The 57,671-nt window shown below is 68.0% G+C and carries 48 protein-coding genes; 18 read left to right on the forward strand and 30 right to left on the reverse strand.

Features of this window, described 5'->3' with window-relative positions; translation table 11 throughout:
- On the forward strand, positions 1-261 hold a 261-nt coding region (locus CFN17_RS04620), incomplete at its 5' end, for an IS3 family transposase (protein WP_208750186.1).
- A gap of 243 nt (positions 262-504) precedes the next feature.
- Here CFN17_RS04620 and CFN17_RS04625 read toward each other — a convergent pair.
- From CFN17_RS04625 to leuA, 3 genes are all read right to left on the reverse strand, one after another.
- Positions 505-1,368, reverse strand: coding sequence for an isoprenyl transferase (locus tag CFN17_RS04625; protein WP_395926220.1), 864 nt, complete (start codon positions 1,366-1,368; stop codon positions 505-507).
- 8 nt (positions 1,369-1,376) lie between these two features.
- Positions 1,377-2,129 carry a DNA repair protein RecO gene (gene recO / locus CFN17_RS04630; protein WP_208750187.1) on the reverse strand — a complete coding sequence of 251 codons (753 nt, stop codon included), beginning with the start codon at positions 2,127-2,129 and terminating at the stop codon, positions 1,377-1,379.
- Between the two features lie 154 nt (positions 2,130-2,283).
- Entirely contained in the window at positions 2,284-4,023 is a 1,740-nt protein-coding gene (gene leuA, locus CFN17_RS04635; RefSeq protein ID WP_208750188.1) for a 2-isopropylmalate synthase, read from the reverse strand.
- Positions 4,024-4,275: 252 nt separating this feature from the next.
- Between leuA and CFN17_RS04640 the strand changes: the two genes are divergently transcribed.
- The 3 genes from CFN17_RS04640 to CFN17_RS04650 all read left to right on the forward strand — a co-directional run bounded on the left by CFN17_RS04640 (position 4,276) and on the right by CFN17_RS04650 (position 7,901).
- Positions 4,276-6,228, forward strand: coding sequence for a M13 family metallopeptidase (locus CFN17_RS04640; RefSeq protein WP_315968656.1), 1,953 nt, complete (start codon positions 4,276-4,278; stop codon positions 6,226-6,228).
- 130 nt (positions 6,229-6,358) lie between these two features.
- The gene (locus tag CFN17_RS04645) at positions 6,359-7,063 is read left to right on the forward strand and encodes a TetR/AcrR family transcriptional regulator (protein ID WP_208750190.1); all 705 of its coding nucleotides are present in this window, start codon (positions 6,359-6,361) and stop codon (positions 7,061-7,063) included.
- Positions 7,002-7,901 carry an SDR family NAD(P)-dependent oxidoreductase gene (locus tag CFN17_RS04650; RefSeq protein ID WP_315968657.1) on the forward strand — a complete coding sequence of 300 codons (900 nt, stop codon included), beginning with the start codon at positions 7,002-7,004 and terminating at the stop codon, positions 7,899-7,901. The genes CFN17_RS04645 and CFN17_RS04650 overlap by 62 nt, the downstream gene beginning before the upstream one ends.
- A 39-nt stretch (positions 7,902-7,940) precedes the next feature.
- On the opposite strand, the gene CFN17_RS04655 is transcribed toward CFN17_RS04650, so the two are convergent.
- The 5 genes from CFN17_RS04655 to CFN17_RS04675 form a co-directional block, all read right to left on the reverse strand.
- Positions 7,941-9,500, reverse strand: a complete 1,560-nt coding sequence (locus CFN17_RS04655) for an LCP family protein (RefSeq protein ID WP_208750191.1) — start codon at positions 9,498-9,500, stop codon at positions 7,941-7,943.
- 98 nt (positions 9,501-9,598) lie between these two features.
- Complete coding sequence (gene era, locus CFN17_RS04660; protein WP_208750192.1) at positions 9,599-10,558, reverse strand: GTPase Era; 960 nt, start codon at positions 10,556-10,558, stop codon at positions 9,599-9,601.
- Positions 10,542-11,873, reverse strand: coding sequence for a hemolysin family protein (locus CFN17_RS04665; protein WP_208750193.1), 1,332 nt, complete (start codon positions 11,871-11,873; stop codon positions 10,542-10,544). Before CFN17_RS04665 ends, era begins: the two co-directional genes overlap by 17 nt.
- Entirely contained in the window at positions 11,870-12,343 is a 474-nt protein-coding gene (ybeY, locus tag CFN17_RS04670; RefSeq protein ID WP_208750194.1) for an rRNA maturation RNase YbeY, read from the reverse strand. The genes CFN17_RS04665 and ybeY overlap by 4 nt, the downstream gene beginning before the upstream one ends.
- A complete protein-coding gene (locus CFN17_RS04675) occupies positions 12,340-13,428 on the reverse strand; it encodes a PhoH family protein (RefSeq protein WP_208750195.1) in 1,089 nt (362 codons plus the stop codon). Before CFN17_RS04675 ends, ybeY begins: the two co-directional genes overlap by 4 nt.
- 419 nt (positions 13,429-13,847) lie before the next feature.
- Between CFN17_RS04675 and CFN17_RS04680 the strand changes: the two genes are divergently transcribed.
- Positions 13,848-14,420, forward strand: a complete 573-nt coding sequence (locus CFN17_RS04680; protein WP_315968658.1) for a phosphotransferase — start codon at positions 13,848-13,850, stop codon at positions 14,418-14,420.
- Positions 14,421-14,465: 45 nt separating this feature from the next.
- On the opposite strand, the gene CFN17_RS04685 is transcribed toward CFN17_RS04680, so the two are convergent.
- Complete coding sequence (locus CFN17_RS04685) at positions 14,466-14,723, reverse strand: hypothetical protein (protein WP_208750197.1); 258 nt, start codon at positions 14,721-14,723, stop codon at positions 14,466-14,468.
- 308 nt (positions 14,724-15,031) lie between these two features.
- Here CFN17_RS04685 and CFN17_RS04690 point away from each other — a divergent pair, with 308 nt between their 5' ends.
- Positions 15,032-15,952, forward strand: coding sequence for a GerMN domain-containing protein (locus CFN17_RS04690; protein ID WP_208750198.1), 921 nt, complete (start codon positions 15,032-15,034; stop codon positions 15,950-15,952).
- A 44-nt stretch (positions 15,953-15,996) separates the two neighbouring features.
- On the opposite strand, the gene CFN17_RS04695 is transcribed toward CFN17_RS04690, so the two are convergent.
- The 3 genes from CFN17_RS04695 to hrcA form a co-directional block, all read right to left on the reverse strand.
- A complete protein-coding gene (locus tag CFN17_RS04695) occupies positions 15,997-16,803 on the reverse strand; it encodes a 16S rRNA (uracil(1498)-N(3))-methyltransferase (RefSeq protein ID WP_208750199.1) in 807 nt (268 codons plus the stop codon).
- Between the two features lie 2 nt (positions 16,804-16,805).
- A complete protein-coding gene (gene dnaJ, locus CFN17_RS04700) occupies positions 16,806-17,939 on the reverse strand; it encodes a molecular chaperone DnaJ (RefSeq protein WP_208750200.1) in 1,134 nt (377 codons plus the stop codon).
- A gap of 75 nt (positions 17,940-18,014) precedes the next feature.
- Positions 18,015-19,028 carry a heat-inducible transcriptional repressor HrcA gene (gene hrcA, locus CFN17_RS04705; RefSeq protein ID WP_208750201.1) on the reverse strand — a complete coding sequence of 338 codons (1,014 nt, stop codon included), beginning with the start codon at positions 19,026-19,028 and terminating at the stop codon, positions 18,015-18,017.
- 248 nt (positions 19,029-19,276) lie between these two features.
- Here hrcA and CFN17_RS04710 point away from each other — a divergent pair, with 248 nt between their 5' ends.
- Positions 19,277-20,128 carry a DUF3097 domain-containing protein gene (locus tag CFN17_RS04710; RefSeq protein ID WP_208750202.1) on the forward strand — a complete coding sequence of 284 codons (852 nt, stop codon included), beginning with the start codon at positions 19,277-19,279 and terminating at the stop codon, positions 20,126-20,128.
- 154 nt (positions 20,129-20,282) lie between these two features.
- On the forward strand, positions 20,283-20,702 hold the full coding sequence (locus CFN17_RS04715) for a DUF4870 domain-containing protein (RefSeq protein ID WP_208750203.1): 420 nt from the start codon (positions 20,283-20,285) through the stop codon (positions 20,700-20,702).
- A 10-nt stretch (positions 20,703-20,712) separates the two neighbouring features.
- On the opposite strand, the gene hemW is transcribed toward CFN17_RS04715, so the two are convergent.
- Positions 20,713-21,951, reverse strand: a complete 1,239-nt coding sequence (hemW, locus tag CFN17_RS04720; RefSeq protein WP_208750204.1) for a radical SAM family heme chaperone HemW — start codon at positions 21,949-21,951, stop codon at positions 20,713-20,715.
- A gap of 42 nt (positions 21,952-21,993) precedes the next feature.
- Positions 21,994-23,853, reverse strand: coding sequence for a translation elongation factor 4 (lepA, locus tag CFN17_RS04725; RefSeq protein WP_208750205.1), 1,860 nt, complete (start codon positions 23,851-23,853; stop codon positions 21,994-21,996).
- A gap of 217 nt (positions 23,854-24,070) precedes the next feature.
- Between lepA and CFN17_RS04730 the strand changes: the two genes are divergently transcribed.
- Both CFN17_RS04730 and rpsT read left to right on the forward strand, forming a co-directional pair.
- Positions 24,071-24,697 (forward strand): type II toxin-antitoxin system PemK/MazF family toxin, encoded by a 627-nt coding sequence (locus tag CFN17_RS04730; RefSeq protein ID WP_208750206.1) that lies wholly within the window; start codon positions 24,071-24,073, stop codon positions 24,695-24,697.
- A gap of 208 nt (positions 24,698-24,905) precedes the next feature.
- Positions 24,906-25,166: a 30S ribosomal protein S20 gene (gene rpsT, locus CFN17_RS04735; protein ID WP_208750207.1), complete on the forward strand. Its 261-nt coding sequence runs from the start codon at positions 24,906-24,908 to the stop codon at positions 25,164-25,166.
- Positions 25,167-25,283: 117 nt separating this feature from the next.
- On the opposite strand, the gene holA is transcribed toward rpsT, so the two are convergent.
- From holA to leuS, 7 genes are all read right to left on the reverse strand, one after another.
- On the reverse strand, positions 25,284-26,300 hold the full coding sequence (gene holA, locus CFN17_RS04740) for a DNA polymerase III subunit delta (RefSeq protein WP_208750208.1): 1,017 nt from the start codon (positions 26,298-26,300) through the stop codon (positions 25,284-25,286).
- A complete protein-coding gene (locus CFN17_RS04745; protein ID WP_261792365.1) occupies positions 26,234-27,745 on the reverse strand; it encodes a ComEC/Rec2 family competence protein in 1,512 nt (503 codons plus the stop codon). The genes holA and CFN17_RS04745 overlap by 67 nt, the downstream gene beginning before the upstream one ends.
- Positions 27,746-28,124: 379 nt before the next feature.
- A complete protein-coding gene (locus CFN17_RS04750) occupies positions 28,125-28,808 on the reverse strand; it encodes a helix-hairpin-helix domain-containing protein (protein ID WP_261792366.1) in 684 nt (227 codons plus the stop codon).
- Between the two features lie 1,268 nt (positions 28,809-30,076).
- Positions 30,077-30,301, reverse strand: a complete 225-nt coding sequence (locus tag CFN17_RS04755) for a hypothetical protein (RefSeq protein ID WP_208750211.1) — start codon at positions 30,299-30,301, stop codon at positions 30,077-30,079.
- A gap of 47 nt (positions 30,302-30,348) precedes the next feature.
- Entirely contained in the window at positions 30,349-30,534 is a 186-nt protein-coding gene (locus CFN17_RS04760) for a hypothetical protein (RefSeq protein ID WP_208750212.1), read from the reverse strand.
- A gap of 82 nt (positions 30,535-30,616) precedes the next feature.
- Positions 30,617-31,588: a DegV family protein gene (locus CFN17_RS04765; RefSeq protein ID WP_208750213.1), complete on the reverse strand. Its 972-nt coding sequence runs from the start codon at positions 31,586-31,588 to the stop codon at positions 30,617-30,619.
- A 160-nt stretch (positions 31,589-31,748) separates the two neighbouring features.
- On the reverse strand, positions 31,749-34,280 hold the full coding sequence (gene leuS / locus CFN17_RS04770) for a leucine--tRNA ligase (protein ID WP_208750214.1): 2,532 nt from the start codon (positions 34,278-34,280) through the stop codon (positions 31,749-31,751).
- An 892-nt stretch (positions 34,281-35,172) separates the two neighbouring features.
- Here leuS and CFN17_RS04775 point away from each other — a divergent pair.
- From CFN17_RS04775 to CFN17_RS04790, 4 genes are read left to right on the forward strand one after another with little or no spacing between them, the layout of a single operon-like run.
- Complete coding sequence (locus CFN17_RS04775) at positions 35,173-38,349, forward strand: efflux RND transporter permease subunit (RefSeq protein ID WP_208750215.1); 3,177 nt, start codon at positions 35,173-35,175, stop codon at positions 38,347-38,349.
- Positions 38,346-38,801, forward strand: coding sequence for a hypothetical protein (locus CFN17_RS04780; protein ID WP_208750216.1), 456 nt, complete (start codon positions 38,346-38,348; stop codon positions 38,799-38,801). The genes CFN17_RS04775 and CFN17_RS04780 overlap by 4 nt, the downstream gene beginning before the upstream one ends.
- A 1-nt stretch (position 38,802) precedes the next feature.
- Positions 38,803-41,946, forward strand: coding sequence for an efflux RND transporter permease subunit (locus CFN17_RS04785; protein WP_208750217.1), 3,144 nt, complete (start codon positions 38,803-38,805; stop codon positions 41,944-41,946).
- A gap of 33 nt (positions 41,947-41,979) precedes the next feature.
- A complete protein-coding gene (locus CFN17_RS04790; protein WP_208750218.1) occupies positions 41,980-42,936 on the forward strand; it encodes a hypothetical protein in 957 nt (318 codons plus the stop codon).
- Between the two features lie 66 nt (positions 42,937-43,002).
- Here the strand turns inward: CFN17_RS04790 and glpK are convergent, their stop codons facing one another.
- The 3 genes from glpK to CFN17_RS04805 form a co-directional block, all read right to left on the reverse strand.
- Positions 43,003-44,517: a glycerol kinase GlpK gene (gene glpK, locus CFN17_RS04795; RefSeq protein WP_208750219.1), complete on the reverse strand. Its 1,515-nt coding sequence runs from the start codon at positions 44,515-44,517 to the stop codon at positions 43,003-43,005.
- 71 nt (positions 44,518-44,588) lie between these two features.
- Positions 44,589-45,341 carry an MIP/aquaporin family protein gene (locus tag CFN17_RS04800; RefSeq protein WP_208750220.1) on the reverse strand — a complete coding sequence of 251 codons (753 nt, stop codon included), beginning with the start codon at positions 45,339-45,341 and terminating at the stop codon, positions 44,589-44,591.
- A 158-nt stretch (positions 45,342-45,499) separates the two neighbouring features.
- Positions 45,500-47,296: a glycerol-3-phosphate dehydrogenase/oxidase gene (locus tag CFN17_RS04805; protein WP_208750221.1), complete on the reverse strand. Its 1,797-nt coding sequence runs from the start codon at positions 47,294-47,296 to the stop codon at positions 45,500-45,502.
- Positions 47,297-47,420: 124 nt separating this feature from the next.
- Here CFN17_RS04805 and CFN17_RS04810 point away from each other — a divergent pair, with 124 nt between their 5' ends.
- The 4 genes from CFN17_RS04810 to CFN17_RS04825 all read left to right on the forward strand — a co-directional run bounded on the left by CFN17_RS04810 (position 47,421) and on the right by CFN17_RS04825 (position 51,370).
- Positions 47,421-48,383, forward strand: coding sequence for a sugar-binding transcriptional regulator (locus CFN17_RS04810; RefSeq protein WP_208750222.1), 963 nt, complete (start codon positions 47,421-47,423; stop codon positions 48,381-48,383).
- Positions 48,384-48,480: 97 nt separating this feature from the next.
- Positions 48,481-49,350 carry an aldo/keto reductase gene (locus CFN17_RS04815; protein ID WP_208750223.1) on the forward strand — a complete coding sequence of 290 codons (870 nt, stop codon included), beginning with the start codon at positions 48,481-48,483 and terminating at the stop codon, positions 49,348-49,350.
- Positions 49,351-49,361: 11 nt separating this feature from the next.
- Positions 49,362-50,288 (forward strand): alpha/beta fold hydrolase, encoded by a 927-nt coding sequence (locus CFN17_RS04820; protein ID WP_208750224.1) that lies wholly within the window; start codon positions 49,362-49,364, stop codon positions 50,286-50,288.
- Entirely contained in the window at positions 50,285-51,370 is a 1,086-nt protein-coding gene (locus CFN17_RS04825; RefSeq protein WP_208750225.1) for a glycosyltransferase family 1 protein, read from the forward strand. The genes CFN17_RS04820 and CFN17_RS04825 overlap by 4 nt, the downstream gene beginning before the upstream one ends.
- Here the strand turns inward: CFN17_RS04825 and CFN17_RS04830 are convergent.
- The 6 genes from CFN17_RS04830 to mihF form a co-directional block, all read right to left on the reverse strand.
- A complete protein-coding gene (locus tag CFN17_RS04830) occupies positions 51,367-53,571 on the reverse strand; it encodes a primosomal protein N' (protein WP_208750226.1) in 2,205 nt (734 codons plus the stop codon). The genes CFN17_RS04825 and CFN17_RS04830 overlap by 4 nt on opposite strands.
- Positions 53,572-53,769: 198 nt before the next feature.
- Positions 53,770-55,005: a methionine adenosyltransferase gene (metK, locus tag CFN17_RS04835; RefSeq protein WP_208750227.1), complete on the reverse strand. Its 1,236-nt coding sequence runs from the start codon at positions 55,003-55,005 to the stop codon at positions 53,770-53,772.
- Between the two features lie 78 nt (positions 55,006-55,083).
- On the reverse strand, positions 55,084-56,370 hold the full coding sequence (locus CFN17_RS04840) for a phosphopantothenate--cysteine ligase family flavoprotein (protein WP_208750228.1): 1,287 nt from the start codon (positions 56,368-56,370) through the stop codon (positions 55,084-55,086).
- Positions 56,371-56,422: 52 nt separating this feature from the next.
- Complete coding sequence (rpoZ, locus tag CFN17_RS04845; RefSeq protein ID WP_018773134.1) at positions 56,423-56,683, reverse strand: DNA-directed RNA polymerase subunit omega; 261 nt, start codon at positions 56,681-56,683, stop codon at positions 56,423-56,425.
- 44 nt (positions 56,684-56,727) lie between these two features.
- Positions 56,728-57,297: a guanylate kinase gene (gmk, locus tag CFN17_RS04850; protein WP_208750229.1), complete on the reverse strand. Its 570-nt coding sequence runs from the start codon at positions 57,295-57,297 to the stop codon at positions 56,728-56,730.
- Positions 57,298-57,353: 56 nt separating this feature from the next.
- Positions 57,354-57,671 carry an integration host factor, actinobacterial type gene (mihF, locus tag CFN17_RS04855; protein WP_208750230.1) on the reverse strand — a complete coding sequence of 106 codons (318 nt, stop codon included), beginning with the start codon at positions 57,669-57,671 and terminating at the stop codon, positions 57,354-57,356.

The raw sequence follows: 57,671 nt of genomic DNA on the forward strand, positions 1-57,671 counted from the left end.
GTGTCCTGGCGTGTTCTGCTCGAGGACGCCGGCGCGGTCCAATCGATGTCCCGCAAAGGCAACTGCTACGACAACGCGGTCATGGAGAACTTCTTCGGCCACCTCAAGGAAGAACTCTTCCACCATGCCCGGTTCCCCAGCACCGACGCCCTGGCAGCGGCCCTGAACGAGTACATCCGCTGGTACAACACCGAAAGAATCTCAACAAAACTCAAAGGCCTGAGCCCGGTCCAATACCGCGCCCAGACCCTCGCAGCTTAGGCTGTAACCAACCAGTCCAACAATCGGGGACCAGTTCAATCTGGCCGTTGGACATAGTGGCATTATGTCCAGTCCTTCCTGCCGAAACTGGGCATGTCCCGTGGAGAAGCGGGTGAAGGAAGCCGGACTGAACGACAGAAGGCCGGTCATGTTCCCGAACTGCTGCCCGGGAGGCAGAACAGATTTTCCCAGTGCAACTTTCGGGGTGCAGTCCCTAGGCAGTGGTCCGGCTCGGCACTCCGCTCAGGTGCCCTGGCTGCCGGCGGCGGGGGCGGCGTCGACCGCTCCCCCGTAGCGGCGGTCCCGCTGCGCGTAGATCTCGACGGCGTCCCACAGCGTCCGCCGGTCCACGTCCGGCCAGAGGGTATCGAGGAACACGAACTCGGCGTAGGCCGACTGCCACAGCATGAAGTTGGAGAGCCGTTGTTCTCCGGAGCTGCGCAGGAACAGGTCAACGTCCGGCAGGTCCGGTTCGTCGAGGAACTTCTGGATGGTCCGTTCAGTGATGGCTCCCGGCTTGAGCCGGCCCTGTGCCACTTCCTCCGCGATCGCGGCGACGGCGTCGGCGATTTCGGCGCGTCCGCCGTAGTTGACGCACATGTTCAGCGTGCAGGTGCTGTTGCCGCGGGTGTAGTCCTCGGCCTCTTCGAGTTCGCGGATCACCGAGCCCCAGAGTTTCGGGCGGCGCCCGGACCAGCGGATGCGGACTCCCCAGTCGTCGAGCTGGTTGCGCTGCCGGCCCAGGACGTCCTTGTTGAACCCCATGAGGAACCGCACTTCTTCCGGGGAACGGCGCCAGTTCTCGGTGGAGAAGGCGTACACGCTGACGTGCTCGATCCCCAGTTCGATCGCTCCGGCCATGACGTCCAGCAGGGCCGGCTCCCCCGCCTTGTGCCCTTCAATCCGGGGCAGGCCGCGCTGATTCGCCCAGCGGCCGTTTCCGTCCATGACAATCGCCACGTGCCGCGGTATCAGCTCCGCGGGGATGGCCGGCGGGACTGCGCCTGACGGGTGCGGGTATGGGGCCACCACCGGGGCGGTCCGCCGCCGTGCACTGCCCTGCTTTGCCGGAGCCTTTCCCAGGTTCCTTCCGAGGCTTCTTCCCAATGCCACTTCTACGTTCGCTCCACATGCTTGAGGGATTTCAGGACTCGTTCCAGGTGCCACTGGAGGTAGCCGGCCACCAGGCCGGCCGCTTCCCTGCGGTGGACGGGGCCGGAGGCATCCGCCGTCGTCCAGTCTCCGGTGAGCAGGGCGCCCAGCAACAGCACGGTATCCGGGGCCGGCGCCGGGGATCCCGGCGGCCGGCATTCGGGGCAGACCATGCCGCCCAGCGGCGCGGAAAACGCGGTGTGCGGGCCGGGTTCGCCGCACCGGGCACAGTCGGTAAAGCTGGGCGCCCAGCCGCCGGTCGCGAGGGCGCGAAGGAGGTAGGAATCCAGGATGAGCTCGGGCGCATGCTCGCCCCGGCTCAGCGACGCCAGCGCACCAACGAGCAGGTTGTACTGCGCGGTGCCGGATTCGCCGTCGACGTCGGTGAGCTTTTCCGCCGTCTCGGTCATGGCGGCGGCCACCGTGTACCGGCCGTAGTCCGCGGCGATGCTGCCGCCATAGGCGCCCTTGGCGACGGCCTGCGTGACGACGTCCAGGGTGCGCCCGGAAATCAGTTGGAGATCAGCCACCATGAACGGTTCCAGCCTGGCGCCGAACCGGCTACTGGTGCGCCGGACACCCTTGGCGACTGCGCGGACCTGCCCGTGGTGTTTGGTCAGCAGGGTGATGATCCGGTCGGCCTCGCCCAGCTTGTGGGTGCGCAGTACGACGGCGTCATCGCGGTAGGCGCGCGCTGCGAACGATTGTTGGACCACAGCTAATCTTCGCACTCTCTACACGGAAACGCGGCAAGGGCAGCGCCCTGTACCTGCAAACACTGACTCTGCAAAGACTGCGCCGGCAAGCGCTGCGCCGCCGGACGGGTCCGGCGGCGCAGCGCGTTGGGTGTCAGCGGGTTCAACGGCAGGCTCAGGCGCGGGCGTCCCGGATGGCGCGGTTGACGGCCGAGATCACGGCTTTGAGGGCCGAGGTGCTGGTGTTGGCATCGATCCCGACGCCCCAGAGCACCCGCTCGCCGACGGCGCATTCGACATACGCGGCGGCCAGGGCGTTCCCGCCTTCGGAAAGTGCGTGTTCGCTGTAGTCCAGGACCCGGACGTCCACGCCGTCTTCGCGCAGGATGCTCAGCAGGGCCGCGATGGGGCCGTTTCCAGTCCCGGTCCTGCGGACCTGGGTGCCGTCGATCTTCAGGGCCGCCGTCAGGGTCATGTCCCCGTCCTCGTCCGTCTCGGTGCTGACCGAGCCGAGCGCGTAGCGGCCCCACTGGGTGTCGGCGGAGCCGGAAGGCAGGTACTCATCCTGGAAGATCTGCCACAGCTGGGCGCCACTGACCTCCCCGCCCACGGTGTCCGTGCGCTTCTGGATGACGCCCGAGAATTCGATCTGGGCGCGGCGCGGCAGATCCAGGCTGTGCTCGTTCTTCAGCAGGTAGGCAACGCCGCCCTTGCCGGACTGCGAGTTGACCCGGATGACGGCCTCGTAGCTGCGGCCGAGGTCCTTCGGGTCCACCGGCAGGTAGGGAACCTGCCAGGTGTAGTCGGCAACGTCCTTGCCCGCGGCGGCGGCATCTGATTCGAGGGCCTCCAGGCCCTTCTTGATGGCGTCCTGGTGCGAGCCGGAGAACGCGGTAAAGACGAGGTCGCCGCCGTAGGGAGCCCGCTCGGCGACCGGCAGCTGGTTGCAGTACTCCACGGTGCGGCGGATTTCGTCGATGTTGGAGAAATCGATCATGGGATCGATGCCCTGGACGAACATGTTCAGGCCCAGGGTCACCAGGTCCACGTTGCCGGTCCGCTCCCCGTTGCCGAAGAGGCAGCCCTCGATCCGGTCCGCGCCGGCCAGGTAACCGAGCTCGGCGGCGGCGACGCCGGTGCCGCGGTCGTTGTGCGGGTGCAGGGACAGAATGATGCCCTCCCGCGGGTGCAGGTTCCGGCTCATCCACTCGATGGAGTCGGCGTAGACGTTGGGGGTGGCCATTTCGACGGTTGCGGGCAGGTTGATGATGACCTGCCGGTCGGCCGAGGCCTCGAAGACGTCAGCGATGGCGTTGCAGACGCGCAGGGCGTAGCCCAGTTCGGTTCCGGTGAAGGATTCCGGGGAGTATTCGTAGGTGATGTGCGTGTCGACGAGCGTTTCCTCGTACTTCTTGCACAGCCGGGCGCCCTGGAGGGCGATGTCCAGGATGCCGTCTTCGTCCTGGTTGAAGACGACGCGGCGCTGCAGGACGGAGGTGGAGTTGTAGAGGTGGACGATTGCCTGCTTCGCGCCGACCAGGGACTCGTAGGTCCGCTCGATCAGGTGTTCCCGGGCCTGGGTCAGGACCTGGATGGTGACGTCGTCGGGGATGTGGTTGCCCTCGATCAGCTGCCGGACAAAATCAAAGTCGGTCTGCGAGGCCGAGGGGAAACCGACTTCGATCTCCTTGTAGCCCATCCGGACCAGCAGGTCGAACATCTTCAGCTTACGGGCCGGGCTCATCGGATCGATGAGGGCCTGGTTGCCGTCGCGCAGATCCACGGCGCACCAGCGCGGGGCCTTGGTGATGACCTTGTCCGGCCAGGTGCGGTCCGGCAGTTCAACGGTGATCTGGTCCTGGAACGGGATGTAACGGTGAACCGGCATTCCTGAGGGCTTCTGTGCGTTTCGCATTACTATCGGGGCCTTTTCTGTGATTCTTGGTGAAAGGGTGGCCGGGCAACACAAACTCCGCAGCGAGGGTGGGCCTTGCGCTAGATAGCGTCTGAAGCCTCGCCGCGGCAGCTAAGAAGAAGCAGTTCTGCGCGCACCTTTTCACAGTAACACGGGTGCGTAAGATGAAGGAGCCAGACCACCGCATCGTCCACTATGCAGACCGGCACCGACACCAGCTCGGGTGCCCGCCCGCCTCTCAAAGGAGCATCCGTGCCGCTTTCGGGAATCGACCTCTCCATCATTGACGCCTCCGTCCGGCCGCAGGATGACCTGTACCAGCACGTGAACGGCGGCTGGCTCAGCAGCACGGTCATCCCGGACGACCGCCCGCTGGAGGGCACATTCACTGCCCTGCGGGACGCCTCGGAGCTTGCCGTGAAGGAGATCATCGAACACGCCGCCGCCCGCGGTGAGGACGCCACGGGCATCGAGCGGAAGATCGGGGACCTCTACAACAGCTTCATGGACGAGGCCGCAGCCGAAGCCAAGGGCCTGGAGCCGCTCCGGGCGAGGCTGGCAGAGGTTTTCTCCACCAGCTCGGTGGCAGAGCTCGTGCTGCTGGCGGGCCGGCTGTTCCGCGCCGACGTGTCCGGGCTTTTCTACATCTACCCGGCACCGGACGCCGGCAACCCGGACCGGATCCTGCTGTACACCGGCCAGGGCGGCCTCGGCCTGCCGGACGAGTCGTACTACCGCGAGGAAAAGTTCGCCCCGATGGTGCAGGCCTACCGGGAGCACGTCCGGACGATGCTGGGCCTGGCGGAGATTGCCGACCCTGAAGGCGCGGCCGGTCGGGTGGTGGGCCTGGAAACCGCCCTGGCGTCGCACCACTGGGACAACGTGACCCTGCGGAATCCGCAAAAAACGTACAACCTGAAGTCCGCCGAGGAGGCTGCAAAGCTGTTCCCGCTGCTGGCCGGCTGGTTCGATGCCGCCGGCATCGCACCGGAGAAGCGCACCGAGCTCGTGATGAGCACCCCCGATTTCTTCTCGGGCGCGGCCGCCCTGCTGGAGACCGAACCGCTGGCAACCTGGCAGGAATGGCTCGCCATGCGCGTCGTCAGCTCGGCCGCACCCTATTTGTCTTCCGCATTCGTGGACGCCAATTTCGCCTTCTATGGCACCGCCCTGAGCGGGACCCCGCGGATCAAGGACCGCTGGAAGCGCGGCGTCGCGGCGGTCGAGGCCGCCCTCGGTGAGGCCGTCGGCCAGATCTACGTGGCGCGGCACTTCCCGGAAGGCCACAAGGCGCGGATGCAGACCCTTGTGGCCAACCTGATTGAAGCGTACCGGGAGTCCATCACGGGCCTGGACTGGATGGGCGAGGAAACCAAGCTTGAGGCACTCAAGAAACTGGATGCGTTTCGCGCCAAGATCGGCTACCCGGACAAGTGGATCGACTACTCCGCCGTCGACATTGACCCGGCCGACCTGCTGGGGAACGTCGAGCGCGCCCACAGCGCCGACGTCGACCGTCACCTTGATGAGGTCGGCAAGCCCGTGGACCGGGAGAAGTGGCTGATGACCCCCCAGACGGTCAACGCCTACTACCACCCGCTGCTCAACGAGATCGTGTTTCCCGCCGCCATCCTGCAGCCGCCGTTCTTCGCTGCCGACGCCGACGACGCCGTCAACTACGGCGGCATCGGCGCCGTGATCGGCCATGAAATCGGCCACGGCTTCGATGACCAGGGCTCGCAGTACGACGGCAGCGGCCTGCTGCGGAACTGGTGGACCCAGGATGACCGCACCGCGTTTGAGGCCCTGACCTCCAGGCTGGTGGCGCAGTTCGACGCCCTCTCCCCCTCGGCCGCCCCCGGCCACAACGTCAACGGCAAGCTGACGCTGGGCGAGAACATCGGCGACCTCGGCGGCCTCACGATTGCCTACAAGGCGTACCTGATCAGCCTTGACGGGCAGGAACCGCCCGTGCTCGACGGGATGACGGGCTTCCAGAGGTTCTTCGCCTCGTGGGCGGCCGGGTGGCGGCAGGTGATCCGCACCGAGGAAGCCATCCGCCGGCTCGCGACGGACCCGCACTCCCCCAATGAGTTCCGCACCAACGAAATCGCCAAGAACCTCGACGCCTTCCATGAGGCGTTCGGCGTCACGGAGCAGGACGGCATGTGGATGCCGCCGCAGGAGCGCGTCAGCATCTGGTAGTGCCGGCCGCCGGCGCCCGAACTCCGCACGGCTGCCCCATCACCATTCGGGGCTTTGTTCTCTGTCGCCCTGCCGGGCGAGCGAATTCACTGGACGTGGACATGAAGGAGCCGGTGAAGGGAAGGTCGCCATGGTGGACGGTCAACAGGAGGACGGCGCGAGGGCGCGCGTCCGCGACGCCGCCGTCGCGCATTTCGCGGCGGTCGGGTTCGGCAAACCCGGGATGGACCGGATCGCTCACGACGCAGGCGTCACCACCGATGACATCGCAGCCCTCTTCGGCGACGAAGACGGACTGCGCCAGGTGTGCGACGACTACGTGCTCCAGGCATTGGTGGGGTGGGCCCATAGAAAGGCAACGCTGGAGGGCATGGGCGAGGTCATGCGTTCCTATCAGGCTGATCCGGGCACATACCAGGCGCAGATCAACTACCTTGGACGGGTCGTGGCCGAGAACACGCCCGCCGCGGCCCGGTTCATTGATGTCCTGGTCGACGAGAGCGAGCGGATCATCAGGGCCGGCATGAGGGACGGCACAATGCGCGCCTCCGACGATCCGCGCGCCCTGGCCGTCCTGACAGCCACCAACGTGGTGGGCTTGGTGATCATGGCTCCGCACATCGAACGCACCCTCGGATTGCCGGCTTCCCAGGAGCAGATGCTGCTCCGCCTGGCCCTGCCGGCCCTGGAGCTATACACCCACGGGCTGTATAGCGACGACTCCTACCTCAGACTCGTCAGGGACGGCGTCGCCGCTCTCCGGCCGCCCCGCAATGCGGCGCAGGATCCGGGCACCGGATCCCCGATGGCCCCGCCCGCGCCGGACGGCAACTGACCGGCCCCGGCGAATCGCGGGATGCAGCAGAACCACGGATCTTGCACCGAAATCAGGAAAGGACCATCCCCTGGGCCGCATCTTCATCACCGGTTCGACCGACGGTCTGGGCCTCGCCGCCGCCCGGACGCTTCTGAACGAAGGGCACGAAGTCCTGCTGCACGCCCGCTCCCGGCAACGTGCGTCCGCCCTCGACGGCATCGCTTCCCGGGCGGAAGGGATCGTCATTGGTGACCTCAACAGCGACGCCGAAACCCGGGACCTCGCCGGGCAGGTCAACGCCTACGGACGGATGGACGCCGTGATCCATAACGCCGGCGTCTACCTTTCACCGGGGCGCGTCGCCGGCCCGGACGGACACTGCCGCACCCTGGCAGTCAATGTGCTCGCGCCGTACCTGCTTACCGCGCTGATCCAGCGGCCCGGCCGCCTGGTCTATATCAGCAGCGGCATGCACCATGGGGCCGGCACCAGCCTCCGGGACATCGACTGGACGGAGCGTCGCTGGAACGCCAACGCCGCCTACTCCGAGAGCAAGCTCTACGTCTCGGCCCTGGCTGCATCGGTTGCCCGCCACTGGCCCACCGTGCTCAGCAACTCCGTGGATCCCGGCTGGGTGCCCACCAGGATGGGCGGCCCCGGCGCGCCCGATGACCTCGCCCTGGGCCAGGACACGCAGAGTTGGCTCGCCGTGAGCAACGAGCCTGCCGCCCTGGTCTCCGGCAAATACTGGCACCACCGCCGGCAGCGGACGCCTGCCCCGCAGGTCACGGACACGGCCTTCCAGGACAGGCTCACCGACAGGCTCGCCGAACTGACCGGGACCACCCTGTTCTAGCGCACCGAATCCAGCGCACCTAAACAGCGGCGCTGCTGCCTATCGAGTGATCAGCGCCGGGTTCGCCTGCTGGCAGACGGTGTCACCGGCCGTCTGGTTGACGATGTTGTCCGGAAGCGGCGGCGTGGCGGCGGCTGTCGGTGCCCCGTTGGCGAAGTCGCTGCCCAGGTAGACCTGGACACCGGCGACCCCGGCCGCCGGAAGCACCCGGTCCGGGGTGACGCCGAGCAGGGCCGCGACGTCCGCGGCCACGTCGGCATAGTCCGCGCCGTAGTACACGGCCGTCTTGGCGACCGTCCTGGCGGTCAGCTGCCCCACCTGGGTGAAGCCGGCACCCTGGATCGCCTGCATGATCTCCTGGGTCCTGGCCGGCACGCCGGAGCCGTTGGCCACCGTGACCGGCTGCAGGGTCTTGTCGTAGGCCGGCGCGGTGGGGGCGGGGGTCGGCGCCGCACTGGCCGACGCGGACGCACTGGGGGTCGCGGTGGGGTCCGTCAGGTCGACGTCGTTGCGCATGGCGGCGAAGAGCTGGGACGCCGCGGGCTCGGCCAGCTGCAGCCGGTTGGGGTCCGATTCGGCCGGGACGGTGGGCGTGGCGACGAAGGCGACCTTGCCGACGTCGATGTTCTTGAGCCGGTTGCCCACGGTCAGCAGTGTCGGCACGGACGCCAGTCCGTCGTCGATAGTCAGGTTCTTGGTGATCGCATCGGCGATGCTGAGCATCCGGGCCGGGTTGGTGAAGGTGCCGTCGCTCTTGATCTTCCGGGTGAGGGAGGACAGGAAGCCCTGCTGGGCCTTGATGCGGCCAAGGTCGCCGCCGTCGCCGAAAGCGTGCCGCGTCCGGACGAAGGAGAGGGCCTGCTCGCCCTGGACGGTGGACGTGCCCTTGGGCAGGCGCAGCTTCGAGTCGGGGTCGTAGACGGCGTCGCTGACACAGACCTCCACACCGCCGACGGCGTTGGAGAGTTCCTTGACGGCGTTGAAGTCGGCCATCATGAAGTGGTCGATCTCCAGGCCGGTGAGCTTGTTGACGGTGTCCACGGCGCAGCCGATGCCGGCCTCGGACATCGCCGAGTTGATCATGACGCCGGACTGGGCCGGGTATTCCTTGCCGGTCTTCGGGTCCTTGCACTTGGGAATGTCGACGAGCAGGTCACGGGGGAAGCTGACCACGTTGACGCGCTTATTGTCGGCGGAGATGTCCATGAGCATCATGACGTCCGAATGGCCATAGCCGGTGGAGTCGTCAACGGTGCCGTACTGCGAGTTCTTGCCGTCGCGCGTGTCGGAGCCGAGGATCAGGATCTGCATCCGGTCCGTGGAATCGTTCACGGAGGCCTCGGTCTTGCCGTTGCCGGCGCTGAGCGGGGCTTTGGTGATGTTGCCCTGCAGCCGGATGACCCAGTAGGCGCCGAACGCGATCACGCCGACCAGCAGGACGGCAATCACACCCGTGGTGATTTTCAGCCAGGTGGGGGTCCGCCGGGCAGCACCCAGGTGGCGGGCCGGGCCGACGGCCGGGTTGTCCGTGTGCCGGGCAGCAGAGGCTGACCGGGCCGGCGGGGTGCCGTCGGCGCGGTTATCACGGGGTCGAACCACAGGTGGAGCCTTCCTTCACAAATGGGCAGTCTCCCTATTTTAGTGGCCGAATCTGTGAAAACGCCGATGGGGTGCCGCTTGGGAGCGGCGGGGCCGGCTCAGAACCCCAGTTTGACGAGCTGCTTCGGATCCCGCTGCCAGTCCTTGGCGACCTTGACGTGCAGGTCCAGGTAGATGCGGGCGCCAAGCAGTGCCTCGATCCCCTTGCGCGCGTTGGTCCCGACCTCGCGGAGCCGGGCGCCGCCCTTGCCGATGATGATGGCCTTCTGGGACGGGCGTTCCACGTACAGGTTGACGCGGACGTCCAGGAACGGCCGGTCTTCGGGCCGGTCCTCGCGCGGCACGATTTCCTCGACAACCACTGCCAGGGAGTGCGGCAACTCGTCGCGGACGCCCTCGAGGGCAGCCTCGCGGATGAGTTCGGCGATCATCACCGCTTCCGGCTCGTCAGTCAGGTGGCCGTCCGGGTACAGCGGCGGGGACGAGGGCATGTGGCTGATCAGGACATCGGCCACGGTGTCCACCTGGAAGCCGTCGGTGGCGGAGACCGGCACCACGTCCTTCCAGCCCTCCCCGCCCAGGACCTCACGGCCCAGTGCGGCGACGGCGAGCAGCTGTTCGGTGAGGGCCTGGCGGTCCACGGTGTCGGCCTTAGTCACGATCGCGACGATCGGCTTGTTGCCGACGGCGGCGAGCTGGGCGGCGATGAACCTGTCGCCGGGGCCGATCTTCTCGTTGGCCGGCAGGCAGAAGCCGATCGCGTCGACCTCGGCGAGGGTGTCGGCGACGAGCTCGTTCAGCCGCTTCCCCAGCAGGGTGCGCGGGCGGTGCAGGCCGGGAGTGTCCACGAGGACCAGCTGGGCGTCGTCCCGGTGCACGATGCCCCGGATGGTGTGGCGGGTGGTCTGCGGTTTGGCCGAGGTGATTGCGACCTTCTGTCCCACCAGGGCGTTGGTGAGGGTGGACTTGCCCGCATTGGGCCGCCCGACCAGCACGGAGAATCCGGCGCGGTAGCCGCCGGGGGCTGCTGCGCCGTCGGACTTATTCTGCTTGCTCACGTGAGACTCCCTGCTGGATTGGTGCGGCCTCGTCGAGAAGGTCGTCAAGGTCAGTTTCTTCTTTTGGTACGGCGGCCGCAATGATGTGGCTGACGCGGTTGCGCCGGCCCTCGAGCCGGTCGGCCCGGAGGGACAGCCCGTGGACTTCCACGGTGCTGCCGACGATCGGCACGCGCCCGAGCGCTTTGGCGAGCAGGCCGCCCACGGTGTCCACTTCGTCGTCGTCGAGCTCCAAGTCGAAGAGCTCGCCGAGATCATCGATGCTCATGCGCGCGCTGACCCGGTAGCTGCCGTCCCCGAGTGCGACGGCCTCGGCGCTTTCGGTGTCGTATTCGTCGACGATCTCGCCGACGATCTCCTCGATGAGGTCCTCCAACGTGACCAGACCGGCGGTTCCGCCGTATTCGTCGATCACGATCGCGACGTGGGTGGACTCCTTCTGGAGTTCCCGGAGCAGGTCACTGACGGGCTTGGAGTCCGGCACGTAGCGGACCTCGCGGGCGAGTTCGTCCACCACGGGCGGTTCCTCGCCGGGGCCGAGGTTGTGGATCGCGGCGGCGACGTCCTTGAGGTAGACGATGCCCAGGATCTGGTCGGTGTTTTCGCCAATGACCGGGATCCGCGAATACCCGGAGCGCAGGAACAGCGACATCGCCCGGCGCAGGCTGGAACCTGAGTCGATGGTGAGGATGTCCGTGCGCGGGACCATGACCGAGCGGACCAGGGTGTCACCGAAGTCGAAGACCGACTGGATGAGCTCGGCCTCGTTGTCCTCGATGACGTCGGATTCGGTGGCCCGGTCCACGAGTTCGCGGAACTCCTCCTCGCTGAAGAACGCCTCATTATCGGCCGGCGCGCCGGGGGCCACGGCGCTGCCGAGCCGCACCAGCCAGCCCGGGATCGGTCCCAGCACGGCGTACAGGGACCGGACGAGCGGGGCGCTGAACCGGACCAGCGCGGCGGAATGCACCCGGCCGAACTGGCGCGGGGACACCCCGACGATCACGAAGCCAAGCACGGCCATGATGCCCGTGGCGGCCAGCCCGGCGAGCCAGATGTTCTCCAGCATGCTGTGCACGAGCGCGGTGACGGCGACGGCGGCGGCCATCTCGAACCAGACACGCCAGAACCGCAGTGCCCGCATGTGCCCCACGGGCTGCGCCAGGATCCGTTTAAGCGAGGTGCCCCGGCTGTGCAGGACCGCCTGTTCGGCGTCGTGCCGCGGCAGGAAGCTGAAGGCGGATTCGGCGGCGGTCAACACCGCGGCAAAACTGAGGAACACCAGCGCCATGCCGGCGAGGATCAGTGGGGTCACTGAATCGTCTCTGACGGGGCCGCCTTGCCGGTGAAGGCGGAGAGCAGTTCGCGCTGCAGCCCGAACATTTCTTCTTTCTCCTCCGGCTCGGCGTGGTCATAACCCAGCAGGTGCAGGATGCCGTGCGTGGTCAGCAGCAGCATCTCGTCCTGGGTGGAGTGGCCGGCGTTCCGGGCCTGGACCTCGGCCACCTGGGGGCAGATGGCGATATCGCCCAGCATGCCCTGCGGCGTGGGCTTGTCCGGTGTGCCCGGGGTCAGTTCGTCCATCGGCACAGACAGGACGTCGGTGGAGCCGGGCTCGTCCATGAGCTCGATGTGGAGCTTCTCCATGGCGGGTTCGTCCACGAGCAGGATGGACAGTTCCGCCTGCGGGTGGATGTAGAGCCGTTCGAAGATGAAGCGTGAGAGTGCCACGAGCTCGGACTCGTCCACGGCCACGCCGGATTCGTTGTTGACCTCGATGCTCATGCGTGTTCTCCCCGCGTTTCCCGGGCAACGGAGTTCTTGACCCGGTTTCTCTGTACTTCGTCCCAGATGCTGTACGCGTTGACGATGTCTCCCACCAGGCGGTGCCGGACGACGTCGGAAGCGTCCAGCACCGAGAAGTTGACGTCCTCGATTCCCTGCAGGATCTCCTCGACGATCCTCAGCCCCGAGCGGGTGCCGAAGGGAAGGTCCACCTGGGTGACGTCACCGGTGACCACCATCTTGGAGCCGAAGCCGAGCCGGGTCAGGAACATCTTCATCTGTTCCGGCGTGGTGTTCTGGGCCTCGTCGAGGATGATGAAGGCGTCGTTGAGCGTGCGGCCGCGCATGTAGGCCAGCGGCGCCACCTCGATGGTGCCGGCGGCCATGAGGCGCGGGATGGATTCGGGGTCCATCATGTCGTGCAGCGCGTCGTACAGCGGCCGCAGGTAGGGGTCGATCTTGTCGCTCAGGGTTCCCGGCAGGAACCCGAGCCGCTCGCCCGCCTCAACGGCGGGGCGGGTCAGGATGATGCGGCTGACTTCCTTCTGCTGCAGGGCCTGGACGGCTTTGGCCATGGCCAGGTACGTCTTGCCGGTACCGGCCGGCCCGATCCCGAAGATCACCGTGTTGGCGTCGATCGCGTCCACATAGTTCTTCTGGTTCAGGGTCTTGGGCCGGATGGTCTTCCCGCGGGTGGACAGGATGTTGGTCGTCAGCACCTCCACCGGGTTCTGCAGGGACTGGCTCCGCAGCATGGAGACGAGCTGTTGCAGGACGGCCGGGGTAATGACGGTACCCCGGGCCACCAGCCCGCGGACCTCGTTGAGCAGGCGCATGATGCGCGGCACGTCGGCGGCAGGGCCGCTGATCGCGAGTTCGTTGCCCCGGACATGGAAGTCAACGGACGGGAACTGGTTTTCGATGAACCGGAGGGCTTCGTCGTGGCTGCCCAGCGACTGGACCATCTGCTCTGAGTCGTCAAACAAGACCACCTCCGTCCGCAGCCCTGGTAGGGAGTGGGGAAATTCCCCTGCGGTGCGCTCTCCGGCGCTGAACCGGGCCTTGCCGTTCGCTGCTTCAGTCATGGTGTTGGCCCGCGGGCCTCTGGTCCCCTCCAGTATGAATATGGTCAGTCCCCCGGGTACCCCCGCCGGCGGCGGTTCGCACCGTCCGCGGCCCGGGTCACCGGATCCCTCCATCTTACGCCAGCGAAGGACACCCGACGCCGGTCGGGATCCGGCGGCGCCCGCCGCAGTGACAGCCGTCGTCCTCGTGGCGGCACGGGCCTTGCCCGGCGCGCTTGCCCCTGTAGCCTGCTCGGATGGTTGGGGACGAGCCGGAACTCACAGGCGGTAATGCCTCCGGGAAAGTTGTGCGCGTTGGCCGCACCGTCCGTAAGCCCTGGTTGGAGAACACTGCCGCCGTCCAAAGTTATCTCGGCGCGCTCCGGTCGTCCGGATTGGACGTACCCCGCCCCCTGGGGCGGGACGAGGATGGGCGAAGCGTGGTCGAGTACGTCGAGGGCACACTCGCGATGGATCAGTCGCCGCTCGGGAACGACGACCTGCGCCGCGTCGGCCGGATGATCCGGGAAATCCATGATGCGAGCGAAGCAACTGTCATTGCCAATCCCGGCGGCTGGAAAATGCTGCTGCCTGCGGAGAATCCAGACTTGATGTGTCACAACGATCTCGCCCCGTGGAATCTCATCATGGGAGAGCGCTGGGTCTTCATCGATTGGGACGGCGCGGGCCCCAGCACGCGGCTGTGGGATCTTGCCTACGCCGCACAGTCCTTCGGTCAACTGGTCCACGGACAACCGGTGGCGGAGGCTGCCATAAGGCTGGGGGCCTTTGCCGACGGGTATGCAGCCGATGACTCGCTCCGGAAGGCGCTGCCGGCCGCGATGGCGAAAAGAGCAACAGCGATGTTCAATCTCCTGAAGTCCTCGAACGAAACCGGTTTCCAGCCGTGGGCGGCGATGTACCTCAACGGACACGGTGATCACTGGCGTACCGCCGCTGAATATGTTGCGCACAATCAGGAGGCCTGGGCACATGCGCTCGTGCAGCGGTGAGTCGACGCGGCCGACGTCGGGCGCAGCCGGATCCGTCCGCGACACTTACAACACACCCTGCCCCAACTGCTGCCACGCATCATCAACGAGCTTGCCCGCGTGACCCGGCCCGGCGGCAATGTCCTCCTGGGCTTTCATGCCGGCGGTGGGCACCGGACGGCCACGCGCGCTTACGGCCACGAAGTCACTCTCACCTCGTATCTGCACGACCCGGCCGACACGGCCGATCTTCTCACCCGCCACGGCATGACGATTACGGCGCAACTCACCAGGGAGCCGCGCCCGGTGGAAACTCAGGCGCAAGCGTTCATCCTCGCAAGGCGTTCCCGCTGACCGATACGGCGCGGTTCCCGAAATTATGTATCAACTTCGCATCGGCCTCATATCGTTCCCGTTGCAGTTCCGCCGACCGGCCCCAAACCAGGCTTGCGGGCCGGGCCGGTGTGCCATGCTGGAATTCGGCTCTCCCGCGGGCCGCCGGTCCGGTCTCCCGGCAGGCGCAGGCGGGCGGCCAGCGGGCCATGGCGGCCACACACCGATCATCGCTGCGGAGAGCAGCGTGCACATGAAGGGGCGGCAGCATCAGGCAGCGTGGAGCTCAGCAGTCAGCAGTGAGGCGACTCCGCCGCGCCTGGCTGGGACTTGTGCTGCCCGCGTCCCTGCTGCTCTCCGGCTGCGTGGCGACGCCGCAGGACGGCGTCACGACCTCCAGCAGCCCGTCCGAGCTCATCCCGGCCTCAGCGTCGGGCGCCCCCACCCCCAGCGCCCCGCTCGAGACCGCGCAGACCTCCAACAAGGCTCCCGTGTACTGGATCGGCCGCAGCAACGACAACGCGTTCCTCTACCGCGAGTTCCGGGATGTGCCGGACCAGGACAACCCGGTCACCCGCGCCCTGCGGGTGATGATGTCCCAAAAACCCCTCGACCCGGATTTTTTCACGCCGTGGCAGAACCCGAAGAAGCTTTCGACGTCGATCTCCGGCAAGAACGTCATCACGGTTGATGTCTCCGCGGACGCCTTCAACAGCAACGTGGACGCGGGCATGGCCGAGCGGGCCATCCAGCAACTCGTCTACACGGCGACGGCGGCCGCAGCCAGCGCCGGCCTGATCGATTCCGGACAGCAAGTCCAGGTGGTGGTGCTGGTCGACGGGCACACGGACTATGTCGCCTTCAACCACGTCCGGCTGGGGGCGCCGACGTCCCGCAGCGCCGGAATGGTCGCCCCCGTCTGGATCATCGATCCGCAGGAAGGCACCACCGTGACGGACGGGGCGGTCAAGATCAGCGGCCGGAGCACAGTCCAGGGCGGGAAGCTGCGCTGGGAGATCCTCAAGGTCGACGGCGACAACGCCAAGACCGCCTACCTCAACGGCAACGCGACGGCCTCGGCCGACTCCACGCAGTCCGGACTCTACTCGTTCTCCGCGAACCTGGGGCCGGGCCGATACGAAGTCCGGGTCTCCCAGGTGGACCCTGCGGACAGCGGCAAGGAAGTCTTCGCCGATACGCGCGGGTTCACGGTCAAGTAGTCAGGACCGTACAGGCAGTCACGGCCAAACAGGCAGGTTGCCGGCTACCAGCGTCCCAGGATGTCGCTGGCCACGACGACGGCGGCGGGACCGGCCGTCGACGACCGCAGCACATGGTGTCCCAGAAGGGCTGTGACCGCCCCCGCGTCGCAGAGCCTGGTGACCTCACGGGGGCTGATGCCGCCTTCCGGGCCCACGATCAGGAGCACCTCGCGGGAACCGGCGTCGCCGGCCGCGATGCCGCCGTCGTCAGCACGCCCCGGCCCGGACTCACTGTCCAGCCAGTCTTCCAGCACACGGCGCAGCGGTCGGACGGCGTCTTCGTGCAGGATGACCGCGAGGTCCGCGGCCGCCACGGCCGCCTGGAGCCCGGCGCCGTCGACGGCGGAACGGACCTCCGGAATCCAGGCGCGGCGGGCCTGCTTCGCCGCCGCCGTCACCACTGACTGCCACTTGGCGTGCGCTTTCGCGGCCCGCTCGGCCTTCCACCGCACAATGGACCGCTCGGCCTGCCAGGGAATGACGGCGTCGATGCCCAGTTCGGTGGCTGTCTCGGCCGCGAGTTCGTCACGGTCTCCCTTGGCCAGGGCCTGGACGAGGACCAACCGAACGGCGGGCCGCGGCTCCTCGGCCAGGTCCAGGCATTCGACGCTCAGCTCGGCGGGCTCGACGGCGGTCACCGTCCCGGTCAGCCGCTTGCCGGCGCCGTCAGCGATGTCCACGGCTTCCCCGACGGCAAGCCGCTTGACGGTGACGGCGTGCCGGGCTTCCGCCCCCTCGAGGACAAAAACCGAGCCGGGGACCTGCTGGTCCAGTGTGCCGGGGGCGGTGAAGAAGACCGGGTTGCTCACCGCTACAGGCTACCGAGCCGGTCGCGGAGTTTGGCGAAAAGTCCGTGGCTGGCGGCGAGCTTTCCCGGGTGGTTGTGTTCGCCGCGTGCCTTGGCGAGCTGCCGGAGAAGGTCTTCCTGGTGGGCGTCGAGCTTGTCCGGGGTTTCCACCTGCAGGTGGACTTTCAGGTCGCCGCGGCCGTGGCCGCGGAGGTGGGTGACGCCGAGGCCGCGCAGGGTGATGACCTCGCCCGGCTGGGTGCCCGGCTTGACATCGATTTCCTGGGGCCCGTCAAAGCTGTCCAGCTTCAGTTCCGCGCCGAGTGCCGCAGACGTCATGGGAATGTTCAGGCTCGCGTGCAGGTCATCACCGTCGCGGACAAAGGTGGGGTCGTTGTTGACCCGGATCTCCACGTACAGGTCGCCGGCCGGGCCGCCGGCGGGTCCGGCCTCGCCCTGGCCGGACAGCTGGATGCGGGTGCCTGTGGCGACACCGGCGGGGACCTTGACAGTCAGGGAACGGCGGCTGCGGATCCGGCCCTGGCCGCTGCACTCGTTGCAGGGATCCTTGATGACGGTGCCGAAGCCCTCGCAGGAACCGCAGGGCGCGGAGGTCATGACCTGGCCCAGGATGGACCGCATGGCGCGCTGGACCTGGCCGCTGCCGCCACAGATGTCGCAGCGGACCGGGTGGGTGCCCTCGCGGCAGCACGAGCCCTCGCACGTGGGGCAGATGACGGCCGTGTCGACCTCGAGCTTCTTATTGACCCCGAACACGGCGTCGCGGAGGTCGATCCGCACGCTGATCAGTGCGTCCTGGCCGCGGCGCATCCGGGACGCCGGGCCGCCCTGGCCCCCGCCGCCGCCGCCAAAGAAGGTCTCGAAGATGTCCTGGAACGCGAAGCCCTGGCCGGAGTAGGAACCGCCGCCGAAGCCGTTGTCGGTGCCGTTTTCGTTGCCCGTGGTGTCATAGACCCGGCGCTTCTGCGGGTCGGAGAGGACCTCATAGGCGTGCGTGACGGCCTTGAACCGGTCCGCGGCGTCCTCCCCCGGGTTGACGTCCGGGTGCAGGGTCCGGGCAAGTTTCCGGTAGGCCTTCTTGATTTCTTCCCCCGTTGCTTCGCGGGAGACTCCAAGAACGTCGTAGTGGCTGCTCAAAGTGTGTATCTCTTCCTTGTTGTACTGCCTGTGGGCATTGCCTGCGGGCAAGAAGTCGCGACGGTCCCGGGCCTGTCAGGGCCCCAGGATCCTGGAAAGGTAGCGGGCCACCGCTCGGACGGCTGCCATGGTGGTGGGATAGTCCATCCGGGTTGGCCCCAGGACGCCGACCTTGGCCGTGGCGTCCGGCCCGTAGGCGGTGGCCACCACCGAGGCTTCGGCGAGCCCGTCGTAGGGATTTTCGCGGCCGATGCTGACCGTGACACCGCGGGGGTCTTCAGCCATCTCGCTGAGCAGGCGGAGCATGACCACCTGTTCCTCGAGGGCCTCCAGCACGGGGCCGATGCTGAGCGGGAAGTCCACATTGGATCTGGCCAGGTTGGCCGTGCCGGCCATGACCATCCGCTCCTCACGGCTGCTGGTCGCCAGTGCCTCCAGGCCATGGGCCAGGGCGTGGGCAGCTCCGCGGCGCGCCGGAGCGGCGCCGGCGACGACGGCGGGCAGCAGTTGCGGCATCAGGCTCAGCGGGGTTCCGGAGAGGCCGGCCAGGAACGCGGTGCGCAGCTCGGCCAGCGCGTCATCGGCGATCTCCTGTCCGACGTCGACCACGCGCTGCTCCACTTTGCCGGTGTCCGCAATCAGCACCGTCAGCACTTTCCGGGGTGCCAGCAGCACGAACTCTATGTGCCGGACCCTGGCGCGGCTCAGCAGCGGATACTGCACGACGGCGACCTGGTTGGTCAGCTGGGCCAGCAGCCGCACGGTCCGGTCCAGGACGTCATCGAGGTCCTGGGATCCTTCCAGCAGCGCCTGAATGGCCCGGCGCTCGGCCGGGGACAACGGTTTGACGGCCGAGATCCGGTCGACAAACAGCCGGTAGCCCTTGTCCGTGGGGATCCGACCGGCGCTGGTGTGCGGTGCCGTGATGAGTCCCTCATCTTCCAGCGCCGCCATGTCATTGCGGATCGTGGCGCTGGACACGCCCAGGTGGTGGCGCTCCACCAGCGCCTTGGACCCGACAGGCTCGCGGGAATGGACATAGTCCTCCACGATGGCGCGCAGCACTTCGAGTTTGCGCGGTTCGCTCATGCTCCACCTCCAATCGACGCTCCCGCAGCCGGCGCCTGCCCCCGATCGTCCTCATCGCGTCCACCCGTGGGAAAGGGCGGTCCGGAACCGGACAGGGGTTAGCACTCGGCATGCCTAAGTGCTAACCAGTCTAATATGACTCGGCGCGTTGTTAGCATTGGATTCGCTCCGGGCGTTGCCCGCGGGTCCGGCCCCGGAGTGATTCCACTGACCGCCGTACGTTCCGAGTGCAAAGTTAGCGTGTAGAGATGTCGTACCAGAACTGGGGTCCCCAGGACCTGTCAGCCCCCGCCAAAACGCAGTTGCCGGAAGTCCCGGTGGAACGCGGCATGGTGCTCGAGGAGGTCCAGTCCGGGTGGGTTGGTGCCGTGACCCGGGTGGAAAAGTCCGGCGGCATGCATGTGGTGGCGCTCGAGGACAGGCGGGGCAAGTCCAGGTCCTTCCGCCTCGGTTTCGGCTTCCTGCTGGAGGGACAGCCGATCCGGCTAATGCCGCCGGCCCCGAAGCAGGCGGCCCCGGGCGCCGGTGCCGGCCGCACCGCCTCGGGCTCGGTTCGGGTGGCGGGACAGCGCGCGCAGGTGGCCAAAGCCAGCCGGATCTGGGTGGAAGGCAAGCACGACGCTGAACTTGTGGAAAAGGTCTGGGGCGATGACCTCCGGGTGGAGGGCATCGTCGTCGAGCCCCTGCACGGCATTGACGACCTTGCGGCGGCCGTGGCGGAGTTCCGGCCGGGCCCGGGCCGCCGGCTCGGTGTGCTCGTCGACCATCTGGTGCCCGACTCCAAGGAATCCCGGATCGCCGAGGCGGTCATGGCCTCGCCGGGTGCCGCCGGCAACGTGCTGATCGTGGGACACCCGTATGTGGACGTGTGGCAGGCCATCCGGCCCGCCGTGCTGGGGATCGAACGCTGGCCCGTGGTCCCCCGCGGCGTCGACTGGAAGACCGGGATCCTGACGGCCTTCGGGTGGCCCCATGAAACGAAGGAGGACATCGGTCTCGGCTGGCAGAAGCTCCTCGGGGCAGTGCGCAGCTACGCCGATCTGGAACCCTCCCTGCTGGGCCGGGTCGAAGAGGTCATCGACTTCCTCACCGTGCCGTAGCCCGACGTGGCGGCCGCCCGGCGGTCCCCATTTCGGCGGCCGAGCAAGTATTCTTGGAACGGCGGCCGCGCTCCCGGCGCGGTCCCGGCAATTCACGGCATGACCACCGCAGAACCAAGCAGCATCGCATCACCGCAATCCGAAGGGCTACATCGTGGCAGATAACGCACGCGAACACACGGGCAACCAGGCCGGCCATGGCCAGGCCCCGTACCATGGCGTTCCGGCAAATGCGCTCCCATTGACGGCCAGTGAGGACCGGCGGTGGGCCACCCTGGCGCACTTCGGCGGCATCCTGGGCTGTGTGCCCTCGCTGCTGATCTACCTGATCTTCAAGGACCGCGGCCCGTTCACCGCGCAGGAATCCAAGGAAGCCCTCAATTTCACGCTGCCCCCCACGATCGCGGCGGTGCTCGCCAATCTGCTGGTCTTCATTCCGGTGGTCGGCAATCTCTTTGCCGTGCTGGCCACGGTGATCTGGATTGCCGTGACCTGCTTCTCGGTCGCGGCAGGCATCCACGTCAACCGCGGCCAGCCGCACCGTTACGAGTTCAACCTGCGCTGGATCAAGTAGCCCGTCCGGCTTAGTCCGGCAGGATCCGGCGGACGACGGCGTCGGCCAGCAGCCGGCCCTTGAGCGTGAGGACCAGCCTTCCCTTGAACGCGGCCGCGGGCTCCACCAGTCCGTCGGCGATCAGCCCGGCGACGGCGTGCCGGCCGGTATCGCCCAGGCCCCCGAGGCTGGGGATGTCGAGGCCGGTGCTGAGGCGGGCCTCGAGCATCACACGCTCCACGGAGCGGGTCGCGGCGTCCAGGGTTTCCCGGCCCGCGGCGGGCGAGGCCCCGGCGCCGAGGCGGTTGGCGTACGCGGTGGGGTGCTTGACGTTCCACCAGCGGACTCCGCCGACATGTGAGTGCGCGCCGGGTCCGATCCCCCACCAGTCGTCGCCGCGCCAGTAGGCGAGGTTGTGCCGGCACGCCTGTTGCGGGGTCCGCGACCAGTTGCTGACCTCGTACCACGCAAGCCCGGCCGCTGAGATCAGCTGGTCGGCGAGTTCGTACTTGGCGGCGTGGTCGTCGTCGTCGATTTCCGGGACTTCGCCGCGACGGATCTGCGCGGCCAGCTTGGTGCCATCCTCGACGATCAGCGCGTAGGCGCTGATGTGGTCAGGCTCGTAGGACAGCGCGGTTTCCAGTGAGTAGCGCCAGTCCTCCATCGATTCCCCGGGCGTGCCGTAGATCAGGTCGAGGCTGACGGCCAGCCCGGCATCACGCGCCCAGCGGACTACTTCCGGCACCCGGGAGGGCGTGTGCGTGCGATCCAGGACCTTCAGGACGTGGGGCACGGCGGACTGCATGCCGAAGGAGACCCGGGTGAACCCCGCGTCGGCCAGCAGTTGCAGGGACTCGGGCGTGACGGAGTCCGGGTTGGCCTCGGTGGTGACCTCGGCGCCGGGCTCCAGGCCCCAGGCTTCGATCGCGGCGCTGAGGATGCCGGCGAGGTCCTCCGCGGGGAGCAGGGTGGGAGTGCCGCCGCCGAAGAAAACGGTGCTGAGCGGGCGGGCCGGCAGCCCGGACTCTTTCAGGACGCGCCCGGCGAAGGCCACTTCCGCGATCGCGGTGCCCGCGTAGGCGTCCTGCGATGCGCCGCCGCCCAGTTCGGTGGCGGTGTAGGTGTTGAAATCGCAGTACCCGCAGCGGACCGCGCAGAACGGGATGTGCACGTACAGCCCGAAGGCACGGTGCTCGGCCCCGGCAGCCGCCTGGGCGGGCAGGAGCCCGTCCGGCGGCGCCGGGTCACCGAGGGGAAGGACGCTAGGCACGGGCCCCGCCCACTGTCGCGGCTGCTGTCATGACCGGCACCGCTACTTCTTGGCCTTGTCCTTGGCCTTGGACTCCTCCGTGGTGAGGGCGGCAATGAACGCTTCCTGCGGCACCTCGACGCGGCCCACCATCTTCATGCGCTTCTTGCCTTCCTTCTGCTTCTCCAGCAGCTTGCGCTTTCGGGTGATGTCACCGCCGTAGCACTTGGCGAGCACGTCCTTGCGGATGGCGCGGATGTTTTCCCGGGCGATGATCCGGGAGCCGATGGCGGCCTGGATGGGAACCTCGAACTGCTGCCGCGGGATGAGTTCACGCAGTTTGCCGGTCATCATGACGCCGTAGGCGTAGGCCTTGTCGCGGTGTGTGATGGCGGAGAAGGCGTCCACCTGCTCACCCTGGAGCATGATGTCGACCTTGACGAGGTCGGCGACCTGGTCGCCGTCGGCCTTCCAGTCCAGCGAGCCGTAGCCGCGGGTCTTGGACTTGAGGATGTCGAAGAAATCGAAGACGATCTCGGCCAGCGGAAGCCGGTAGCGGATCTCCACCCGGTCCTCGGAGAGGTAGTCCATGCCGCCCATGACGCCGCGGCGGCTCTGGCAGAGCTCCATGATGGCACCGACAAACTCGTTCGGCGCCAGGATGGTGGCGGACACCATCGGCTCACGGACCTCGGCGACCTTCCCCGTGGGATATTCGCTCGGGTTCGTGACGTGGACCACCGACTTGTCCTCCAGCGTCACCTCGTACTCGACGTTGGGGGCCGTGGAGATCAGGTCCAGGTTGTACTCGCGCTCCAGCCGTTCACGGGTGATTTCCAGGTGCAGCAGCCCCAGGAAGCCGACGCGGAAGCCAAAGCCCAGCGCCGCGGACGTCTCAGGCTCGTAGACCAGCGCGGCGTCGTTGAGCATGAGCTTTTCCAGGGCGTCGCGGAGCACCGGGTAGTCCGTGCCGTCCAGCGGGTACAGGCCGGAGAAGACCATCGGCTTCGCGTCGGCGTAACCGGGGAGGGAGTCGCTGGCCGGCTTGGCCAGGTTGGTGACGGTGTCGCCCACCTTGGACTGGCGGACGTCCTTCACGCCGGTGATCAGGTAGCCCACCTCGCCCACGCCCAGGCCCTTGGACGGGATGGGCTCGGGTGAGCTGACACCGATCTCCAGGAGCTCGTGGCTGGCGCGGGTGGACATCATCTGGATGCGTTCGCGGGGATGCAGCATTCCGTCGACCACGCGGACGTACGTGACGACGCCGCGGTAGGTGTCGTACACCGAGTCGAAAATCATGGCCCGGGCCGGGGCATCGGGGTCCCCGACCGGGGCGGGGAGGTCGCGGATGATCTTGTCCAGCAGCGCTTCCACGCCCGCGCCGGTCTTGCCGGAGACGCGGAGCACGTCTTCAGGGTCGCCGCCGATCAGGCTGGCGAGTTCGGCCGCGTACTTTTCCGGCTGGGCCGCCGGGAGGTCGATCTTGTTCAGGACCGGGATGATCGTGAGGTTGTTCTCCATCGCCAGGTAGAGGTTGGCGAGCGTCTGGGCCTCGATGCCCTGGGCGGCGTCCACGAGGAGGACCGCGCCCTCGCAGGCCGCGAGCGAGCGGGAGACCTCGTAGGTGAAGTCAACGTGGCCGGGCGTGTCGATCATGTTCAGTGCGTAGCTGACGCCGTCGAGTTCCCAAGGCATGCGCACTGCCTGGGACTTGATGGTGATGCCGCGTTCGCGCTCAATGTCCATGCGGTCCAGGTACTGGGCCTTCATGTCACGGGACTGGACAACGCCGGTGTACTGGAGCATCCGGTCGGCCAGCGTGGACTTGCCGTGGTCAATGTGCGCAATGATGCAGAAGTTCCGGATGATGGCCGGATCTGTTGCGGCGGGCACCGGGGCGGTGCGGGCCATGGGAGACACGCAGGGTCCTTACTGTTGGCATTACGGTGGGCTTTTCCACGGATCGGCGCGATGCTGGTTCCCCAGCACGCGACGTGCCGCATTAATCGTTCCTATAGTCTCCCATGCCCGGGCCTGTCGGGGCGCATCACTCCCCCGCCGCTTCCCGGCCATGCCTGCCCGGCTGCTGCGCAGCGCACGCCGGGAGCTCCGGGGCGGCTGCCGGTAGGGTGGCACCATGGCATGGAACTTGCGCTCGATCAGCAACGCCGTCCGCGGCACGCTGCGTTTCCTGGACAAACTCAGCGGCCCGGCGTCGGGCACCACCCGCGGTCCGGCCGCGAAACCGGTAAAGCGGCCGGCAGCGAAACCAACCGTTAGGCCCGCCGGGAAGCGGAGCCCGGCGCAGCCCCGGATCGGCGCGCCCGCCCGGACCCCGGAGGCCCCGGCGACCGGACTAACGGGAACCTATCCCGGCGACTTCCGCGGACGGGCTTCCGTGCGCTACGCGCCTGCCCCGAACGGCCGGCCCGAGCCGGGTGAAATCGTCTGGACCTGGGTGCCGTATGAAGAGGACTACTCCCAGGGCAAGGACCGCCCCGTGCTGCTGGTGGGCGCCCATGGCGGGTACCTGCTGGGCCTGATGCTGACCAGCAAGGATCACGACGGCGACTCCCGGCGGGCGGATGATTACGTGGACATCGGCACGGGACCGTGGGACCGCCAGTGGCGGCCCAGCGAAGCCAAGCTGGACCGGGTGCTGCAGATCAAGGCGCAGGACATCCGCCGCGAAGGCGCGATCCTGGATGCGGGCCGCTTCAGCGTCGTCGCCTCGGCCTTGCGGGAACGCCGCGGCTGGAGCTGACCCAGTTGGACCCGGCGGAAGGGCCACGCCGGGCAATCGCCGGAACTCGTGCCCGGACCGTCCCCTCTGCTAGTATTTACAGCTGTGTGTCCGTGCAGGTCGACGGCCACAGATGGTTGGTCGCCATAGGTATCCCCACGCCGCTCAGTCAATGGCCAATCTGAAAGCCCTCTAGACCATTTTCCGCATTGAAAAAGAGAGTTCACACGTGGCTAATATCAAGTCCCAGAAGAAGCGCATCCTGACCAACGAGAAGGCTCGCCTGCGCAACAACGCAGTCAAGTCCGAGCTGAAGACTGCCATCCGCGCCGTCAACGCCGCCGTTGAGTCCACCGACAAGGATGCTGCGTCTGCTGCTCTGGTTACTGCCAGCCGTAAGCTGGACAAGGCTGTCAGCAAGGGCGTTCTTCACAAGAACAACGCTGCAAACCGCAAGTCCGCGATCTCCAAGAAGGTCAACGCACTCTAAGGTTTTCCAGTTCGCCTGAACTGATGATTGTGGCCGGCACCTCCAGGTGCCGGCCACATCCGTTTAATCCGCCTCCCCGTACGCGCACAATGTGCGGCCAGCGGCGGCGTCCGCTAATCACGCACTGCGGGCAGAGGTGGCGATCACCGTCACGGCATGCTCGACGGCGTAGACGGGGTCCCTCGAGAGTCCCTTGACCTGGGCGTCGGCCTCGGCGGTGACCTGGATGGAACGGACCAGCCCCTCCGGCGTCCAGCGCCGGACGTCCCGCTGGGCCTGTTCCACGAGCCACGGCTGCATGCCCAGCTGCTTGGCAATCTGCGAGGACGACCCCTGGGCCCCGGCCACTTTCGCCAGGGAACGCAGCTTGGACGCCAGGGCCGCCACGATCGGCACCGGATCCGCTCCGGTGGCCAGCGCGTGGCGCAGGGTGGAGAGCGCCAGCGGTCCGTTGCCGGCCATCGCGGCGTCCGCGACCTTGAAAGCCGTGGCCTCCACCCGGCCGCCGTAGTACTTGTCCACCATGGCGGCATCCACGGCCGTGGTGGCGTCGGCGATCAGCTGGCTGCAGGCCGCGGCAAGTTCCGCGAGCTGCGCGCCGACCGCGTTGACGAGGGCGTGCACTGCGTCGGGCTCGATGCGCCGGGAAGCCGCCTTGAACTCCGCTGTAACGAACGCGACCTTGTCGGCGTCCTTCTTTAGGGGCTGGCAGTCCACCACCGGCCAGCCGCCGGCCTTCACCGCATCCAGCAGCTTCTTGCCGCGGGTTCCCCCGGCGTGGCGGAGCACCAGCACGGCGTCCGGTTCCGGTCCGGCCACATATTTCAGGGCATCGGCGAGGAATGCGTCATTCATCGTTTCCAGCCCGTCGACCTCGATGAGCTTCTGTTCGCCGAACAGCGACGGGCTGACGTTCATGGCCAGCGACCCTGCCGTGTAGCTGCCTGCGTTGAGCCGGGTGACTTCGACGTCGGGCGCGGCCCCGCGGACCTGGCCGCGGATGCGGTCCATGGCCCGGGAGCCCAGGTAGTCTTCCGGCCCTCCGACCAGGACGATCGCCGCAGGCGTCACATCGCGCCAGGTGGCGCCCGCCGTCGCCGGGGTCCTGGTTCTTTGGGTCTGGGCAGCAGCCACGCGTGATTCCTCCCGGAAATTGGATTGCGGACTCTAAGCGTCCCATGCCCGGACCGGTGGTCCAAGCCGCGCCCGGCGTCCCGCGGCAGGCGTTCAAGCAGGGCAACCGTCCGCGCGTGGGCGGCCAGGGCGCCCCGGACTGCCGCGCCCGGGTGCAGTGCCAGCCACACCGTGGTCAGGGCAACCGCGGAGAAAAGACCCATGGTGGCCGCTCCAAAGGGTCCCTCGGGCCAGGGCAGGACGGCGCCGGGCAGCGACGCGAAGTACCGGGCGATCGCCGCCACGGCTCCCGTGCAGGCGGCAGGCGCGGCCATGAGGGTTTCTGCCGCGGCTGGAATCGCCGGCAGAAACGCCACGGCTGCGGAACCCAGCAGCGTGACGGGCGCAACGAGCACTGCTGCGGCCATGTTTGCGGGCAGGGCGTAGGTACTGAACTGCGGCTGCAGCAACACGATCACCGGACCGCAAAAGAGCTGCGCGGACAGCGGCACGGCGTAGCCGGCGGCCGCCCAGCGCGGCACCCGGGCCGGCAGCCAGTCTATGATCCGCCGCCCGGTGACGACGATTCCCAGGGTGGCGAGGACCGAGAGCAGGAATCCGAAGCTTGTTGCCAGGACCGGCTGTGCCAGCAGGAGGCCGATGACGGCCACGCACAGAAGGCTCAGTCCGCGCCCTGCCCTGCCGAAGGCTACCGATGCGAGGCCGATCCCGCCCATCAACGCGGCCCGAAGCACACTGGGGTCCGGGCCCACCATCAGGACGAACAATCCGAGCCCGGCGAGGCTGGCTGCTGCGGCCGCCGTGCGCGACAGACGCAGGGAGCGGGCAGCGAGGAGCAGCGCGCCAAGGACCAGGCTGCAGTTTGCGCCGCTGACGGCGGTCAAATGCGTCATCCCGACCGTCTTCATGGCCGCTTCCAGATCCACGTCCAGGGCACTGGTATCTCCGGTGACCATGCCGGGCAGCAGGCCGCCGGCGTCACCACCAAACCGCGCTGCCGCGACGGTGAAGTTCCTGCGCAGAGCGCTGGTTCCCGCTTGCCAGATTCCGGGGTCCCCCAGCACTGCCGGGGCGGACGAGGCGGAAAGGATGCCCGCTGCCGGCTCGCCGGGCGGCGCTGGCCGCAGCTTTCCGGCGGCGCGCAGTCGCTGGCCCGGAACAGCCGGCCCCCACGCGGGTCCGCCCATGACGGTGAGCCTCGCTTCGCCCTCGACCCTGAGGCCGCCATGCGCCATCGCCATCAGCGTTGCCGGCACCGCCCATCGATCCGACACGGCGCCGGAACCGTGTGTGGAGAGCTTCCGCGGGAATCCGGTGATCTCAAGTTCCGCAACCACGGCCGCGCGGGCGCCCACCGCCTCGGCTATGGCACCGGCGTCGCGCCGGGACGCATCGACGGCGGCGTGCGCCCCTGTCGCGGCCGAGATGAGCAGCGCGACAGCCACCGTGGCATGGAAGCTGCCTCCGGCTCTGTCTTTCCCGGCTCTGCCTTTCCCGGCTCTTTCCCGTGCTTCCATTAGGCGGCCCGCCCTTGTGCGGCCCGGGCTGGCCCGCCCCGCACGCCACAGCAGAAGGCCGGCGACCGTCGCCATGCCGGCGCAGAGTCCGGCGAGCACGGCCACCGGCAGCCAGTTTCCGGCGATGGCGGTTGCCCAGGCCATAAGGGCCGGCGGTACCAGCCGGATGTCCGTCCGCGGGCGCCGCTCGGCCGTGGGCCGTTTCCCGGGCCGGTCGCGTGCCGCCAGGCGCAGGAGGTGCAGGCTCAAGCGCGCTGCGGCCTCAAGAGGGACATACTGCGGCGGCCGGGGGCTGCGCGTGGCCATGTCAGACGCTCACCAGGGGCAGCAGCGCCTCGAGTAGCTTCGGGCCGATGCCGTCCACCGCATCGAGTTCCTGCACTGTCTTGAAGCGGCCGTGTTGCCGGCGCCAGTCCACAATCCGCTGCGCCAGCACGGGTCCGACGCGCGGCAGGGTTCCCAATTCCTCGAGGCCGGCAGTATTGAGGTTGATCTTGCGTCCGTCGGCGCCCTGGCCGGCGCTGCCGGCGCTACCTGCGCCGCCCGTGCCGGAGGCGGGCCCGCCGGCACCCGCGCCGGATGCGCCGGACGGATCGGGTTCGCCGCGGGCAGGGACGAAGACCTTCTGACCGTCTTCCAGCACGGCGGCAAGGTTGAGCCGGTCCGGATCTGCCGTGGCTGTAGCGCCGCCCGCGGCGCTGATGGCATCGTGCAACCGGCTGCCGGGCGGCACCTGGACCACTCCGGGCGTGGCTACCGCACCGGCGACGTGCACGGTGATGCTGGCCGCGCCGGCGCCGGAATCGTCTCCGGACGGCGACGCAGGGATCACGGAGGCGAGGCCGGATTCCTCTACCGCGGCGGGTGCGGGTTCGCTCAGCGGCGCCACCCGGGGCCCTCCGGTGCCTGCCTGCCACCAGAAGCCACAACCCATCGCCAAGGCGACGAGTCCCAGCAGCGCCGCCGCCCGCAGTCCGGTCCCCACCCTCACGCGGACCGCTCCAGGCGCCCCTCCTTCGCGCCCGTTGCCGGAGCGCCGGTACCCGCTGTGTCGGTTTCCACCGCTCCCGCTGCCGGCAGGACCGTGCCCGTTAAGCCCGGACGACACCTGCACGTCCAATAACCCCGGGGAGCGGCCGGTATCCTGTCCGGCGGGCCGCGACTCCGCCGCATGCCGGCAGGCCCGGGAATGCCCGGCGTCCACAGCATTGCCTGGCCCGCCGAGCGTCGCCGCCAGGCGTGCCCGGGCAGGCTTTACTCCCCTGGCGGTTTCAGCTCCCGGGCTCCGGCGCGACATGGGAACGACACTAGGAGATCCCCGACCCCTAAAACATCGGGGTCCGGGCGTATGTGGATATACCCGCGTAATCCGCGTATTTTTGCGGTGCCGTCCAAGTATTCCCTACGCTGGTGCCTGTTTGGACCCGGTGGTAACGTCGGCATCCAATCGAGAGTAGCTTGCCGGCTGGGGGCAACCCTGATCGCCTGGGTGTCTTCGCCAGGCGTCGAAAGCTGGTGTGCAATGACGAAGGTGTTCGGGTCGGCGGCGGCCATCGCGCTGGGTGGCGTGCTGCTGTCGACTCCGCCGGCCCTGGCAGACGCAGCGCAAGCTACCTCGACCCAGGTCGTCAAGTTCTCGCTGGACGGCAGCTACTGCCCGCAACACGGCTTGTACGGCATCTCCCACGTGAGCGTTGATGGCACGGCGGGCATGACAGCGGACCAGAACTTCATCTGGACCACCCAGCAGGCCGCCACGTCCATCCACCAGGTTCCGCCGGCCGGCGCCATTGCCAATGTCACGATCGTCTACCACTGCAACGTGCAGGTGCTTTGGTGGCTGGAGCCCGGCAGCGCCCACAAAGTGAACACGTCCGTGTGGGTCAACGGCTCGGGTGACCAGCCCAGCTACACCATTAAACCGAACCAGCCGGTGCCGCAGCCGCCCGCACCCGGTCCGACGGCCCAGCCAACGCAAGCTCCGGCGCCCGGACCAACTGCAGGGCCGACGGCCCAGCCAACGCAGGCACCCGCACCCCGGCCGACAGCCCAGCCAACCCAGCCGCCAACACCCGGACCGACAACTCCGGCGGCGCCGTCCGCACTGCAGCCGCCGCCGTCGTCCGCCCTCCTGCAGATCACCCAGCCGGCGAAACAGCCCGCTGCCGGGCCGACAGCCCAGCCAGCGCCGGCCGTGACCCCCACGCCCGCCCCCGCGCCCGGGCAGCCCACGCCGCAGCCCACGCTGACGCCGGCACCTCAGCCGACGCCGTCCACCACCCCCACGTCCGGGCAGGCAGAGCCGACGTCGGAGCCGACCCCGCAGCCCACGACGACGAGCGCTCCCCCGCCGACCACTGCCCCGCCGACGTCGGAGCCTGAACCGTCGGCGCGGGCAACGTCCAAGCCGACGGCGTCGGCGACGCCGCGGTCAACGGCCTCCGCCACGCCGAAGTCCGGGGCGACGCCCAAGTCGGGGCCCACGCCTACGCCGTGAGACGCGGCGCGGCGTCGGGGCCTGTTGCTGGGGCCTACTGCTGGTAGGTGATGTAAGCCTCGTACTGCACCCGCCACTTTCCGGCATCCTTGGGGTCCGGCACGGTGGTGGTGAGGAATTGGACGCTGGTTACCTGGCCTTTGAGGTATTTGAGCCATTTGGTCACCTCTTCCGCCACATCGCGATCGAACTGGGCTACGTGGTGCACCTGCATTGACATCGTGGCCTCCGGATACCGGGTGGGTTCAGTGCAGTGACTTTACCGCCCGCGCACCGTTCCGGCCAGAGCCTCGCCCGCAGGCCTACACGTCCGATTCCCCAACGATCACCGCCAGTACGCCCAGCCCCGCGTGGGCCGCCAGGACGGCAGGAAGGGAGCTGATCTGGGCCGGCGGACAGTCGGGCAATGCAAGGGCCAGGCGCCCCGCAAGCTCTTCGGCCTCGGCGCGGTTGCCGAAATGATGCACGGCCAGCCGCGCCTGCCCCGCCGGGCGTGCCGAGGCATCTGCGATGACGATTTCCTCCAACCGCGCGATGGCCCGTGCCGCGGACCTGACCTTTTCCACCGGAATGACCCGGCCGCCGTCGACGGCGAGGATGGGCTTGATGGAGAACATGGTTCCCCAGAGTGAGGCCGCTGCCCCGATCCTGCCGCCCCGGCGAAGCTGCTCGAGGCTGGGAACGTAGAAGTAGACCTTGGTGCGGTCCAGCCGGTCCTGGGCGGCGGCCTTCACCCCGGCGGCGTTCGTCCCGCGGGCCGCCGCAGCGATGGCACTCTGCACGCCCATCCCCTGGGCCATACCAACTGTGCGGGTGTCGAGGACCTCCACCGGGATGCCGACCCGTCCGGCCGCCAGGCGTGCGGCGTCTGCAGTGCCGGACAGCTCCCCGGAGATGTGGAGGGACACCACGGACCGGAAGCCGCGTCCGGCGGCGGCCCGGTAGGCATGTTCGAACTGCCCCGGTGACGGACGGGAGGTCTTGACGGGCTTGCCGCCGGCCAGGGCCACGGCGATCTTCTCGCCGATGTCATCCTCGCCTTCGCCGTAAATCTCGGCGCCCACCATCACGGGCATCGGCACCACTGTCAGGCGGCCGTCAACGGTGAACTCCCGGACCCAATCGGCCGGGAGCGCCGCGGCCGAGTCCGTGACCACCGCCACCTCCGCAACTGCGGCGGGAACTGCTTCCGGGACACTGCCGGCCTTAGGGCCCGGCCGCAGGCGGACAAGCCGCTCCCGCAGCCGCGGCCAGGCGGGGTCACGGTCTGGCATGAGGGACCTCCTGCTGTCGGGAAAACATGAACCGGGTCACCAGCCACAGCGTATCCTGCCCGCGGGCCGGCCTTAATGACGGCATTCCTGGAGACAGCACTGGCCGCCGGCGGCTGCCGGCGGCCAGTCTCAGGCTATTGTGTCAGGCTACGACACCAGGCTAGGCCGGAACGATGTTGACCAGTTTAGGCGCCCGCACGATCACGGTGCGCAGGGCGCGGCCGTCGAGGGCCCGCTGGACGTTCTCCGAGGCCAGCGCCAGTTCGCGCAGTGCGTCCTCGGAAATGTCCGGCGCAACCTCCAGGCGGTCCCGCACCTTGCCCTGCACCTGGACGACCGCGGTAACCGTGTCCTCGACGAGCAAGGCGTCATCGTGCGTGGGCCAGCCCGCGTTGGCAACCGACGCCGGGTGTCCCAGGACGTTCCAGAGATCCTCGGCGGTGTACGGCGCAAAGAGGCTCAGGATCACGGCAACGGCTTCCGCGGCCTCACGGACGGCGGGGTCCGCCCCGCCCGCACCGGCGGCTGCGTCGATTTTCTTGCGCGTCGCGTTGACCAGCTCCATGAGCTTCGCCACCACCACGTTGAACTTGTTGGAGTCCAGCAAGGCCTGCGCGTCGGCGATGGTGCGGTGGGTGACGGTGCGCAGGGCACGGTCACCGGTGGAGAAGTCGACGCCGGGTTCGCTCGCCACGTCCTGGCCGAGCCGCCAGGCCCTGGCAAGGAATTTCGCGGAGCCCGACGGCGACACGTCCGCCCAGTCGACGTCATCTTCCGGCGGGGAGGCGAAGATCATGGTCAGGCGCACGGCGTCGACGCCATACTTGTCCAGCTGCTCGCCGAGGTCCACGCCGTTGCCCAGGGACTTGCTCATGGCCTTGCCGCCGTTGAGCACCTGGCCCTGGTTCAGCAGCGCCCGGAAAGGTTCGTCGGCGTCGATCATGCCGAGGTCGTGGATGACTTTGGTGAAGAACCGCGCGTAGAGCAGGTGCAGGATGGCGTGCTCGACGCCGCCGACGTACTGGCCCACCGGCATCCAGTCGTTGATCTTGGCCGGATCGAAGGGGCCCTCGGTGAACTGCGGGGAGACGAAGCGCAGGAAGTACCACGAGGAGTCCACGAAGGTGTCCATAGTGTCCGTGTCGCGCTTTGCCGGCCCGTGGCAGTCGGGGCATTCGACGTTGACCCAGGCCTCGGCGGCGGCCAGCGGTGAGGTGCCTTTCGGGGACAGGTCCTCGCCGCGCAGGTCCGCCGGCAGGGTGACGGGCAGCTGGTCGTCCGGGACCGGGACCTCGCCGCAGGCCGGGCAGTGGATGATGGGGATCGGGGTACCCCAGAAGCGCTGCCGGCTGAGCAGCCAGTCACGCAGGCGGAAGTTCACGAACTTTTCGCCGGTCCCCTGCTCCTCCAGGATCGCGATGGCGGCCGGGATGGCCTCGGCCTTCGCCAGCCCGTCCAGTGCGCCGGAATTGATCAGGGTGCCCTCGCCGGCGGTGGCCGTGCCGGAGACGGCGGGGTCTTCCTCGCCGGTGTCCAGTACTGCCCGGACTGGCAGGTCGAAGGTCTTGGCGAAGTCGAGGTCGCGCTGGTCGTGGGCTGGGACGGCCATGATGGCGCCCGTGCCGTAGTCGGCCAGAACGTAGTCCGCCGCCCAGACGGGCAGCTTCTCGCCGTTGAGCGGGTTGATCGCGTAGCGGCCGGTGAAAACGCCCGTCTTCTCGCGCTCGGTGGACTGGCGCTCGATCTCCGACAGTGCCTTGACCTGTTCGCGGTAGGCGTCCAGGGCGGCGGCGTGCTCCCCGGTGACGAGTTCGACGGCGAGCGGCGCGTCGGCCGCGACGACGAAGAACGTGGCGCCGTAGAGGGTGTCCGGGCGGGTGGTGAAGACCGTGACGTCCTTGGCGGGCTTGCCGCCTTCGGCCTCGATCACGAAGTTGACGTGGGCGCCCTCGGAGCGCCCGATCCAGTTCTTCTGCATGGCCAGGACGCGCTCGGGCCAGTGCCCGCGCAGTTCGTCCATGTCATCGAGCAGCCGGTCCGCGTAGTCCGTGATCTTGAAGTACCACTGGTTCAGGGACTTCTTGGTGACCGGCGTGCCGCACCGTTCGCAGGCCCCATTGACCACCTGTTCGTTCGCCAGCACCGTCTGGTCCTTGGGGCACCAGTTGACCGGGGAATCCTTGCGGTAGGCCAGTCCACGCTCATAGAACCGCTTGAAGAGCCACTGGGTCCAGCGGTAGTACTCCGGGTCCGAGGTATGCAGGCGGCGGGACCAGTCCGCCGAGATGGCGTAGCGCTTGAACGACGCCGCCTGGGTGTCGATGTTGGCGTAGGTCCATTCGCTGGGGTGCGCGTTGCGCTTGATTGCGGCGTTCTCGGCGGGCAGGCCGAAGGAGTCCCAGCCGATCGGATGCAGCACGTCGTAGCCCTGCTGGCGCAGGTACCGGGCCACCACATCGCCCATCGCGAACGCCTCGGCGTGGCCCATGTGAAGGTCACCGGACGGGTACGGGAACATGTCCAGCACGTAGCGGCGTTCCTTCGAGCCGTCGTCGAGCGGCGTGAAGACCTTCAGGTCCTCCCAGACCTGCGGCCACTTGGCTTCCATCGACGCGAAGCTGTAGGCACCTTCCTCGGGCGCCTCCGCCGCGGCTGCTGGTGATCCGGTCTGTGTTTCCGGCTGAACGCTCACTGCTGGCCTCTTCTGTTCTACGCGGCCTGTCATGACAAGCCTGCCTGCCTTCAGGCCTGCCTGCCGCCAGGCCTGTTTCCTTCAAGTCTGCATGGTCAGGGCCGGTGGTCCGGCCTGACTGCTGTTCCCGCGCGCTGCTCCTGTCGCCGCCGTGTGTTCAGTGCCAGGCTACGAGCCGGGCACGCGAAGCCTGGAGATATAACGGCCCGGACACACAAAAGCCCCTCGACATGGAGGGGCCGCCGCTCGGCAATCCGAAGCCAACAGGTTCGAGGCCTCGTCGGGATGCCGGGCGGCTAACTAAGCAGGAGCACAGCGCGCATAGGACCACTTTAGCCCCTCGGGCTGGTTCGCGCTGAACCGGCGGCCCTGTGCGGTGGGCAGCGCCGGCCGGCACGGCCCGCCCGCCGGGGCTGCGGGACCGGCGGCCGAACTCCTGCGCCCCTGCCAGGTAACCCAAATTGTTATGTCCGCGGCACCCGCGCAGCCGGGGTACTTACGCTGGCATGCCGTCGGCAGCCGGGCACGTGATTTGGAGACAACATCTGGTATCGGGTGGCGGATTCACCCGTAAAAACTGCGGACTACCCGCGTGAACGACAGCGCCGCGGCCGCCACTTCCACGAACAATCCGGCAAAAAACGCATTATAGCCCAAGTTACTGAAAGTAAAGCTGGAAATCCCCGCAGAGAGCCTTACAACTTGGATCTTGTCAAACGAATCGAATGGGAACACTATTCCTTAAAGATCGGCAATTTGGATCTCGTGGGGGGACTTGCACATGGTCTCGGGTTGAGGAGCCTGTCATGAGTCGCTTGCGCAATGTTTCCTTGCAGCCACACAAAACCGCCGCCCCCGGCCTCCGCCGCGGCGTCCTGGAACAGGGTTAGCCATGTTCGGCTGGATCACCCGTTTCAGTCTGCAGTTCCGCATCCTGGTTCTCGCCCTGGCCGGCGGACTAATTGCTTTCGGGGCCGTGAACGCCCCGCACGTCGCCATCGACACCATGCCCGAATTTGCGCCCGCGCATGTCGAGATCCAGACCGAAGCCCTGGGGCTGTCCGCAGCCGAGGTCGAACAGCTCATCACCTCTCCGATGGAAGCCGACCTGCTGAACGGGGTGGCCTGGCTCGATGAGATCAGGTCCAAGTCCGTTCCGGGCCTGTCCTCGATCGAGCTGGTCTTCGAACCGGGCACTGACCTGCTGCGCGCCCGCCAGCTGGTGGCCGAACGGATGACCCAGGCCCACGCGCTGCCAAACGTCTCCGCCCCGCCGCTGATCATGCAACCGCTCTCGTCCACGAGCCGCGTGCTCATGGTCCGGCTGAACTCCCAGCAGCTCTCCGGCATCGAAATGTCGGTCCTCGCGCGGTGGAAGATCAAGCCGCGGCTGATCGGCATTCCGGGCGTCGCCAACGTGTCCATTTGGGGCCAGCGCGAACAGCAGCTCCAGGTTGAGGTCACCCCCGCGCAGCTGCGCGATAAGGGAATCACCCTGGAACAAGTCATCAAGACCGCGGGGAACGCCGTCTGGGTCTCTCCGCTGACCTTCCTTGAGGCATCCACCCCCGGCACGGGCGGGTTCGTCGAGTCCCCGAGCCAGCGCCTGGGCATTCAGCACGTCCTGCCCATCCGGACGCCGGCCGACCTGTCCAACGTCAGCGTCGAAGACGCCGGCTCGCCCCTGCTCCTGGGCGACATCGCCCAGGTCAAGGAGGACCACCAGCCGCTGATCGGCGACGCCGTGGCCGGCCAGGATGCGGGCCTCCTGCTGGTCGTGGAAAAGTTCCCCGGGACCAGCGCGCTGCAGGTCACCCGGGACATTGAGGCTGCCTTGAAGGACATGCAGCCCGGGCTGACCGGCATTCAGATGGACACGTCCGTTTTCCGGCCCGCTACGTTCCTGCAGGATGCCGTGGACGGGCTGGGGGTGGCGCTGCTGGTGAGCCTGCTGCTCGCCGTTGCGCTGTTCTGGTTGCTCTTCCGCTCCTGGCGGGTCGCCGTGATCGCCTTGGCAGCCGTCACGACGACGGTCATGGCGGCTGTAGTGGTGCTCTACCTGGTCGATTCCACCCTCAACATTTCAACCCTCGCCGGCCTCTTGCTGGGGACCTTCGTCATTGTCGGAGACATCGTGGAGGATCTCCAGGCGCAGCGGCGCCGGCCCCCGAAGGCCGGCGAGACAGAGACGGACGCCACTCTCCGGTTCCGCATGGTCCAGCTGGTCCGCAGCGTCCGCACGCCGCTGTTCCACGGCTCCCTCATCATGGCCGTGGCACTGATCCCCACGCTCTTCGTCACCGGCGTCGGCGGTGCGTTCTTCCAGCCGCTGTTCTGGTCCATGGCCCTGGCGCTCACGGCCGCCATGCTGGTGGGCTTGTCGGTGACCCCGGTACTGGCCTATCTCCTGCTGCCCCGGGACACGGTCCGGCACGACGAGCCGGCCGCCGCTGCCCGGGCGGGTTCCTACTACGACCGGGCCCTCGAAGGCGCACGTTCCCGCAAGGCCCTCAGCCTCGTGGCGGTCGCCGTCGTTGGCCTGCTGGGCCTTGCCGCCGCATCCCAGCTGGTCGGCAACCGTGCCGTGGTTCCGACGATTCCGGACCGGACGCTCCTGGTGCAATGGGACTCCATGGCCGGCACATCCAACGACGAGGTCCGCCGGCTGGCATCCAGGGCATCCGATGAACTGCGCGCCCTGCCGGGTGTCTCGGGAGTCGGCGGCCATATCGGCCGCGCCATCTCCTCCGACCAGGTCGTGGGGAACAGCTCCGCGGAGCTCTGGGTGTCCGTCACGCCGGACGCCAACTTCAGCGAGACGGAACAGGCGGTCCGCGACGTCGTCCAGGGCTATCCGGGTATCGCCAACAACGTGGTGAACTACTCCCAGCAGAAGATCGGCGCCCAGGGCAGCAGCATGGACCCGGGATTCGCCGTCCGCGTCTACGGGACGGACATGCCGGTCCTGCGCGAGAAAGCCGAAGAGGTCCGCAGGGCCCTCGAGAAGATCGACGGCGTGCAGAACCCCACCATCAACGCCGGCGCCATGACCCCCATCGTCGAAGTCGAGGTCAACCTTGCGGCGGCGCAGAAGGTCGGCATCAAACCCGGCGACGCACGCCGCGCCGCCGCAGCCCTGATGCAAGGCATCGTGGTCGGCAACCTCTTCGAACAACAGAAGGTCTTCGAAGTGGTGGTCCGCGGCGCAGTTGACGTCAGGGACGACCTGACGAGCATCCGCGAACTGCTCCTCGACACGCCCGACGGCGGCCAGGTCCAGCTTGGCCAGATCGCCGACGTCCGGCTGGTTCCCAATGAGGTCGTGATCCAGCACGACGACACGTCCCGCCGGATCGACGTCGTGGCCGACGTCAGCGGACGCCCGCTGGCCGACGTCCAGCGCGATATCACCGCGGCGATCGACAAGATCCAGTTCCCGCTCGAGTACCACGCCGAAATCCCGACCAAGTACGCCCAGGTCCAGGCAGCCGACACCCTGCTGCTCTGGCTGGCAGCAGCCGCCCTCCTCGGGGTGTTCCTGCTGCTCCAGACGGCGGTCCGGAGCTGGAAGCTGGCCCTGGCCATCTTCCTGGCACTGCCGGCCGCGCTGGCCGGGGCGGCCATAGCCGCATGGTTCGCCGGCGGCGCCATCTCCGCGCTGGCGCTCACGGCCTTTGCCGCCGTCCTGGCCATCGCCGGACGCCATGCCGCCCTCCTTTCGGCCCGCACGGACGAGCTCTGGCGGGCAGCCCCGGGAGAGTCCCCCGGCACGGTCGTCATGATGGCAGCCCGGGACCGGGTGTCGCCCATCCTGAAGTCCGGCCTCATCACGATGGCGGTCCTGATCCCGCCGGGACTGTTCGGCGGCGCCGTGGGCTCTGCCCTGCTCGGTCCGATGGCCCTGATCATCGCCGGCGGCCTCATCACGACAACACTCGTCGGCATCTTCGTACTCCCCCTGCTCGCACTCTGGTTCGGGCCGCGGACCGCCCCTGAAGAGTGGGCCGAAGTGTACGAAGCCGAAACTCCCGTTCAGCCTGATTCGCAGGAAAAGGTGGAAGCAAAATGACCAGCCACAAGCCCCAACCCCGCCAGGCTATGGCGGCCGCAGTCTGCGCAACGCTTCTGTTCGCCCTCCCGGCATGCGCGCAGTCCGCGGCGGTGACACCCGCCGCCGCCGGTTCGGCCCCCGTCAAGGTGGAGAAGAACGCCACCACCGGCATCGCCAAGCTGACCCTGACCGAACAAGGCCTGGCCCGGATCCAGCTGAAGACGGTGCCAGTTGCCGCGGGCGCCGGAACGGACGTGTTGCTGCCGTACGCCTCGCTCCTCTATGACGCCAGCGGCAAGACCTGGGTCTACACCAACCCCGCCCCGCAGGTGTTCGAGCGCCAGGCGGTTACCGTCAGCAAGATCGAATCAGGCGTTGTCACGGCCACCAAGGGCCCTGCCGTGGGAACACCGGTGGTGACGGTGGGCGCGGTTGAACTCTTCGGCGCCGAGTTGAACACGGGTAAATGACATGCGCCGGATAGTTGCGGCGAGCATCAGGTTCAGATCGATCATCATCGCGCTCGCCGCGGCGCTGATGATCGTGGGCGGCGCGCAACTGAGCAGCGCATCGGTGGACGTCTTCCCGGAGTTCGCCCCGCCCAAAGTGGAGGTCCAGACAGCCTGCCTGGGACTGACCGCCGCCGAAGTCGAGGAACTGGTGTCGGTGCCCATGGAGGAGGCGTTCAACGGCATCGACGGGCTCGACCACATGCGTTCGAAGTCTGTCCCCCAGCTGTCGTCGATCGTGATGGAATTCGAGAACGGCACGGACTTGCTCACCGCCCGGCAGTTGGTGTCGGAGCGCCTGGCTACGGTCATCCCGACCCTGCCCACCTGGGCGGCCCCGCCGCTGATGCTGCAGCCGTTGTCCTCGACCAGCCGCGTCATGAAGATCGGCCTGTCCTCGGACACACGGTCCCTGATCGAGATGTCCATGATTTCCTACTGGAACATCAGGGCCCACCTGCTGCGGGTGCCCGGGGTAGCCAATGTGGCCATCTGGGGCGAACGCCTGCAGATGCTCCAGGTGCAGGTTGATCCGGCCAAGCTGGCCGCCAACAACGTCACGCTGGAAAACGTGATGAACTCCACCTCCGATGCCCTGGATGCGGGCCTGCTGCAATACTCCCCGGGCGCCCTTATCGGCACGGGCGGCTCCATCGATACCCCCAACCAGAGCCTCGGCATCCGGCACGTGCAGGCCATCAGGTCCCCGGCGGAGCTTGCGCAGGTGGCCCTCGAGGAGCGTGAGGGCCTGCCTCCCCTGCGGCTCGCCGACGTCGCGAACGTCGTGGAGGACCACCAGCAGCTGATCGGTGACGCGGTAATCAACGGCGGCCCGGGCCTGATGCTGATTGTCGAAAAGCTGCCGTGGGGCAACACACTCGAGGTCACCCGGGGAGTGGAGGAGGCCCTCAAGGAACTCCAGCCCGGCCTGACCGGGATCGCAGTGGACACCACCTTGTTCCGGCCGGCCTCCTTCATCGAGGAGTCCCTCGGCAACCTGAGCCTCGCACTCCTGCTCGGCTGCCTGCTGGTGGTCCTGGTGCTGAGCGTCTTCCTGTTCCAGTGGCGCACGGCGCTGGTCAGCGTGACGGCCATCCCGTTGTCGCTGATGGCGGCCGCCCTGGTGCTGTACTGGACCGGAGGCACGATTAACACGATGGTGCTGGCGGGGCTGGTGATCGCCGTCGGGGTGGTGGTGGACGATGCGATCATCGACGTCGAGAACATCGTCAGGCGGCTCCGTCAGCACCGGGCCGGCGGCGGGACGGCCAGCACGGCCAGGGTGGTGGTCAATGCCTCCCTCGAGGTCCGCGGACCGATTGTCTACGCCACGTTGATCATCGTCGCCGCCACGGTGCCGATCTTTTTCCTGGACGGGCTCACGGGCGCCTTCTTCCGGCCGCTGGCTGTCTCGTACACCCTCGCGGTGCTGGCGTCCATGCTGGTGGCTCTCACGGTCACCCCGGCGATGGCGTACATCTTCCTCCGGAACGCCAAGCTGGAGGACCGGGACCCGCCCGTGGTCAGGGTGCTCAAGCGCTGGTACGGCAAGCTGCTGCGGCCCATGGTCCGCCGCCCCGCCCCGGGGTATCTGGCCCTGGGCGCCCTGGGGGTCATCGGCATCGTCGCGGCGCCGCTGCTGGGCCAGTCGCTGCTCCCGTCGTTCAAGGAGCGGGATTTCCTGATGCACTGGCTCACCCAGCCCGGCACGTCGAACGCCGAGGAAGTCCGGGTCAGCCAGTTGGCCTGCAAGGAGCTCATGACCATCCCGGGAGTGAACAACTGCGGGTCCCATATCGGACAGGCCTTCAACGCCGATGAGGTGGTGGGCGTCTACTTCGGTGAGAACTGGATCAGCGTTGACCCCTCGGTGGACTATGACGACACCCTGGCCTCCATCCAGGAAGTCGTGGACGGTTACCCCGGAATCGTCCGGGACGTCCAGACCTACCTGAAGGAGCGGATCCGTGAGGTGCTGACGGGCACCGGTTACGCCGTCGTCGTGCGCGTCTACGGCGACGACCTCGCGACATTGCGCCAGGAGGCTGACAAGATCAAGGGCATCCTGGGCGGGATCGACGGGGCCCTCGGCGCGAAGGTCGCGCTCCAGACGAGCATTCCGCAGATCAATGTGGAAGTGAACCTGGAGGCGGCGAACAAATACGGGCTGAAGCCTGGCGACGTGCGCCGCGCCGCGGCGACGCTGGTCTCCGGTGAGGAAGTCGGCGACGTCTACCGCGACGGCAAGGCCTACGACGTCCAGGTGTGGAGCGCACCGGAGATTCGGACCAGTGTCACGAGCATCGAGAACCTTCCCCTCGACACACCGAGCGGGCAAAGGATCCGGCTGGCTGACGTCGCCACGATCGCCGTCAAACCCACCCCGAACGTCATTGAGCGTTCGGAGGGATCCAGGCGCATCGATGTCAGCGCGAACGTCAAAGAAGGTGACCTGGCCAGGGTCGTGGAGAAGCTGAAGTCCGAGATGGAGTCGGTGGAGTTCCCCGTCGGCTACGAAGCAGTGGTCCTCGGCGAATACGCCGAACGCCAGGCCGCCTCACAGCGGCTGCTGCTCTACTCGGTGGGCGCGATCATCGTCGTCTTCCTGCTGCTCCAGGCCGCGTTCCGGAGCTGGCGTCTGGCGGTCCTGGCCATCCTGACGCTCCCGGTCGCGTTGGTCGGCGGCGTGATTGCCGCCCACCTCAGCGGCGGGATCCTGTCCCTGGGCTCCCTGGTCGGCTTCCTGACGCTCATGGGCATCGCCGCCCGCAACGGCATCCTGCTCATCAACCACTGCCAGCATCTGGAACAGTACGAGGGCATGGCCTTCGGACCGGCCCTGGTGTTGCGGGGAGCGTCCGAACGGTTGTCGCCGATTCTGATGACCACGCTCGCCACGGCCCTGGCCCTGGTGCCGCTGGTGGTGATGGGGAACCTGCCCGGCCACGAAATCGAGCACCCGATGGCCGTCGTGATCCTCGGCGGCCTGGTGACCTCGACCCTGGTCAATCTGTTCATCGTTCCCTCGCTCTACCTGCGGTTCGCCAAGAAGGGCGCGCCAAGGGACCGGGGGCCCCGCCAGCCCGAGCCGGTCGCCGCGGCGTAGTAACCAACCCACCATCACGGAGAGGCCAGTCAAATGTCTCCACGAACCACGAGATTCACCGCTTACGGCACCGCACTGCTGTTGCTGGTGGGGTCGCTGACGGCAGCGACGGCGGCAGCGGCTGCGGCAATAACACCTGCGGCAACAACACCGGCGGCAACACCGGCGGCCGCCGGTTCCCAGGAGCTGTGCGGCCCCGGCTCGGCGCTGACGTTCAACCGTTCGGCCTTCCCGGCCAAGCCGGCGGTCGACAACAAGTGGCTCACGCTCAAGCCGGGCATGCAGTACACCACCACGGGGAAGGTCGTCTCCGCGGAAGGCACGTCCGTCCGCAAGGTGGTCAGCACGGTCACCGGGCTGACCAAGGTCATCGACGGGGTCAAAACGATCGCCATCTGGGACCGCGACTACTCCGACGGTGAACTCGTCGAATCCGAGCTCGCGTTCTTCGCGCAGACGGAAAAGGGTGCGGTCTGGCTCTTCGGCGAGTATCCGGAGGAGTATGAGAACGGCAAGCTGGCCGGCGCGCCCAGCACCTTCATCAGCGGCATCGACAAGGCCCGGGCCGGGATCGCGATGCTAGCCGAGCCGCACCGGAACACGCCGGCGTACGTGCAGGCCTACGCGCCGAGCGTGGACTTCCTGGATTGCGGCGACGTCAAGGACAAGCACCTGTGCGTCTGTGTCCCGACGGGATGCTACGACGACGTCATGGTGATCGACGAGTTCAACCCGCTGGATCCGCCCAGCGCCGGCCACCAGCGCAAGTATTACTCGGCCGGGACCGGACTGATCAAGGTGACGGCCGTGGGCGGGGAGGACCAGGAATTCCTGGACCTGGTCAAGATCAAGAAGCTCTCCAGCGCCGAACTGGCCGCCGTCAACGCCCGCGCGCTGGCGATCGACCGCCGGGGCTACTCGGTGAGCAAGGACGTCTACGCCAAAACACCGCGCGCCGTCGTTTCAACGACGTCGGGCCCGGCCTCCTGACCTGACACGGAAGAGCTCCGGCCCGGATACCGGGCCGGAGCTCTTCCGTGCTCTGTTCGCCGTTTACTACTTGACGTCCTCGTCCACCCAGTCCATGGACTTGGTGACCGCCTTCTTCCACAGGCGCATCTGGCGGTCGCGTTCGGCCTGGTCCATCTGCGGCTCCCAGCGCTTGTCCTCGGCCCAGTTGGCCGAGCACTCGCCGAGGTCCTTCCAGAACCCGACGGCGAGGCCGGCGGCGTAGGCTGCGCCCAGCGCCGTCGTCTCGACCACCTTCGGCCGGATCACCGGGACCCCCAGGATGTCGGCCTGGAACTGCATCAGGGCGTCGTTGGCGACCATGCCGCCGTCGACCTTCAGCTCACTCAGCGGCACGCCCGAGTCGGCGTTGACGGCGTCGAGCACCTCGCGGGTCTGGAAGGCAGTGGCCTCCAGCGCCGCGCGGGCGACGTGGTTCTTGTTCACGAACCGGGTCAGGCCGACAATCGCGCCGCGGGCGTCGGAACGCCAGTACGGGGCAAAGAGGCCGGAGAACGCCGGCACGATGTAGACCCCGCCGTTGTCTTCAACGGCTGCGGCCAGCGTCTCCACCTCGGGGGCGCTGCTGATCATGCCCAGGTTGTCCCGCAGCCACTGGATCAGCGAACCGGTGACGGCGATCGAGCCTTCCAGCGCGTAGTGCGGCTTCGCGTCGCCGAGCTTGTAGCCGACCGTGGTCAGCAGCCCGTTCTTGGAGTGGACGATTTCCTCGCCGGTGTTGAAGATGAGGAAGCAGCCCGTGCCGTAGGTGTTCTTGGCTTCGCCGGTGTCGAATGCGGCCTGGCCGAACGTGGCCGCCTGCTGGTCGCCCAGGATGCCGGCCACGGGCACCTCGCGCAGCAGCTGGGAGGTGTGGACCGTGCCGTAGACCTCCGAGGAGGACTTGATGGCCGGCATCATCGAGGCCGGGACGCCGAAGGCATCGAGGATTTCCTGGTCCCAGGAGAGCGTGTCCAGGTCCATGAACATGGTCCTCGAGGCGTTGGTCACGTCGGTGACGTGGACGCCGCCGTCGGTCCCGCCGGTCAGGTTCCACAGCACCCAGCAGTCGGTGTTGCCGAACACCAGGTCCCCTGCCTCGGCTTTGGCGCGGGCGCCTTCAACGTTGTCCAGGATCCACTTGATCTTGGTGCCGGAGAAGTAGGTCGCCAGCGGCAGGCCGACTTTCTGCTTGAAGCGTTCCGGCCCCCCGTCCTTGGCCAGTTCGTCGACGATCGGCTGGGTGCGGGTGTCCTGCCACACGATGGCGTTGTAGACCGCCTCACCCGTGGTCTTGTCCCAGACGACGGCCGTTTCGCGCTGGTTGGTGATGCCGACGGCGGCGATGTCATGTCGGGTCAGGTTTGCCTTCGACAGGGCCGAAGCGATCACCTCGCGGGTGTTGTTCCAGATTTCGGCGGGGTTGTGCTCCACCCAGCCGGCCTGGGGGAAAATCTGCTCGTGTTCCATCTGGCCGGAGGAAACAATGCTGCCGCTGTGGTCGAACACGATGGCGCGGGTGCTCGTCGTGCCCTGGTCAATGGCGATTACGTACTGGTTCATGCTGACGTCCTTGTCTGTTGTGCGTGCTTGTCTGTTCAGGGTGCGTGTCTGCGTGGCAGTTGAACTGGCCGTTATTTCGGAAGTACAGCGGGGATGATCGGCACGACGGCCGCCACGATGCCGGCGAGGCCGCCGCCAACGAGCGGTCCGACAACCGGGATCCAGGAGTAGCTCCAGTCGCTGGAGCCCTTGCCCTTCATGGGGAGCAGGGCGTGCGCGATGCGCGGACCAAGGTCACGCGCCGGGTTGATGGCGTAGCCCGTGGGACCGCCGAGTGAAACACCGATGCCGACAACCAGCAACGCGACCGAAAGCGGGCCGAGCCCGGAGGGGGTTCCGCCGAAGGTCAGGATGACGAAGACGAGGACAAAGGTGCCGATGATTTCGGTGACCACGTTCCACAGGTTGGAGCGGATGGCCGGGCCGGTGGAGAAGACGGCCAGCTGGCTCGCCGGTTCGGGCTCGGCGTCGAAGTGCTGCCTGTAGGCCAGCCACATCACGACAGCGCCCAGGAAGGCACCAAGCATTTCACCGCCGAAGTAGGTCAGGGTGGAGGCGGCGTCGACCGGGACGCCGGGAGCGTACAGCTTCTTGCCGTTGAGCAGCAGGCCGAAGGTCACGGCGGGGTTCAGGTGGGCCCCGGACTGGGCGGCAACATAGACACCGGAGAAGACGGCAATGCCCCATCCCCAGGTCACCATCAGGAACCCGCCGTTGTTGCCCTTGGTGCCTCTAAGCGCAACGTTGGCCACCACGCCGCAACCCAGGAGGGTCAGCATTGCGGTACCGAATACTTCGGACAGGAAAACTATTCCAAGAGACATCTTTGACTCCTCTATTTTCTGTTGTCGGTCCTTCGCGAGTTTGAAAGACCGTGGGGCCGGCAGCACGTTCGTGCTGCCGGCCAGCCACTGCGCCGGCCGCCGGGGCGGACCGCGCAGTGCTTGCACCCGGGCTTCCCTGCCCGGGCACGCAAGTCGTATCAGGCGACCAGGCTGTGGACCCGGACACCGTGGAACCGCTGAAGCACCTCCTGCGCGTGGTCGATCTCTTTGGCCCGGCGTGCCGCGTCCCACCCGAGCGGGCCGGAGAGGATGTCGGCAACCTCGTTGAGCAGCTCCCCGGTCACGAGGCCCCGGAAGGCCAGCGACGTGCGCCGGATGAGGACATCCACGAGGTGCCCGATCTGCTCATGGGCGGCCATGAACTCCAGTTCCCGGGTGCTGAGCTCGCGGGTGGAGTGCAGCAGCCGGTCCGGCCGGCCGGACGGTGCGGCGTCCAGGAAGCGAATGACGTCTTCGGCGCGCGTCCCGTAGCGGGTCAGCAGCCCGGTGACCCGGTCCGCGTCGCGGCCGGCCGCCATGTGGGTCTTGATCCAGCGCTGGACGCCGTCCTCACTGTCCGGGAAGCCGGCGCCGCCGCCGATGGCAAGCTTCGCCGTCGAGAGCTTCCGTTCCATGCCGAGTTCGGCGAGGACGTCGTTGCTCAGGTGCTCCGCGAGGGCGCGGAACGTGGTCCACTTGCCGCCCACGAGGCTCAGCACCGCGCCGCCGGCCGCCGCGCGGCGTTCGATCCGGTAGTCGCGGCTGACGAACCCGGGCTGCGTGGCGTCGTGCTTTGGAAGCGGGCGCACCCCGGAGAACGTGTAGACGATCTGTCCCCGGTCCACCGTGACGTCCGGGAACACGTGGCCGATCAGGTCAAAGAAGTAGTCGATTTCTTCCTCGGTGCAGACGGCGTCCTCGGCCATGTCGGCGTCGACGTCGGTGGTGCCGACCAGGACGCGGTCGCCCATCGGGTAGATCAGCACGATCCGGCCGTCGGTGTGCTCGAAGAAGATCTCGCGGCCGCCGCATGCGGCCAGCAGCTCCGGGTGGTCCAGGACGATGTGCGAACCCTTCGTGCCGCCCATGAAGGACGACGCCGCCCCCATAGCCTCGTTGGTCAGGTCCACCCAGGCGCCGGTCGTGTTCACGATGACGTCGGCGGTGAAGTCGAAGACCTCGCCGGTCAGCTCGTCCCGCAATTGGACCGTTGTTCCGGAGCCGGTTGCGGCGCCTGTCCCGGCCGCGCCGTTTCCGTTCCCGCCGGCCAGCGAGACGAGGGAGACGTAGTTGCTCGCCCGGGCGAGGTGGCTGTCCGCGCCGCCGGCCTTTTCGCCGTCCTGCAGGACGTCCAGGGTGAGTCGCTCCGGGTTGTGGACCGAGGCATCGAAGTAGGTGGCCGCGTACTTGATGCCCGGGTGCAGGCGGGGCAGTTCGGCCAGCGCGCGCTTGCGGCCGCGGAACTGGTGGCGCGGGACCGTGCCGCCGTCACGGGAGAAGAAGTCATACATGCTCAGGCCGAGCTTGATCAGGAACGCCCCGCGCTCCGTGGGCTTGCCCTGCTTGTGGGTCAGGAACCGCATGGGCGCGGCCAGGACGCCGGAGAAGGTGCTGAAGATCGGGATGGTGGTCTGCAGCGGCTTGACGTAGTGCGGTGCGATCCGCAGGAGACGGTTGCGTTCGACGACGGATTCCCGGACCAGCCGGAACTCGCCGTTTTCGAGGTAGCGGATGCCGCCGTGAATCATGTGGGAAGACGCGCCGCTGGCGCCCTGGCAGTAGTCCCCGCGTTCCACGAGCGCCACATCGACGCCCTGCAGGGCGAGGTCCCGGAACGTGCCCACCCCGTTGATGCCGCCTCCGATGATCAGAACCTGTGCGTGCCGCCGCGTCCGCAGCTTCTGCACCGAGGCGCGATCGTTGGCCGGTGTGCGGGCTGAGTCCTTCTGTCCCAAAACTGCTCCCTTGGGTTTGGTTAGGTGCGGCGCGCCCCGTGGCGCGGCGCCGTTCAACACTATTCTTTGGAGTAATGGAAAATGGAGTCAAGCACTATGCACAAACGTGCAGACGGGAAATTAAATGACGCCCTCACGCCAGTCCGATGCCCTCCGCGCGGCCCAGTTGTATTACCTCCAGGACCTGACCATGGACGCGATCGCACGCGAGCTCCGGACGTCCCGGTCCACCGTGTCCCGACTGCTGTCGGCGGCCCGCGATTCGGGCCTGGTGCAGATCCAGATCCGCAGCCCGCTGGACACCGGACCGGAGCTGGAAAGCATGATCCGCGCCGAGTACAAGGTGGACGTGCACGTTGTTCCCGTGGTGGACACCCTCAACGAGGCGGAAACACTGGACCGCGTGGCCATGCAGGCCGCCCGGACGATCGGGCCGCTGGTGGACTCCAATGCGATCATCGGCGTCGCCTGGGGCGCCACCCTGAGCGCGGTGAGCCGGCACCTGACCCGCAAGATCACCCATGACAGCGTGATCGTGCAGCTCAACGGTGCCGGCAACATGCAGACCACAGGCATCACGTACGCCTCCGACATCATGCGCCGGTTCGGCAGCGCCTACGGAGCGCGGGTGGAACAGTTCCCGGTACCGGCGTTTTTCGACCACGCGGCGACGAAGACCGCCATGTGGAATGAGCGCAGTGTTCAGCGCATCCTGGACCTGCAGTCCCGGATGAGCATCGCGATCTTTGGTGTGGGCTCTGTCGACGCCGATTACCCGAGCCATGTCTATGCCGGCGGCTACCTCGACGAGGACGACCTGAACGTCCTCGCCACCTCCGATGTGGTGGGCGACGTCGCCACGGTGTTCTTCCGCGCCGACGGGTCCTCGGACGGCATCACGCTCAACGAGCGCTCCACCGGCCCGGACCTCGCCCAGCTCCGGCAGGTGCGGCGCCGCATCTGCGTGGTGTCCGGCGCATCCAAGATCAACGGTCTGCGCGGCGCGCTCGCGGCGGGCCTGGCCACCGACCTGATCCTCGACGAGGCCAGCGCCCGCCGGCTGGTCCGCTTCGACGGGCTGGCCTGAGCGGCGGCGGCGCAGCGCGGCGGGGAAGCGCGACCTGTGGCGGCCGCCGCCTGCCTCGGTCCGCCACTCAGGGGCGCCAGTGGGTAAAGTCAGTGTCATGAGAATCTCTCCCCGGCTGACCCTGAACAACGGCGTGCTGATCGACCGGCTGGGCTTCGGGTTATATAAGGTCCCGCCGGCGGACGCCGCCAACCTGGTCACCATGGCGATCGAGGCCGGCTACCGGCACTTCGATACCGCCGCCATGTATGGCAACGAGACCGGCGTCGGCCGGGGCATCGGCGCCCTGTCCGGCTTCGAGGGCACCGGCGGCGGCCCCGGCGAAACGGCACCCTACGTTTCCCGCGAGGACCTCTTCGTCACCACCAAGGTCTGGAACGACGACCACGGCTACGACGCCACGATGCGGGCGTTCGACACCTCCATCTCCAACCTCGGCCTGGAGTACATCGACCTCTACCTGATCCATTGGCCGTGCGCGCGCCGCGGCCTGTTCCCGGAAACGTACCGGGCTATGGAGACCCTGTACCGCGAGGGCAAAGTCCGCGCGATCGGCGTCTCCAACTTCCAGCCGCAGCACCTGGACCGGCTCCTGGACACGGCTGAAGTGGTGCCGGCGGTCAACCAGATTGAGCTGCACCCCTGGCTGCAGCAGGACGAGCTCCGGGACAAGCACGAGCTTCTGGGCATCCGGACCGAGGCCTGGAGCCCGTTGGGCCGCGGCCAGGTCCTGAAGGATCCGGTCATCCTCGCCCTCGCCGCCGAGCACGACCGCACACCCGCGCAGGTGATCCTGCGCTGGCACCTGCAGCTGGGCAACATTGCCATTCCCAAGGCCAGTTCCTCCGGGCGGATACGCGAAAACCACGAGGTCTTCGACTTCGAACTCTCCCCGCTGGACATGACGGAAATTGCCGGCCTCGAGCGCGGTTTCCGCACCGGCTCCCACCCCGACAACGTGAAATAGGACTCGCCCCCATGGAACAAGTGGACACCGGGTCCTCACGCACGCCCCTGTTCAGCGGCGCACTCGCCGCCCGCACCCGGGCCGCGACCGCCGAAGTTAACGGCGCCGCGGTCGCCTACTGGGTCTACGAACCCGTCCGGAGCACCCCGGAGACCCGCACCATCCTGGTGGTTCACGGGTTCCGCGGCGACCACCACGGCCTGCTCCGGGTAGCCGACCAGCTGCCTGACATGCGCCTGATCATGCCGGACCTGCCGGGGTTCGGCAGCTCGGCCGCCTTTGAAGACACCGAACACAGCGTCGAGGCCTATGGCGGATTCCTGCGCGGCTTCATGGCCGCCCTGGGCCTGGGCGCCGAGACGGTCCTGCTGGGACACTCCTTCGGTTCGATCATCGCCAGCCACTTCGTGGCAGCCAACCCCGGTGCCGTGGCCGCACTGGTCCTGGTCAACCCGATCGCGGCGCCCACCCTCGAGGGGCCCAAGGGCGTCATGACAAGGCTTGCGGTCTTCTACTACGAGGCCGCGGCGCGTCTCCCCGAACGCCTGGGCCTGGCTCTGCTGCGCAGCCAGGCGATCGTGCGGGTAATGAGCGTGGCCATGGCCAAGACCGGCGACAAAGAAATCCGGCGGTTCGTGCACGCCCAGCACAGCGCCTACTTCTCCGCGTTCGCGGACCGCGACAGCCTGTTGCAGGCCTTCAAGGCCTCGGTGGGCAGCAACGTCTCCGAAGTGGCCGCCGGGCTGACGCTGCCCGTGCTGCTCATCGCCGGAGAAGAGGACGAGATCGCGATGCTGGCGGACCAGCACAAACTCGCTGCGCTCCTTCCGGACGGGACCCTGGACGTCATTCCCGGCGTCGGGCACCTGATCCACTACGAAACCCCCGAACCCGCCGCCCGCTACATCCGACGCTTCCTGAAGGAACACGCCGCGTGAAAATTCTCATTGATGCCCGATTCACCCGGCTGGACCACCACGACGGCATCAGCCGCTATGGCGCCAGCCTGATCGCGGCGGCCGCCAAGATCGCCGACGTGTCCATGCTGGTCAGCGACCCGCGCCAGCTCGCACTCCTGCCGGACGTCCCGTACACCCTGATCAACAGCCCGCTCTCCCCCGCCGAACTCTTTGTGGCCGCCAGGGTCAACAAACTGGGCGCCGACGTGGTGGTGTGCCCCATGCAGACCATGGGCAGCTGGGGCCGCAAGTACGCCCTGGTGCTGACCCTGCACGACCTCATCTACTACGAACACCCCGCCCCTCCCGGGTTCCTGCCCGCCCCGGTCCGGGTGCTGTGGCGGCTGTACCACAAGGCGTTCTGGCCGCAGCGGCTCCTGCTGAACCGGGCCGATGTCGTGGCCACCATCAGCTCCACCACCGCGGCCCTGATGTCCAAGTACCGGCTCACCCGCCGCCCGGTCAGGATTGTGGGCAACGCCCCGCAACACGGCCACACGCCGAGGGACCCCGGGGCGGGCGCCGACAAGACGCTGCTCTACATGGGCTCCTTCATGCCCTACAAGAACGTGGAAACCATGATCCGCGGCATGGCGGAGCTGCCGGACATGACCCTGCACCTGCTGAGCCGCATCACGCCGGAGCGGCGGGCCGAACTCGAGATCCTCGCTCCGGCAGGGGCGAACATCGTGTTCCACAACGGGGTGACCGACGCCGAATATGAGGCGCTCCTGGCCCGCACCACGGCGCTGATCAGCCTGTCCCGGGCCGAGGGCTACGGCCTGCCCCTGGTCGAGGCAATGTCGCACGGCACGCCCGTGATCGCCAGTGACATCCCGATCTTCCGGGAAGTCGGCGACGACGCCGTCAGTTACGTCCATCCGGATTCGCCGGCCGAATTTGCCGCGGCCGTGCGCAAGCTCGAGGACCCGGACTTCTGGAAGGCCCGGTCCCGCCGTTCCGTGGAGCGGGCCGCCGACTTCAGCTGGGACGACTCCGCGCGCCGGCTCGTGGCGGCCGCCGAAGAGGCAATCGCGCTGCGGAAGGGGCGCAGGAGCTAAAGAACGTCCACACCGTCGAGGCGCAGCTGCACCGGATCGTCGTTGCGCCTCGCGGCTGCGGCGGCCTTGACCGCCCGCAGCACTGCTGTGGTGTCCGCGGCCCGGGCATAGGGAATGAAGATCAGCGTCCGGACCTCGTCGCCGGAATCCCGCGGCGCCGGCCGCGCCCCGGGGCCGCCGGCCGGCAGCACCAGGGGCGCCGGTCCGGCCGTGCGGAGGACAGCGCCCTGCGCCGCCAACCGCTGTTGCACGGCGTCAGTGAAATGGACGACCGCGGTCCGGCCGCCGGTCACGGACGCGACCCGCACGGCCGGCGGCAGCTGCAGTTCCTGCCGCAGCGCCAGCTCCCGGTTAGCGTACCCGGCCGGGTCCCAGCGGAGCAGGGCGCCGACGCCGGAGGCGTCGTCCGCGGTGATGACCACGAGGCCGCCCTCCGGTGCCGGCCGGACCAGGGCCGCGGCATTGAACCAGCGCCGGACGGCGTCCTCTCCCGCACGGAGGTTTTCCCGGCGCAGCAGCGAGTCGCCGTCGAGGAGCAGAGCCGCCGCGTACCCGCCGCCGGCCACGGGTTCGGCGCCGACTGTGGCCACCACCAGGGCGCTGGTGTCCGGAACGGTGGCCTTGACCTGGTCCCCGGAGGAGGTGACGACCGGCGTGCCCGGGAAGGCCCGGCCCAGCTCTTCGGCAGTGCGGAGGGCGCCGGCGGCGCCGCGCCGGAGCCGTGTGCCGTTACAGGTGCCGCAGCGCCAGGCCGGGGCCGGAGACGAGCACCAGCGGCATTGCGGTATGGCGGCGCTGCCACCGGGTCCGGCAATCGCCAGGGGTCCGCTGCAGGCGTTGCAGCGCGCAGGTTCCCGGCAGGTGTCGCAGACGAGCGAGGGGGCGTAACCGGCCCGGGCCACCTGAACCAGGACGGGACCCCGGAGCAGTCCGTCCTTGGCGGCGCGCCAGGCCGCGCCCGGGAGCCGTGCGATCCGGGCCAGGGGGTCGCGCTCCAGTTCATAGCTGTCCGCCGTGTTCAGCACGCGCGCGACGGTCCGCCGGAGCACGGGGCGCTCCGCCTCCACAGCTCGGGCCCAGCCGGACTCGACGAGCCGCTGCGTTTCGGTGCTGCGTGAATGGGCGGCGAGCAGGCAGGCCGAGCCTTCCTGGGCCGTCCGGAGCAGCAGGACTTCGCGGGTGTGTGCGTACGGGGAGCGTTGTTCGATGTGGAGGTCGTCGCCGTCGTCCCAGCAGACCACGAGCCCGAGGTCGCGGACCGGTGCGTAGGCTGCGGACCGGGTGCCCACCGCCACACCGGCGGCGCCGCTGAGGACGCGCAGGAAATTGCGGTAGCGCGGCGTCTGGCCGTCGTCAGCGGTGAGCCGGGCAACATCGCCGGCAGGCAGAACCTCCGCCAAGGCGGCTTCGACCCGGTCGAGGTCCCGGTAGTCGGGCACCACCACGACGGCCCCGCGGCCGGAGAGCCGCACCGCGGCGACGGCTTCGGCGATGAGCCGCGGCCAGCCGCCGGGGCCGTAGCCCTGCAGGGCCGTCAACACCGCCCGGGGAGACTCCCCCGCGCCGAGGTGGGCCAGGAAGGCCGGACCGTTGCGGTAAGCGGCCCAGCCGCTTGCTCCGCCGGTTGCGGCGGCCTGCGGGGCATCGGCCCCGGGACCTGGCAACCCGGAATCAGGCAGCCCGGAGCCTGACGGATCCTGGCCCAAGAGTCCGGGGTCCAGGCGCCCGCCCGGGGCCAACTCCTTCTCGAGCCGGGCCATCCTCGGCGGCACGGCGACGCGCAGGACATCGCTGACGGTGCCGGCGTAGCGCGCGGCCACCCGGCCGGCCAGTTCCGCCACGGCCGGAGTCAGGACGGGGACAGCGGAAACCACCTGGTGCAGCGGCACGAGGGGGTGGCCGGCGTCGGACTCCGCCACCCTGTCCAGGAGGTAACCCGCAAGTTCCTGGCCGTTGAACTTGACCTTGACCCGGACGCCGGGCCGGGCCTCGGCGTCGAGGGCGGCGGGCACGCTGTAGTCAAACGGCCGGTCCAGGTGCGGCAGGGAGGATTCGATCAGCACCCGCGCCACCGGCAGTTCGGCCGCCAGGGCAGGGCCGGACGCGTGCGCTGATTTGGCTGCAGTGGAGGCCGGGAAGCCCTGTAGTAGGGACAGTTGCTGGGGTTCCCCGGGCGTGCCGCCGGCAGGATCGTAACTCACGGCCCGCACCTCCCCTCCGTATTGACTCGACAACGGCTTACCTCGGACACGTTCGAACCACCAGCCCAAACCAGCTGTAGCCAGACCACCGGTTGGCGGCCTGGCTACAGCTGATCACAAGGCACTGACACTCACGGGAGTGCGACCCTGACGGCGGCCTCTCCGGCATCCACCAGCGTGCCGCGGGAGTGGCCGGCCTTAGGCGTTGAAGAAGGCCTTCAGTTCGTCCACCCGGTCCAGGCGTTCCCAGGTGAAGTCCGGTTCTTCGCGGCCGAAGTGGCCGTGGGCGGCAGTTTTGGCGTAGATCGGGCGCTTGAGGTCGAGGGCGTCGATGATGGCCCGCGGGCGCAGGTCGAAGATCTCGGCGATCGCCGCGCTGATCTGCGCCGGGTCCACCGTTTCGGTGCCGAAGGTCTCAACGTACGTGCCCACCGGCCGGGCCTGTCCGATCGCGTAGGCGATCTGGATTTCGGCGCGCTTGGCCAGGCCGGCGGCCACGACGTTCTTGGCGACCCAGCGCATGGCGTAGGCGGCCGAACGGTCCACCTTCGACGGGTCCTTGCCGGAGAACGCGCCGCCGCCGTGCCGGGCCATGCCGCCGTAGGTGTCCACGATGATCTTGCGGCCGGTCAGGCCGGCATCGCCCACCGGGCCGCCGATGACGAAGGCGCCGGCGGGGTTCAGGATGTTGCGGGTCCGCGAGGTGTCCAGGTTGGACATCGCCATGACCGGCATCACCACATGCTCGGCGAGGTCCGCGCGGAGCTGGTCGAGGCTGGCGCCCTCGGCGTGCTGGCTGGAGATGACCACGGTTTCGACCGAGACCGGGCGGTCGCCGTCGTAGCCCACAGTGACCTGGGTCTTGCCGTCCGGGCGCAGGTAGGCGAGCTCGCCGTTCTTGCGGACCTCGGTGAGGCGTTCGGAGAGCCGGTGCGCGAGCCAGATCGGGACGGGCATGTAGGACGGGGTCTCATCGCTGGCGTAGCCGAACATCAGGCCCTGGTCGCCGGCGCCCTGGAGGTCGTAGTCGTCCTCCTGGCGCCCTTCGCGGGCCTCGAGGGAGTTGAACACGCCGCCGGCGATGTCGTTGGACTGCTGGCCGATCGAGACCGAGACGCCGCAGCGGGCGCCGTCGAAGCCGTTGGCCGAGGAGTCGTAGCCGATGCCCAGGATGGTCTCGCGGACGATCTGCGGGATCTCGACATAGGCGTCAGTGGTGACCTCGCCGGCCACGTGCACCAGCCCGGTGGTGGCCAGCGTCTCCACGGCCACCCGGGACTCGGGGTCCTTGTCCAGCAGGGCGTCGAGGATCGCATCGCTGATCTGGTCACAGATCTTGTCGGGGTGGCCTTCAGTCACCGACTCGGAGGTGAAGAGCCGGAGCGCGGCGGGCGTGGACCCATGGAAGTCAGGGATGTGCAGCGGTAAAGTCACTCAACTACCTTACTGGTTGGGAATCGAACGGCCGACGGCGTGTGTCCCCATGCTAAGGAGACTTTGCTTACGCCGGGCTCAAGCCGGCGGGACAACCCGGCTCAACTCGGCGCTGATCCGGTCTATCACAGCGGCCGCGACGTCGGACTTGGAACCCGACGCCTCTTGGGGTTCGGAGCCGGCACGCGAAAGGATGGCCACGGTGTTGGTGTCCTCACCGAAGACCAAGTCCCGGCCCACCTGGTTGACCACCAGCAGGTCACAGCCTTTCCGGCGCAGCTTGGCCAGGGCGTACTCGAGGACGTCCCCGCCGGCGTCGCCGGTTTCGGCCGCGAAACCGACAATCAGCTGGTTGCGGGCCGCGGCGTCGCGGACTTCGACCAGTTCGCGCAGGATATCGGGGTTGCGGACCAGGTTGATGACGGGATCCGCGACGTCGTCGCGCTTCTTGATCTTGGTCCCGGAGACGTCCGCCGGGCGGAAGTCGGCCACGGCCGCGGCCATGATGACGACGTCGGAGTCGGCGGCCGCGTGCAGCGCCGCCTTGCGCAGCTCCAGCGCCGTTTCAACCCGGACAAGTTCGACGCCGGCAGGCGCGGGGACCTCCATGTGGGCGGCGAGCAGCCGGACCCGGGCGCCGGCGTCGCGCGCGGCGGCAGCGAGGGCGACGCCCTGCTTGCCTGAGGAGCGGTTGCCGAGGAACCGGACGGGGTCCAGGGGTTCGCGGGTGCCGCCGGCGCTGATGGTGACGGTGAGCCCGGCCAGGGGCCGGGCCGCCGGGGCAACGGGGCCGCCCGCGCCGGGAGTGGCCGGCGCGGTGCCGGCAGCGGCCGGAAGCGCCGCGGCGAGGGTCATGGCGGCGGCGAAGATCGCCTCCGGTTCGGGCAGGCGCCCAAGGCCGGAGTCGCTTCCCGTCAGCCGGCCGCTGGCCGGTTCCAGCACAGTGATGCCACGGCTGCGCAGCGTCTCGACGTTGGCCTGGGTGGCCGGGTGCTGCCACATTTCGGTGTGCATGGCCGGGGCCATGATGACCGGGCAGTCGCCGGCCATCAGCAGCGTGTTGGTGAGCAGGTCATCGGCCTGGCCGGTGGCCGCACGGGCCAGGAGGTCCGCGGTGGCCGGGGCCACGACGATCAGGTCGGCCTCGTGGCCGAGGCGGACGTGGTTGACCGTGTGGACGGCATCGAAGACGCTGTTGCTGACGGGGTGCCCGGAGAGGGCCTCCCAGGTGGCGACGCCGACGAAGCGGGTGGCCGCCTCGGTGGGGATGACGGTGACGTCATGGCCGGCTTCAGTAAAAAGCCGGAGGAGCGATGCCACCTTGTAGGCGGCAATCCCTCCCCCGACTCCGAGGACTATGCGCACGTGATCTCCGTCAGCAGGCAGTCTGTTTACTTTGCTCTTCCCGCAGGGGAAATTACTCTGCGGTTTCGATCGGCGTGGAAACGAGCTTGCCTTCGTTGATCTCACGCAGCGCGATCGAGAGGGACTTCTCGTTCAGCTTCGTGTCGACCAGCGGTCCGACGTACTCGAAGAGGCCCTCGTGCAGCTGGGCGTAGTACGCGTTGATCTGGCGTGCGCGCTTGGCACCGAAAATCACCAGTCCGTACTTCGAGTCGGCGGCCTTCAGCAGCTCGTCGATCGGCGGGTTGATGATGCCTTCAAGGTTCGTGGACACGAATTCTCCAAATTCTAACGGGCCGGTACGTCCCGGCGCCTGAGCTACGGGTTCGGGGTCAGCCCCATGAGTGAAACAAGCTCGTCCGCTGCCCGACGAACGTCATCGTTGATGACGGTGTGGTCGAACTCCGGTTCAGCGGCAAGTTCTAGTCTAGCGGTTTCCAGCCTCCGCTGTTGTTCCTCGGCCGTTTCCGTGCCGCGGCCGACCAGCCGGCGGACCATTTCGTCCCAGCTCGGGGGCGCCAGGAACACAAACTGGGCGTCCGGGACGGCCTGCTTGACCTGCCGAGCGCCCTGCAGGTCGATCTCCAGCAACACGGAGCGGCCCTCGGCAATGGCGGCGTCAACGGTGCTGCGCAGCGTGCCGTAGCGGTTGCGGCCGTGGACCACGGCCCATTCGAGCAGTTCGCCGTTCTCAATGAGCGAGTCGAATTCCTCGGCGGACTTGAAGAAGTAGTGGACACCGTCCTGCTCCCCCGGCCGCGGCGGGCGGGTGGTGGCCGATACGGAGAGCCAGACGCCGGGGTAGTTGTCCCGGATGTAGGTGGACACGGTGCCTTTGCCGACAGCCGTCGGGCCGGCGAGGACTGTCAGTCCCGTTTTCTTGCTCACATATTCCTTTGGGCGGTCGTGGGGCAGCCGGGCGGGGCGAGGTGGTGCCAGCCGGGCTATTTGTCGTCAATAAAATCTACCAGCGCCCGGCGCTGGTGGATTCCCAGCCCGCGGACGCGCCGGGACTGGGCGATGCCGAGCTGGTCCATGATGGCCGCTGCCCGGACCCGGCCGATTCCAGGCAGGGCTTCGAGCAGTTCCACGATCCTCATGCGGGCGATGGCGTCGTCGGTTTCGGCGGAACTGATGACGCCGGCGATGGTCAGCTGCCCGGTCTTGAGCCGCTCCTTGGCCTGCGCCCTGGTGGCCCTTGCGGCAGCGGCCTTGCGAAGGGCGTCGGAACGCTCCTGCGGCGTGAGGGGTTTCAAGCTCAC

The sequence above is a fragment of the Arthrobacter sp. PM3 genome, from assembly GCF_003352915.1.
Classification (GTDB): Bacteria; Actinomycetota; Actinomycetes; order Actinomycetales; family Micrococcaceae; genus Arthrobacter.

Bases quoted from the DNA above. Each gene is read 5' to 3' on its own strand.
- leuA (WP_208750188.1), bottom strand. From the start codon at position 4,023: ATGCGAAACGCACAGAAGCCCTCAGGAATGCCGGTTCACCGTTACATC.
- CFN17_RS04645 (WP_208750190.1), top strand. From the start codon at position 6,359: ATGGTGGACGGTCAACAGGAGGACGGCGCGAGGGCGCGCGTCCGCGAC.
- CFN17_RS04650 (WP_315968657.1), top strand. From the start codon at position 7,002: ATGCGGCGCAGGATCCGGGCACCGGATCCCCGATGGCCCCGCCCGCGC.
- ybeY (WP_208750194.1), bottom strand. From the start codon at position 12,343: ATGAGCATCGAGGTCAACAACGAATCCGGCGTGGCCGTGGACGAGTCC.
- CFN17_RS04675 (WP_208750195.1), bottom strand. From the start codon at position 13,428: ATGACTGAAGCAGCGAACGGCAAGGCCCGGTTCAGCGCCGGAGAGCGC.
- hrcA (WP_208750201.1), bottom strand. From the start codon at position 19,028: ATGAGCGAACCGCGCAAACTCGAAGTGCTGCGCGCCATCGTGGAGGAC.
- CFN17_RS04710 (WP_208750202.1), top strand. From the start codon at position 19,277: ATGTCGTACCAGAACTGGGGTCCCCAGGACCTGTCAGCCCCCGCCAAA.
- CFN17_RS04730 (WP_208750206.1), top strand. From the start codon at position 24,071: ATGGCATGGAACTTGCGCTCGATCAGCAACGCCGTCCGCGGCACGCTG.
- CFN17_RS04760 (WP_208750212.1), bottom strand. From the start codon at position 30,534: ATGTCAATGCAGGTGCACCACGTAGCCCAGTTCGATCGCGATGTGGCG.
- CFN17_RS04765 (WP_208750213.1), bottom strand. From the start codon at position 31,588: ATGCCAGACCGTGACCCCGCCTGGCCGCGGCTGCGGGAGCGGCTTGTC.
- CFN17_RS04775 (WP_208750215.1), top strand. From the start codon at position 35,173: ATGTTCGGCTGGATCACCCGTTTCAGTCTGCAGTTCCGCATCCTGGTT.
- CFN17_RS04780 (WP_208750216.1), top strand. From the start codon at position 38,346: ATGACCAGCCACAAGCCCCAACCCCGCCAGGCTATGGCGGCCGCAGTC.
- CFN17_RS04785 (WP_208750217.1), top strand. From the start codon at position 38,803: ATGCGCCGGATAGTTGCGGCGAGCATCAGGTTCAGATCGATCATCATC.
- CFN17_RS04790 (WP_208750218.1), top strand. From the start codon at position 41,980: ATGTCTCCACGAACCACGAGATTCACCGCTTACGGCACCGCACTGCTG.
- glpK (WP_208750219.1), bottom strand. From the start codon at position 44,517: ATGAACCAGTACGTAATCGCCATTGACCAGGGCACGACGAGCACCCGC.
- CFN17_RS04800 (WP_208750220.1), bottom strand. From the start codon at position 45,341: ATGTCTCTTGGAATAGTTTTCCTGTCCGAAGTATTCGGTACCGCAATG.
- CFN17_RS04810 (WP_208750222.1), top strand. From the start codon at position 47,421: ATGACGCCCTCACGCCAGTCCGATGCCCTCCGCGCGGCCCAGTTGTAT.
- CFN17_RS04815 (WP_208750223.1), top strand. From the start codon at position 48,481: ATGAGAATCTCTCCCCGGCTGACCCTGAACAACGGCGTGCTGATCGAC.
- CFN17_RS04820 (WP_208750224.1), top strand. From the start codon at position 49,362: ATGGAACAAGTGGACACCGGGTCCTCACGCACGCCCCTGTTCAGCGGC.